This is a genomic window from Candidatus Kryptonium sp., assembly GCA_025060635.1.
In the GTDB taxonomy this organism is placed as follows: domain Bacteria; phylum Bacteroidota; class Ignavibacteria; order Kryptoniales; family Kryptoniaceae; genus Kryptonium.
In genome coordinates, this window is record JANXBN010000002.1 from 1 (window position 1) to 57,671 (window position 57,671).

Here is a 57,671-nt window from a genome sequence, read left to right on the forward strand (position 1 = left end):
ATCGCCATAGATGGCCGGGGGAACAAGTGGATTGGGACTTGGTTTAGAGGGCTTGCTATGTTTGATGGTTCAAGATGGAAAGTTTACAACATGACGAATTCAGGTTTGCCAATTGATATTGTTCATTCAATCGCCATAGATAAACAAGGGAACAAGTGGATTGGGACATATGGTGGAGGTCTTGCTATGTTTGATGGTTCAAGATGGACAGTTTATAACACGACGAATTCAGGTTTGCCTGATAATGATGTTCTTTCAATCGCCATAGATGGCCAGGGGAACAAGTGGATTGGGACTTGGGGTGGAGGGCTTGCAGTATATCGTGAGGGTGGAGTGATACTTAATGTTCAAAGGTAAAGACAAGACTATACCGAGGGAGTTTGCACTGCATCAGAACTATCCGAATCCATTCAATCCGATTACAAACATTGAGTTTGATATTGCAGAGAGAACAAGAGTTAGGCTAGAGGTTTATGATGTGTTGGGTAGGGTTGTTGGTGTGGTTGTAGATGAAGAGTTGGATGCTGGTAGGTATGTGTATAGGTTTAATGGTGTAGGGTTGTCAAGTGGAGTTTATTATTGCGTTATGAGGGCAGGTAGGTTTGTGGATGTGAAAAAGATGATGTTGGTGAAGTAGTTTATTTTCCACCTTTGTTTTTGATTTTGAAGATGCTTGTCTTGTGCTTTTTGTGTCCCCTTTATCTTTTGGGGGTTATGAGTCTTTCTTTTTTTCAAATATGTTGTGTAAATTTTATTCTGGTTATCTTTTCCGCAAGAAATAAAAAGTTTTAACTTTGATGAAGAAAGCAATTCTAATTTTTCTGATTTTTCTTTTTCCGACGCAGATTCTCCGTTCTCAATTTTACAAAAGCCAGACACAAATAAAAAGCGACACAATCGCAAGGGTTGGGGACAAAATTATAACTGTTAAGGATTTTCTTGAAAGATACGAACTTACCATATGGCCTGGTAAAGAGAGAAAATCACAGGTTGATAAAAATAGAATAGAGTTCTTTTATTCAATGATAGCTGAAAAATTGCTTGCTTTTAGGGGTCTTGAGCTCGGGCTTGACAAGGATCCGGAAATTCAAAGGGCTATTGAACAGACTGAAAAACTTCTTGTTCTTGATGCTCTTTACAAACAAGAAATTAAAAACAAAGTCAGTGTCTCTGAAAAAGAGATTCTTGAGGCGCTTCCTAAATATAATACAGAAGTTGAAATTCGTTATATAGTTTCGGGAAACAGAAATGAGATTGATTCTCTCTGGAATCTTTTGAAGAGAGGTGAAGATTTTGACAGTTTGATGACAAGGCTTGGGCAAAAGGATAATGTTGAAAAATTTAGATGGGGTGAAATTTACGAGCCAATTGAAAAAATAGTTTATGATTATCTCTCTGTTGGGGAGATATATCAACCGATTAAAGTGGATTCGCTTTGGTATATAATTAAGCTTGCGGAGAAGACATCAAAATTTGGTTTAAGCCCTGATGAGATTGAAAGCGCAAAAAGTCAAGTAAGAAAAATAATTCAAGAACGAAAGGAGAGACAAAAACTCGTTGAATTTGTCAACCGGTTTGGGAAAGGGAAAGCCTTGAAAGTTGATGCTAAACTTTTAAAACTTCTCTACACTGAGTTGAAAAATGTCGTTGAAAGAAAAAAACATTTTAGAAAAGCGAAAGATGAGTTTGTTTATCCAATTGCTTTATCAAGAGACGACTTTCTTGATATCAAGTTAAAACTTGCCGAGCATCTTAACAGTTATTTTCTCAAAGGTAGCAATTTTAGCAGAACACTTGATTATGTGATAGATCAAATTTCGTTTAAAGGTTTCGTCATTCACTCAGATATGCAAAGCGTTGGCGCGACATTAAATGATATTTTGAAAACAATAGTTAATGAAGAATTGCTCGCTTTTGAAGGATATAAGCGTGGGCTTGATAAATCCCCGGATGTTTTAAAAGATATGGAGATGTGGCGCGATGCTTACCTTGCTTACGCTGTTAAGAAAAAGATACTTGACTCTCTGAAATTTAATCGTTCTGTTTCAGCTGAGGAACTTTTGAAAAGCTATTCAACTAGGAAAGATGTCTGGGAAATAAAAATTCAAGAAATTTTGGTTGACGATGTAAAATTTGCCGACTCACTTTTGAAACTTATCAAATCTGGCTACGATATGGGCGAGCTTGCGAGAAGATTTTCAAAAAGGGAATCGGCAAGAGAAAATGATGGAATAATAGGTTATGTTCTTTCAACTCAACTTGGTGAAATTGGGCAAATTGCATCTACTCTTGAAATCGGTGAAGTTTATGGTCCGTTTTATACAGATGAAGGTTATTCTGTTTTCAAACTTCTTGATAAAAGGAAACCGAAAGATACGCTTTATTTCGTTAATTACGATACATTTAGCGTAATTCTAAACAAATTGATCGCTTCACTTGCAGATAAATACATCGTGGATGTAAAGCCGGAGGTTTTAAAATCGGTTGAGGTGACTTACTTAAACACGATAGTTATTAGGTTTCTCGGATTTAACAATAGAATTCTCGCTGTTCCACTACTTGAGCGAAACATTGATTGGATAAGATTTATAAAACGAAAGGATTTACCACTGCCATAATCTCAAAAATCACAGAGATAGTATGGGTAAAATTATCAGATGCGGAGACAAAATAAAACTTCTAAAGATACAGGCGTCTTATTTAAACGATTTAGAAAGCAAAGTCAATTTCGTTTTCCTTGAAACGACGAAGTTTGATGATGAAAATTTAAGAAGCATTTTACTTGTTGAGCCAGTTGAGATTTTAAGCATAAAGAAACTTGATGAGATTCCAGAACTATTTGAGAAAATTGAGAAGCATCTTGCAAGCTCGCATATCGTTGCTGGTTATTTTGCTTATGAGTGTGGTTATCACTTTGATAAGTTTAAGCTAAAAAATCAATACCTTCCTGACTATTCACTCGCTTGGTTTGGTGTGTATGACGATTTTATCCTTTTTGAACTTGATCATAGTATGGAAGCGGTGGAAGAACCAAATGAGTTTGAAAGTGAAAACCTTTGTTACAAACTTGAAAATTTGAAGTTTAACTTGGCGAGGGAGGATTATGTTGAAAAAATTTCCAAGATAAAAAACTATATAATTGCCGGGGACACATACCAAATTAATTTCACTGGTAAATTCAAATTTGACTTTGACGGTTCGGTTATCGCACTTTATAAGTCGTTGAGAGAGAAGCAAAAGGTTTCATATAGCGCATTGATTAAAACAGATGAGATATCCGTTTTGTCTTTTTCACCGGAGTTATTTTTCAGGATAAGCGGTGATAAAATTATAACCAAGCCGATGAAGGGAACTATCAAAAGAGGAAGAACGCTGGAAGAGGACAAAAAGATGATTGAGTGGTTGAAAAATGATGAGAAGAGCAGAGCTGAGAATTTGATGATAGTTGATCTTATGAGAAATGATATTGGGAAAATTTCTGTGATTGGGACGGTAAAGGTCAGCAAACTTTTTGAAGTTGAGAAATATAAAACCTTGTTTCAGATGACATCAACGATAGAGGGCAAGCTTTGGGATAATTTAACATATTATGATGTTTTCAAGGCAATTTTTCCAAGTGGCTCGGTAACGGGTGCTCCCAAAATAAGAAGTATGGAAATAATAAACGAGCTTGAAAATGAACCGAGAGGAATTTATACTGGGGCAATTGGTTTCTTTGCGCCTGCAAATAAATTGAGCACAAAGCGAGAGGCAGTTTTTAATGTCTCAATAAGAACAATCGTAATCAAGGAAAATCGTGGAGAAATGGGAAGCGGCGGAGGCATAGTTTACGATTCAGATCCGGATTCGGAATATGAGGAATGTCTGTTGAAGGCAAAATTTTTGACGGAACCAAGCGAGAAATTTGAAATAATTGAGTCAATTTTGTGGGATGTCAAATACAATCTGCTTGACAAGCATATAAAAAGAATGAGTGAGTCGGCTGAGTATTTTGATTTTAATTTTGATGCTCAAAGTTTGATCTCGCTTTTGAAGGAACTTGAACTGAGTTTTGAAGCAGGTAAGAAATATAAAGTTAGAGTGAGTTTAAATTCCGAAGGAAGATTTAAATTAGAAAAGTTTACGATAGAGGAAGATTTAAAAGGTGATATTTTTGTTGCGATTTCAAGTGTGAGAACTAATTCAAGCGATATATTTCTTTATCATAAGACAACGAAGCGTGAACTTTATGACAGGATGTTTGAGAAAGCAAAAAGCGAGGGTTTTGCGGATGTCATCTTTATGAACGAAAAAGGGCAAATAACCGAAGGTTCAATAAGCAATATCTTCATAAAGAAGAACGGAAAACTTTTTACACCGCCAGTTGAATGCGGATTATTAAATGGAGTTTACAGACAGCATATTCTTGAAACACACAGAGAAGCAGAGGAAAAAGTGTTGTATTTGAACGATTTGCTTGAGGCGGATGAAATTTACATATGTAATGCGATAAGAGGTAAAAGGCGATGTATCTTAAAGCCAGTGTATCTGGCAATTTAAGTGAATATGCTGTTTTTCCGTTCGTAAAATTTGAATTTATCCTTGCGTTTTGATATATTTGCAAAGAGTTCTTTGCTTAAAATAAAGCGAGAAATTTTATGCTAAATGAATTTGCCAAGGTATTATTGTTCTTAATCATTGGGACAATTTTCGTTGCAGGAGCTCTATTAGTAAACCGCCTTATTCGCCCCCACAGACCAAATACTGAAAAATCCACGATTTATGAATGTGGTGAAGAGCCAGTTGGGAATCCATGGATCAGGTTTAATATCCGATTTTATACAGTGGCTTTGATATTTTTAATTTTTGAAGTAGAGATCGTCTTCTTATTCCCATGGGCTGTGATTTATAAAGATCTTGGGCTGTTTGCTTTTATTGAGATGTTGATCTTTCTTTTGATTTTAATTCTTGGTTATGTTTATGCTTGGGCAAAGGGAGATCTTGAATGGGATAAGCCAAGACCGAAATATCTTGAGGTTGAAAAAGAAAAGGCGGAAATGCTTAATTGACAAGGGTTAAGGTTTGATAGAAATCTCAACGATTGATTAAACAAAAATTGGAGATTTAAAATGGGACTTTTAGATAAAAGATTTGAGAGCGAAAACATAGTCATAACAACGGTTGAAGATGTTTTAAACTGGGCAAGGTTATCATCGTTGTGGATGATGCAATTTGGACTTGCGTGTTGTGCTATTGAGATGATGGCTGCGTCTGCTTCACATTTTGACATTATGAGATTTGGTATAATTCCAAGGTCAACCCCAAGGCAAGCCGATTTGATGATAGTTGCTGGGACTGTAACTTTGAAAATGGCCTCTCGTGTGAAAAGATTGTATGAGCAAATGCCAGATCCAAAGTATGTGATATCAATGGGAAGTTGTGCAAATTGTGGAGGTCCTTATTGGGAACATGGCTATCATGTTTTAAAGGGTGTTGATAGAATTATACCAGTTGATGTTTATGTTCCAGGATGCCCGCCAAGACCTGAGGCATTGCTTGAGGGTATAATTAAACTTCGCGAGAAAATACGCAGGGAATCGCTCGTTAAGAAAAAACTTCCACCAGTTTATGTAGAAGAAAAATAAACATTTGGGGCAAAATGAACGCAAACGAAATATATGAGAAAATAAGGAATAAGTTTGAAGACGCAATCGTTGAATTCAAATCTGATGCAATTGTTGAACCGTATCTTGAGGTTAAACCTGATAGAGTAAAGGAAATTTGTGAGTTTTTAAGGGATGAGCCTGATCTTGCTTTTGATTATTTGATGTGTTTAAGTGGAGTAGATTATGCAAATGGAACGCTTGGCGTTGTTTATCATCTTTATTCAATGAAGCATGGACATAGGTTTGTTTTGAAAGTTAAAGTTCCGGTTGAAAATCCTGTTGTTCAATCTGTTGAATCAGTGTGGAAAAGTGCAAATTGGCATGAGCGTGAAGCATATGATATGTTTGGGATTATATTTGAAGGTCATCCAGATTTGAGAAGAATTTTGATGCCTTATGATTGGCCTGAGGGAAGCCATCCATTGCGAAAAGATTTTCAAGTTCCAGAGTTTTATAATGGAATGAAAGTTCCATATTGAAGATAGATTAAAACAAAAAAGGCATTATTAATGGCAACATTTGAAATAACCACTCGCTCTGCAAAGGGGGATTTGAAGACCGATACAATGATTTTAAATATGGGACCTCAACATCCATCAACACACGGTGTTTTACGACTTGAACTTGTCGTTGATGGTGAGATAATTGTTGATGTCATACCACATCTTGGTTATCTTCATCGTTGTTTTGAAAAACATGCAGAACAGATGACGAATTATCAACAGGTAATTCCGTATGTTGACAGAATGGATTATGTTGCAGCAATGGGGAATGAGCTTGCTTATGTTCTTGCGGTTGAGAAGTTGATGGGGATTGAGGTTCCTGAAAGAGTTCAGTATATTCGCGTTATAATGGCTGAACTTCAAAGGATAGCAAGCCATCTTCTTGCCATTGGGACTTACGGGCTTGACCTTGGGGCTTTCACTCCGTTTTTGTGGTGTTTTAGGGAAAGAGAGAAAATCCTTGACTTGTTTGAAATAACTTGTGGTGCGAGATTGCTTTATAATTACATATGGATCGGTGGGCTTTCGCATGATTTGCCTTCCGACTTCGGTAAAAAACTCAAAGATTTTTTGAAGACATTTCCTAAAGCGTTGAAGGAGATAAATGACCTTTTGACTTATAACAAAATTTTCATTGATAGAACAGCAAATATAGGGGTTCTTCCAGCTGATGTCGCAATAAACTATGGATGTAGTGGTCCAATGTTAAGAGGCTCCGGTGTTAAGTTTGATTTGAGAAAAAATGAACCATACCTTGTTTATGATAGATTTGAGTTTGATATACCTGTTGGCGAAGGGAAGATGGGAACCGTTGGGGATTGTTGGGATAGGTATTATGTCAGGGTTAGAGAGATGGAAGAAAGTTTAAAGATAATTGAGCAAGCATGGGAGCAAATTCCTGCTGGGGATGTCCACGCGGCGATACCAAAGAAGGCACGACCACCACAAGGTGAAATTTACTTCAGAGCGGAAAATCCAAGAGGAGAGATTGGATTTTATATTATAAGTGATGGGCATTCATCAAGTCCATTTAGAGTTAAAGCAAGAGCCCCAAGTTTTGTTAATCTTTCTGTTTTGCCGGAAATTTCAAAAGGTTATATGATAGCTGATCTTGTTGCAATACTTGGAAGCGTTGATATAGTTCTTGGTGAAGTTGATAGGTAAAGTTTAAAAACAAACTTGTTTCAAAAATGGCCGAACTTTTAAACATGTTGGTTGCCTCTGTAATTCCACTTTTGTTTATACTTGTTTATGCAATTGTGATTTTATGGACAGAGATAAAAGTCGCTTCGCATGTTCAAGATCGGCTTGGGTATATGTATACTGGTGGGTTTCATGGATGGGCACAGCCAATAGCTGATCTGTTAAAACTTTTATCAAAAGAACACATAACACCAGCAAATTCTGATAAAATTCTTTTCATACTCGCACCAGTGATTGTTTTTGCAGCTTCTTATGCTGCATATGCAGCTCTTCCGTTTACTTCTACATTTATCGCTGCGAATTTAAATGTTGGTGTTTTTTATATCATTGCGATAACTTCGTTTGTCGTTATAGGAATTTTGATGGCTGGGTGGTCTTCTAATAATAAGTACTCTCTTCTTGGAGCGATGCGTTCTGTTGCTCAAATTGTAAGTTATGAGATACCAACTGCTTTGTCAATTTTAACTGTTGTGATCGTTGTTGGAACACTGAACTTGCAAGAGGTGTGTGAAGCGCAAAAAGGAGGTTTATTTAATTGGAACATTTTTAAATATCCGCCATTTATGTTTATTGCATTTTTGATTTATTTTGTCGCATCGCTTGCAGAAGTTAACAGGACTCCGTTTGACATCCCTGAGGCAGAATCCGAGCTTGTTGCGGGTTATCATACTGAATATACAGGAATGAAGTTTGCAATGTTTTATCTTGCTGAATATGCGAATATGTTTCTCGTCTCTGGAATTGCTGCGATTCTCTTCTTCGGAGGATGGAATAGCCCATTTGGTGAGTTTATGTCCGGTCCAGCGTGGGGAGTTTTCTGGTTCGTTTCTAAGGGATTGTTCTTCGTTTTTTTGCAAATTATGTTAAGATGGACATTGCCAAGGTTAAGAGTGGATCAGCTTATGTATGTTTCCTGGAAAGTGTTAACTCCGATTTCGTTCGTAAATATAATGATCGTCGGTCTGTGGGCAATTTTAAAATAAAGTAAATTTTAAAATGAAAGAATACTTCAAAAACATATTCGTCGCTCTCTGGACAATTCTTGTTGGATTAAGGCTTACATTTAAGCATCTCTTTGTTAGAGCTGTAACAATTCAATATCCAGATGTCAAACTAAAGCTTCCTGAAAGAGCCCGAAATCGGCTTTATGTTAACATAGATGATTGCATCGGATGTAGGCAATGCGAAATGGCGTGCCCAGTTGATTGTATAACTATTGAAACTGTCAAAGCGTTGCCAAATGAAGATCTCGGGGTTACTTCAACTGGAAACAAAAAGAGATTATGGGTGACGAAATTTGATATTGACATAAGCAAATGTTGCTATTGTGGACTTTGTGTTTATCCATGCCCAACTGAATGTATTTATATGACCGATGTTTATGAATTTTCAGAGTATAACAGACACAATTTGATCTATCACTTCAGTAACTTTACACCAGAGGAAGCCGAATTAAAGAAAAAGCAAGTTGAACAGTTTGAGATTGAACAGAAGATGAAAAAAGCTGTGAAACCAGCGGAACAAGTTACCGTGAGCAATCCTGGAAATCCAGAGGAAAAATCTTAAACTTAAAAACAAAGAAGAAGAAAAGTATGAGTTTGTTTGATGTTGCATTTTATATCCTTGCGATCATAACCGTTGGTTCGGCGATAATAGTTGTCAGCGCAAGAAGCATAATTTACTCAGCTTTTTCCCTTCTTTTTACATTCTTTGGAGTTGCGGGGCTTTATGTCCTGTTGAATGCTGATTTCATTGCGGTGACACAAATTTTGATCTATGTTGGAGGAATACTCGTTTTGATAATCTTTGGTGTTATGCTTACTACCAAAGTTTTTGATGTTCCAATCAGGACTGAAACTTTGCATGTAGGACCTGCGATCGTCATAACAGGAGCTATTATGGGAACACTTGTCGGCGTGATTTTAAAGACAAAATGGTTTGATGTTATGAATGTTCAGTGGGATGCAACTACGAAGAAGATCGGTGAGAAACTTATGACTGATTTTCTATTGCCTTTTGAAGTTGCCTCAGTTGTCTTGCTTGTGGCTTTACTCGGTGCGGTTATTATTGCAAGAAAGGAGAAAAGTTAAAAAATAAAGCGGGCTTTGTAATGCAATTGGATCTATCAGCGCTTAAAAATGTTGGACTTGAGCATTTCTTGATCGTTAGCGCAATCCTATTTTCACTTGGTATTTACGCGGTCGTCACAAGGAAAAATGCAATAATGGTTTTGATGGGAATTGAACTTATCTTGAACTCTGCAAATATAAATTTCATCGCTTTTTCAAAATATAGCACAGCTAGCTTAAGTGGTCATCTAGCTGCTATTTTCGTGATAATCCTCGCAGCAGCAGAGGCAGCAATCGCAATTGCTATCGTCTTAAACATCTACAAAAACTTTCTCACCGTTAACATTGATGAAGTTGATAAATTAAAGCAATAATCAGAATGAGCATAATGAATTGCTTGAAGGTGCGTGACTATATATTGAGCCAAGATATGCAAATTCAATCCCAGAGCGAAGTCCTTATGAATTTTTTGGCCTAAAGATAGCAAATCAAGCATATGGTTCTGCAAGAAAAATCGTTGGATTGTCTCGTAGTTTTATCGGTAAACTATGAGGAGTTAATGCAAAGGTTAAGAGAAATATCAGCAGAGATCAGAAACAAGTTTAACTTCGCTAAAAAGACATATCTTTTTGGCTCGTTTGCGAGGAAAAATTACATGCCCGAAAGTGAGTTAAAATACAGGTTTCAAAATAAAAACAAAGTTGATATAGCATGAGTCAAAATACATTGATTTTGCTTTCAATCCTTGCCTTGCTTTTGCCATTCTTTGGATTTCTTATTTTGATTTTCTTTGGAAGGCGACTCCCGCGACAGGGCGATGTCATTGGAACCAGTTTTATTTTCGGTTCTCTTGTTTTATCTTTCGTCGTCTTCTTGAATAAAATACTTTATTTTCACGAACCGATAGAGTGGAAGTTTGAATGGGTTAATTTTGGATTTGTGCAAAATTGGGGTGAGATGAAAATAACGCTTGGGATTTTAATTGATAATCTTTCTGCGACGATGCTTATTGTGGTTGGTGTTGTAAGTTTTCTAGTCCATGTTTTCTCAATTGGATACATGAAAGGCGATGTGAGGTATTCAAGATATTTTGCCTATCTTAATTTCTTCACATTTTCAATGCTTGGGATTGTTTTGACGAACAATTTCTTCACAATGTATGTTTTTTGGGAGCTCGTTGGTGTTTCTTCATATCTTTTGATTGGACATTGGTATGAGAAAAAATCTGCTTCTGACGCCGCTAAAAAGGCGTTTATTGTCAATAGAGTTGGGGATTTTGGGTTTTTCGTTGGGATAATGATCATATGGGTAAGTTTGAAGACATTTAATTTTGGTGAAGTTTTCGCTGGGATTGAACAAGGTAAATTATCGGGTGATTTGTTGACAATTGCTGGTATTCTTGTTTTCATGGGCGCGATTGGTAAGTCCGCGCAATTTCCTCTGCATGTATGGTTGCCAGACGCAATGGAAGGTCCGACACCTGTTAGCGCTTTGATTCACGCTGCGACAATGGTTGCAGCTGGCGTGTATCTTACCGCAAGAACATATGCAATGATGAGCGCTGATGCTTTGACCTTCATTGCTTATATTGGAGCTATAACAGCATTTATTTCTGCGACGATTGCAATTACTCAAACTGATATAAAAAGAGTTCTTGCTTATTCAACGATTTCACAGCTTGGATATATGATAATGTCCCTTGGGAGCGGGGCTTATGTTGCGGGGTTTTTCCACCTTGTGACGCATGCCGCTTTCAAAGCGGGTTTGTTCCTTGGCTCTGGCTCGGTCATTCATGCGATGCATCACGCTTTGCACAAAGTTCATGATCATCATACCGATCCGCAAGACATACGAAATATGGGCGGGCTTAAGAAGAAGATGCCAATAACTTATTACACATTTTTAATTTACACGCTTGCGATTTCGGGAATTCCTTTGACATCTGGATTTTTGAGCAAGGATTCAATTCTTGCAGGCGCTTTTGCGTTTGGGAAATTAAGTGGTCATATATTGATACCGTTGATTGGGTTCTTAGTTGCTGGGCTTACAGCATTTTATATGTTTAGATTGTTGATACTTACATTTCACGGTGAACCAAAGCGAAAAGATGTTTTTGAACATATTCATGAGTCACCAAAGGTCATGACTGTTCCGCTTGTGATATTTGCTATTTTATCACTTTGGTTCATTTTCGGGCCGAATCCATTTGATGCTTCTACTACTTGGATAGAGAAAAACATCCACAAGCCAAAGAGTGTTGTCCCAGTTGAGCAACAATATAAATTTAATCTTCCTGTTAAAATTGAACATGGCGTTGCGATAACAGAGTATGAGCACGCTTTGCATGAGGCACATGTTCCGGCGATGTTAATTTCGCTTGGAATGGCCGGACTTGGGATTTTGTTTGCCTTCCTAACTTATCAATGGAAGAAGATTGACGCTGAAAAAGTTGCAAATAGCGTAAAACCTGTATACACATTTTTGAAAAACAAGTGGTATTTTGACGAGCTTTATCAAAATACATTTGTCCTTGCTACGCTTGGGATCTCAAGATTTGCGAAGTGGTTTGACTTGAAGGTTATTGATGGAATAGTTGATGGTTCGGCTCATTTGACGAAGTTATGGTCGTTTTCGGTTGGAAAGTTTGATTGGAACATAATTGATGGGCTTGTTAACTTACTTGCTTACATAACTGGATTTTTCGGATATGTTGCGAGGTTTTTGCAAAACGGCAAGGTCCAAACCTATATAGTTTATGTCATATTTGCCGTGATAATTTTGTTTTACATTTTCGTTGGATAAATTTTGCTGATTTTTGGAAACATCGCAAAATGAAGCTGTTGCAGTTATTTCGTTGAAATTGAGAGAGATTCTAAAAATGAGTTTGTGATGTCAAAAAGCGTGCTAAGGTTTATCGTGCTCTTTCTCAAAAAGAATTCAAAACAAAAATAAAGCAAGGAAGAATAAATGCAAATACTTGGAATCGGAATTTTAACTTGGATTGTGTTCTTGCCGATCCTTGGGATGATATTAGTCCTTCTCGTTCCAAGAGGGCGAGAAACATTGATAAAATGGATTTCTGTTGTCACGACAGGTCTTCAGGTTATACTTGCAGTTGTTTTGCTTTTAAATTACAGATTTGATCTTGCTGGCGTAAATACGCTTGAAGGATTTCAATTTGTAGAGAAATACAGATGGATTGATGTTTCTGGAGTTGCGTGGTTTGGAAGAATTGTGATTGAGTATTTCCTTGGGGTTGATGGATTAAGCATGCCGATGGTTGTCCTTACTGCTTTGATATCATTTCTCGGTGCAATAGCGTCGTGGGAATTGCCAAAGACGAAAGGTTATTATGCGCTTTATCTTCTGCTTGACACTGGAATGATGGGTGTTTTTGTCGCTCTTGATTTCTTCTTGTTCTACATCTTTTGGGAAGTAATGCTTTTGCCAATGTATTTCCTTATAGGAATATGGGGTGGTCCAAGAAGGGAATACGCTGCGATAAAGTTCTTCATCTATACTTTGCTTGGTAGCGTTTTAATGTTGCTTGTTATGATCGGATTGTATTTCAGCACAAGTATAATTGATCCTGTCACTGGCGAGAAGATCCATACCTTTAACATGCTTGCAATGATGGATCCAAGAAATTATGAACCTGGTTCAATCTTTTCTGGTTTGCACACAACTTGGAGATACATTGCATATATTGCCTTGTTCATTGGCTTTGCAATAAAAGTTCCAATTGTTCCATTTCATACTTGGCTTCCCGATGCCCATGTTGAAGCTCCAACTCCGATAAGTGTAATTCTTGCAGGTATACTTTTGAAGATGGGAACATACGGAATGTTGAGGATAAGTTTCCCGATATTTCCAGATGGAATGATAAAGTATGCGCTTCCTATGGCTATACTTGGATTCATAAATATCGTTTATGGAGCTCTTGCGGCTATGGCTCAAGAAGATTTCAAAAAGCTCATTGCATATTCAAGTATAAGCCATATGGGGTATGTTGTGCTTGGGATGGCTGCACTTAACACGCAAGGTGTCACAGGCGCAATAATGCAAATGTTTAATCATGGAACAATCACGGCGATGTTGTTCTTAATAGTTGGGGTGCTTTATGATAGAGCTCACACGAGAGGACTTAATGAATTTGGTGGGCTTGCAAATCAAATGCCGAAATATTTTGGAATTGTGATAATAGCTTTCTTTGCTGCGCTTGGACTTCCGGGATTAAGTGGCTTCATAAGTGAAGCTTTTGTGTTTCTTGGTGCATTCCAAACTTATAGATGGATTGCGATTTTCTCCGCAACAGGTGTGATAATAACTGCTGGTTATATACTTTGGACAACCCAACGACTTTTCTTTGGACAATTGCCCGAAAGATGGAAAAACCTGCCTGATATCAACGCTCGTGAGCTTGTAACGCTTGTTCCGCTTGCAATTATAGTTATTTTCCTTGGTGTTTATCCAAGCCCATTGATCAAGTTAATGAATACATCGGTTAATCACCTTGTAAGATTTGTCTCGGAGATGGGTCAAGCAGGAATGCAACTTGGAATTATGCCGTGAAAACTAAAATGGTAAAATCAAAATGAATGGCTCATTTGTAATAGAATTAACACAATCGTTAAAAAACTTTATACCTGAAATCGTTTTAACTGTGACACTTGCGCTCGTGATATTGTTTGATCTGATATTTGGAAGGAAGATAAAAAACATCGGAGCTTTTACCACGCTTGCAGGATTAGTTGTTGCTTTATACTTTACCATTTTGCAATACGGAGGCAGCTACCAGATTTTCAGAGGGATGTTCGTTGTTGATCCGTATTCAACCTTTTTCAAGTTCATATTTATAATTTCAGCGATTATCATCGTTATATTTTCTATGCAGTCATATGAGCTGAGGGAAACATCTGCAAGGCGGAGGACTGGTGAATACTACTTTTTGATTTTATCTTTAACGCTTGGTGCATTCTTAATGGCTGGCTCTGTTAACTTAATTATGATGTATCTTTCGCTTGAGCTTGTGAGTATTAGCTCTTATGTGCTTGCTGGTTATATCAAGGAATCGGAGCGTTCAAGCGAAGCATCAATGAAATATGTTATTTATGGTGCCTTATCCTCTGGGTTGATGATCTATGGAATTTCGCTTATCTATGGATTAACGGGAGAACTTAATATATATGCTGTAAATGCTTCGCTTTTAACGAATGGTTATAGTCCGATTGTTCTTTTGATTTCTTTGATATTGATGCTTGCTGGTTTCGGATATAAAATTTCTGCTGTTCCATTTCACTATTGGACGCCTGATGTTTATGAGGGAGCGCCGATAACTGTAACTGCTTTTCTTTCTGTCAGCTCAAAAGCTGCTGGCTTTGCGATGCTTGCGAGATTTTTAAAGACAACATTCATAGATCGCACCGCGACTCTTGGAATTGAAGGAGCTTGGGTGATAATTCAAGGATTGCCTTGGACGGAGATAATAGCTGTTTTATCTGCATTGACAATGACAGTTGGCAACATTATTGCCATATGGCAAAATAACTTGAAACGAATGCTTGCATATTCAAGTATTGCACATGCTGGTTATATACTTATGGGTGCGGTCGTAGCTCAAAATTATGGAATTTCAGCAATGTTGATTTATTTTCTTGCTTATCTATTGATGAACCTTGGGGCTTTTTACTGTGTTATGCTCGTCGCTGAAAAGACCGGGAGCGAAGATATTGAGGTCTACAAGGGACTTGGTTATCGTGCGCCATTTCTTGGAATTGTTTTAACGATTTTCCTTGTCTCGCTTACAGGGATACCACCGACATTTGGATTTATTGGAAAACTTTATGTTTTCGCAGCTTTGATAAATGCGAAAGTGATATGGCTTGCAATAGTTGGCGTTATTAATAGCGTTATATCCCTTTATTACTATATTCGCGTTGTCAGAAATATGTTTTTAAGAGATCCTGAAGTTGAAAAAAGTCCGATTAGTTTTTCACCTGCTCACATTTTGGTAATGCTTATTCTTGTGATACCGACATTGCTACTTGGTGTTTATTTCGCTCCAATCGTTGACCTTGCGCAAGGCTCAGTTGCGATGTTTGGTTTGAAGTGATAACGAAATTTTAACTTGTGTTTAATTGAAAATTTAAATTTATTTCTTTAATTTAATGATGAAAGATCACGCCGATTTAAAAACAAAAATCGGAAACCAAAAGGATGAAACAAATTATATTATTCCTCGGATTAACCCTTCTTATTACCTCATTTCTTTGGGGACAAGGTGTTACGACTGCAAGTATAAGTGGAATCGTAACTACTCAAGCAGGTGAACCTCTTCCAGGAGCAAATATAGTTGCGGTTCACGAACCAAGTGGAACGGTTTACGGAGCGATTTCAAGAATTGATGGTAGGTATAATCTCGTTGGTTTGAGAGTTGGCGGTCCTTATACGATTACCGTTTCATATGTCGGATATGCTCAGCAAAAGGTTGAAAATGTCATTCTCGCTCTTGGGCAAAATCTTGAACTTAATTTCCGACTCGCTGAGCAAGCAGTTCAACTTGGTGAAGTTGAAGTTATCGGTGAAAGAGCTGGAATTATTAATGCTGCAAGAACTGGACCAGCAACAAATGTTTTAAGGCAACAAATTGATGTCCTTCCGACGATCTCAAGAAGTTTTCAGGACTATTACAAACTTTCGCCCTATTTTGTCGGATATAGCGCTGCTGGTAGAAATAACCGCTACAACAATATCCAAATTGACGGTGCAAACTATAACGATTTATTCGGCCTTGGTGGAACTGGCGCGCCAGCTGGACAAGCAAATGTCACCCCGATAAGCTTGGAAGCAATTGAAGAATTTCAGATTGTAATTGCTCCTTATGATGTTCGTCAAAGTGGATTCACAGGTGGTGGTGTTAATGTAATTACAAGAAGTGGAACGAACAGGTTTTCTGGATCTGCTTTCTACTATGGTAGAAACCAAAACTTCATTGGCAGAAGCCCTGATACTTTGAGAAGGAAATATCCAGATTTTACTGATTATCAAACAGGTTTTAGAATTGGGGGTCCTATTTTAAGAAATAAAATCTTCTTTTTCGTTAACGGAGAACTTACAAGATATTCTTCGCCGTTGAACCGAGTATTTGGTGCGCCGACAATAGGAACAAATATCTTTACAGTTTCACCAGATAGTGTTAGGATATTCCGCGAGGCTTTGAAATCACGCTATGGTTACGAAACTGGTTCTTTTGAAGCATTAAAGTTTCAAAGACATAGCAATAAGCTATTCGTAAAGCTTGATTTCAACCTTGCCCAAAATCATCGCTTGACGATAAGACATAGTTATCTTGATGCTTTTGATGATAATCCTCCGTCAACATCTGGGATACCTGCTCCTAGTGTTGCAACTATATATGCTGAGAATACAAGGTATGCAATAAGAAATAGGACAAATTCAACCGTCCTTCAGTTGAGAAGCTTATTTGGAAATAATATCGCAAATGAGTTCATAGTTGGATATACCTATATCCACGACGATCCAGAATATTATGGTCAGGCATTTCCATATGTTAGCGTTAGAACCACAGATGCTCAAGGCAGAACATACAATCTCGCCGCTGGTTCTGAGAAATTCCGTATGGCAAATGAACTAAAACAGAGATCAATTGAGATAACAAATAACTTGACATTTTTCGTTGGTGGTGGACATGCGATCACTATTGGAACACATAACGAGATATTCTCGTTTAGCAACTTATTTATCCGTGATTTCTTTGGTGCATATCATTGGAATTCGCTTGCTGATTTTCTTGCTGGAAGAAAGGCAGCTCAGTATGAATTAACATATTCAAATATACCTGGCAATCCACAACCTGTGGCGAAGTGGAAAGCCATCAAATATGGTGTTTATGTCCAAGATGAATGGACTGTTAGACCTGGCTTGAGATTGACTTACGGGCTCAGACTTGATGTACCAACATTCCCAGATAAACCAGCTTATAATCCAAGTGTTGATTCAACATTTAAACCACTTGGATATGATATATCAACAGACAAAGTGCCAAAATATCAACTTATGTGGGGTCCGAGATTAGGAATTAACTGGGATGTACTAGGTGATAAGACGCTTCAATTGCGAGGTGGAGTTGGGTTGTTCACAGGGCGTGTTCCATATGTTTGGATTTCAAATCAATACTCAAATACAGGAGTAGAATTTGGAAGATTGTTCTTAACTGGAGCAGCTGTTCCTGACTTCGTTCCTGATCCATATAATCCGCCAAGAGGAGGCACACCAGTTGCTACAACCGAGATCAATGTGACATCTCCAAATTACAAACTTCCTCAAGTTTGGAGAGCAAGTATAGGTATTGATAAAACACTTTTCTTTGGTTTCATCGGAAGCATTGAAGCTCAATACACAAAAACTGTTAACGATATCTTGTATCAAGATATCAACTTAATACCTCAAGGTTATCTTGCTGACGGAAGACCAATTTATGGACGTTGGAATTATGCTACGAGAAGATGGGATATACAAAGACGCAACACCAGATTTACACATGTTATTCTGTTAACTAATACTACCAAGGGATACGCATACAATATCGTATTCCAGCTTGAAAGACCTGCCATAAGAGATGGTTTCTATGCAAAGTTTGCCTATAACTATGGTGTATCCAAAGATTTGAATAGCGGAACTGCTTCTATCGCGCTTTCACAGTGGAGATTTAATCATGTCATAGATCCGAACAATCCATCTCTTGCATTCTCTTCATTTGACTATAGACATAGAATTCTTACTGCATTATCATATAGACAGGAAATCTTCGCTGGGATTGCTGTCACGCTTGGTTTATTCTATAACGGTTTGTCAGGTCAACCATATTCATGGGTATATAGCGGTGATGTGAATGGCGATGGTCAAGTTGAAAATGACCTTGTTTATATCCCGAAAGATAGAAACGATATTATACTTGTTGACGCTGCTGGAAATAACTTACCTTACACAAATGTTGCCTATGATCAGTTGAACGCGTTTATAGAAAGCGATCCATATTTGAGCAAGAATCGTGGTAAGTTCGCCGAAAGGATGGCTGCGCGTGGACCTTGGTCGCATCAAGTTGATGCGAGATTAGCGATTGAAATACCAACGATTTATGGACAAAAACTTGAAATAACATTTGATGTTTTGAACCTTACAAACCTCTTGAACAAAGATTGGGGACTCGTTAAAACAGTTACCTTCCAAAGAGCATTCTTATTAGCATTCCATAGCCTTGATCCTACAACTGGAAAACCAAGATTCCGTTGGACTGGAACACCAGTGCGTGAGCTTCCGCTTGATCTCGCTTCAAGATGGCAAGCTCAAATTGGGATAAAGTATACATTCTAAAAATTTAAATTTATAGCTTTGGGGGAGCAGAAATTTGCTCTTTCTGCTCCCCTTTTTTATTTTTTGTAAGGTCAACCATCTAGATAGCAAATCAAAATAAATTGATGAGGTATACTATGATCATAGCATTGTTGACAGATTTCGGAAATAGAGATTGGTTCGTCGGCGTTATGAAGGCGGTAATTTTAAAAATAAATCCAAACGTCAATATAGTTGACATCAGTCACGAGATTTCGCCTCAAAATGTTCGTGAGGCGGGATTTGTTTTATGGAACGCTTATAGATATTTCCCACCTAAAACAATTTTCGTTTGTGTCGTTGATCCAAAAGTTGGAAGTGAAAGAAAAATTATCGCCGTTGAAACCAAAGATCATATTTTCATTGCTCCAGATAATGGTTTGCTTGATTTAGTTTTAAGCGAAGCTGAACCTTTGAGGGCAGTTTATGTTGAAAATAAGGAATATTTCCTTAAAGATGTCAGCTCCACATTTCACGGCAGAGATATTTTTGCTCCTGTTTCTGCTTACATTTCTCGTGGAGTGGATATTGACGAACTTGGAAGCAAAGCTGAATTGAACTTGACTAAAACAATCTTTATTGAGGTCTCATCACCTGGCGATTATAACGGGGAGATTGTATATATTGACAGATTCGGGAATTTAATAACGAATTTGAAGGTGTTTGGGAAAGTTGAAGGTGAGGTTAGATTTAAGGACTATATAATTGAGAAAATTTCAACCACATATGCTGATGTTAACCCGGGGCAAGTTGTCGCGTTGGTAAATAGTAGCAATTTGCTTGAGATAGGTATTCGCAATGGAAACGCAAAGGAATTTTTTAAATCAAATTACGGTGAGAATTTTATCGCAAAAATCAAGCAGGTGATAAAGAATCATTCAGAACAATAAATTTTGAAAATTTGCGCGTAAAATTTATTTTGGAAACAAAATTTAGCAAGAACAAACCCTAATTCTTCATATAATGTTGAAAATGTTTAGGTTGAAATCAATTGTCTTCGTTGTAGTTTCCGGTTTCTTGATCGTTTTTCTTTCTTCTGGTTGTTCATCATCTAAAAAGACAACGATAGAACAGAGCAGGGATAGAGATGAGGTTAGAGAATTGACTCACAGACGAATTGAGAACAAAGACAAAGCGATTGAACACTTCATCGCTGGTCAAGTTTACGAGCTTAAAGGGGATTATGCAAGTGCTATACTTGAGTATCAAGACGCGCTTCGGTATGATAAGAGCCCGGGAATTTATAACGCAATTGCAAAGGCGTATCAAAAAATTGGTAAGCATTCTCTCGCAGTTCAAATGGCTAAAGAAGCTATTAAACTTGACTCTTTAAATATATCCTATCGTGAAACGCTCGCAGATATTTACATTGAAACCTTTGAAGTCCAGAAAGCGATAAACGAACTTGAAAAAATTCTTAAAATTGATTCTTTAAACTACGGTGCTTTATTTAATCTTGCTCAACTCTACGAAAGCAACAGACCTTTGCGTTCGCTTGAACTTTATAATAAAATTATTGAAAATTACGGTCCTGAGTGGAACGCTCTTCAAAGAATCGCTGAATTATCTTTTCGTCTTGGTAAATACTCTGAATCTGCACATGCACTTGAAATGATGATTGAAATAGATCCATCAAACTACGAGCTTCGTAAGTTAACTGCGGAAACTTATATAAGTGCTGGGGATTTTCAAAAAGCGAAAATGATTTTATCAGAACTTATTGAACTTAAACCTTCAGATGTTCAAGCCGAGATAAGATACGCCGAGGTGCTTCTTCAACTTGGAGAGAAAGATGACGCTTTGAAAATTTTTAACAAAATCGTAAATGATGATTCTATTGATATTGATCTGAAACTTCAAGTAGCCGAAGGTTTGTTGAGAAGCGCTGGAAAGGACACAATATTGAAGAGTGAAGCAAAGGCGATTTTAAAAAATCTATCTTCAAAGCATCCAAGCGAGTGGAGAGTTCATTGGTTGCTTGGGGTCATTGCATCAGACGAAAAGGATAATCAAACTGCTTTTGATGAGTTTAAAATCGTTGTAAACATTAATCCACAAATCGTTGAAGCATGGCGTGGAATTGGGATTGCTCTTTATGAAATGGGGAAATTTGAAGAACTTATCAAGTGGATGCAGGACGGCGTTGGAAAGTTCCCAGACGATTTTTTCCTTAACTTCATTCTTGGACTTGGTTATCATCGGCTTGAACGAAACAAGGAAGCAGTGCAACCACTTGAGAAAGCCCTATCGCTTGATCCTAAAAACATTGATGTCATAAGCACGCTCGCGCTCGTTTACGATGCGATTGGCGACGCAAGTAAATCTGATTCGCTCCACGAACTTGGTTTAAAGATAAGCCCAAACAATCATCTTATTTTGAATAATTATAGTTATACACTTGCAGAGCGTGGTGAAAAACTTGACATTGCTCTTGAGATGGCAAAGAAAGCGGTTGAGCAGGAACCTGAAAATCCAGCTTATCTTGATACGATAGGTTGGGTTTATTTTAAACTTGGAAACTACGAGAAAGCAAAAGAATATATACTAAAAGCAGTTGAAAAAGGTGGAAGTCCCGTTGTGGTAGAGCATCTTGGCGATGTTTATTTCAAACTTGGTGACAAAGAAAAAGCAATTGAATATTGGAAAAAAGCTCTTGAGAAAAATCCATCAAACGAGAAATTAAAAGAGAAAATAAAGCGTGGGCAAATATAAAGCCGTTCTCCTCGTAATTCTTGCCATTATTTTCATTTCTTGTGCTCCAACCAGAAAAGCCACTGTAGATTACAACATTGAAACTTACTTGGAAAGGATTAGTGTGCGAGATAAATTTGTTAGAACTTTGAACGCAAATGGAAGTGTAACACTTGATTCTCCTGAACTTTCGGGCACTGCTAAGATAGAGGTAAATTTGGTGAGACCAGATATTTTAACTTTAAAAGTTGAAACGATTTTTGGAATAGACTTAGGGGAAGCTCATGTTTATTGCGATAATTTTGAAATTTTTGATAGGTTCAATGACTTGAAAATTCAAGGCAAGGTAAGCAACTACATAAAAAAATATCTGGGTGTGGATTTCGCTTGTGATGAGCTAATTGATATTTTAATAGGTTGTCCGAGAATTCAAGAATTTGAAGTGCAAAATTTTAGTGCTAATGAGTTGATTATGGTCAGTAAAAGAGAAGGGAAAAGCGATGTTGTTTTAAAATTTAATCCTGAATTTGAACTTGAAAGTTATGTGCTCTTCAGGGATGGTGTTAAGATATTTGAGGTTAGATATTCAAGATATAAGAAATTTGGAGAGATAACGCTACCGCGGCTCATAAAAATTTATGATGAATTCGGCAGGGGGATTTATTTAAGTTTTTCTGAAGTTGAACTAAATGGATAAAATTCTTTACAACAAAGCTAAAGCAAAGCGTGGTAAAAAAATCTAATTCTGACCTCAAATTAAAAAACAAACTTCTTAAAATCTCAAAAGAGATTGAGAAGCTTTTCAAAGTTGAACGGCAGGAGAGTTCAAATCCACTTGACATTTTGATTGCGACTATTTTGTCTCAGAACACAAATGATGTTAACAGCCATAGAGCATTTAAAAATTTGAAGGAAAAATTTTCAGATTATGATTCTGTTTTAAATGCGAATGTCGGGGAAATTGAAAAAGCCATAAAAATTGGTGGACTTGCTCGTCAGAAAGCGAAGCGAATTAAAAAGTTGCTGCTTAAGTTAAAGGAAAAACGTGGGAATTTTGATCTTTCTTTCCTTAAAGATCTTTCAGTTGATGAAGGATTGAAATTTTTAACTTCATTTGAGGGAGTTGGATTGAAAACCGCCAGTTGTGTTTTGTTGTTCGGATTTAATAAAGAGGTTTTTCCAGTTGATACGCATATTCACAGGATTTTGAACAGGGTTGGAATAGTTAAGACAAAGACGCCTGATGAAACATTTTTGAGCGTTCAAAAATTAATCCCTCAAGGGCTTGCTTATCATCTTCACACGGGATTGATAAAGTTTGGAAGGACAATTTGCAGAGCCCAGAATCCTTTATGCGGGATTTGCCCAATTTATAGAATTTGTGGCTTTGAAAAGAAGAATTTTTATCGTAAAAAGAGCGGAAAACTCAAACTTATCAAAAGTGAAAATGCCGAGTTTATCCTTCTGAACAAGGTTTAGATTTCCGCTGGAAAGTTTTGTGTTTTAAAATTGAAAATTTTAATTTTTTAGCGTGAACTTTTTTAAAAACATAATTTGAAGTTCAATGGTAAAAAGAAGAGAATTTCTGAAAAGCTCATTACTTGCCGGAATAGGGGCGGTATTAGCTGGAAAATTTAAAATTTTCCAATTTGCTGGCAACTCATACGCTTATGAATCAAATCAGGCGAGTTTGCCCATTTTAATTTCTACCTGGAGACAGGGAATAAAAGCCAATGAGATGGGGGTGAAAGTTTTATCTGAAGGTGGGACAGCTCTTGATGCGGTTGAGCTTGGTGTAAGAACAGCAGAAGACGATCCGAGCGTGATGAGCGTTGGATATGGTGGATTGCCGGACGAATGCGGTCATGTTTCGCTTGATGCTTGTATAATGGACTGGGAATTTAACGCTGGAGCTGTTGCATTTGTTCAAAAGTGCAAAAATCCTGTGTCTGTTGCAAGAAAAGTGATGGAATTAACAAAACATGTTTTCATAGTTGGCGAGGGCGCAGATAGGTTTGCGAAGTTGATGGGATTTCCAGAAGTTGATTTGTTAACAGATGAAGCAAGAAAAAGATGGCTTGAATGGCGAAGAAAAATGAGTCAAAGCGATAATTGGCTCTCGCCGGAAGAAAACCATGATACAATCGCAATGCTTGCTCTTGACAAACAAAGAAGAGTTGCTGGAGCAGTTACAACAAGCGGACTTGCTTGGAAAATCCATGGCAGAGTTGGTGATTCACCAATAATTGGAGCTGGATTATATGTTGATGGTGAAGTTGGAGCAGCAGGATCAACAGGTGTGGGAGAAGCAGTGATAAGAACTTGTGGAAGTTTTCTTGTGGTTGAATATATGAGAAATGGGATGCATCCGCAAAAAGCGGTGGAAGAAACATTGAAACGAGTCCTAAAAGTCAATAAAAAGTGGATTGACAAGGATCCGAACTTTCAAGTTGCATTCATAGCTGTCAATCTAAGAGGCGAAATTGGTGCGATGGGCTTGAGAAAGGGATTTCAATATGCGCTTTATAAAGATGGAAAGAACCAATTTCTTGACGCACCAAATTTAATTTAAAATTTAACGGTTTGAAAAATGAGGTTTGAAATTATTACCTTGGTTTTAATTTTATCATCTCAACTTTTTTCACAGGTTAAGCTTGAAAGCATAGCACTTGGTTCAGATCTATCTTATGGGCTCAAGGGGATAAATTATGTCAATAAAGCAACAGGTTTTGGTTTTTCGGGTGAGTTAAAGTTTAAACTTGATCAGAGATCAAAGTGGAAATTTGGTTTCATTTCTGGATACAGAGACCTCAAAATTGAGCCATCGGATTCAATGACGATTGAAAGATGGAACTGGGACTATTGGCGAATTTGGTATCGCAGTCACGTTCGCTCGCTTATAGCTGATTCAAACTATGCTGTTAATTTGAATCCTGAACAGAGATTATATGTTTTGCCTGTAAAAATCTACTTTGGTAGGGATTTTAGTTTTGGCAAATTCACATTTCTTACTGGTTTTGTCCTCGGTTTAACTTTTTATGAAAGAGCTTTCTGGCTAAATGAGACATGGTGGAAAAGATTTCCGAATCTTTCTGGTGGAGAAACTTATGTGTTTCAGTATTCTTTCAAAAACAACGCACCGAGTAAGAAGGGAACTGTTTTGAATTTGGGGGTTAAGTTTGAGGCTGGATTTAGGCTGACGAAGATCGCATCTTTTACATTTGGCTTTGAATTTGAGCATTATCCAAGCATAAATAAAATAGAAAGAGTTGAATTTGGAAAGATTGTGCTCGGTGGCGTTGGGGAATCTTATAAAAACTTCGTCTTGAGAGATGTTTTTAAATTAACAGCTGGTTTTGCATTTAATTATTGAAAATTTAATTTTAAAGTGAGATGAAAAGAGGCAAAATTATTTTAATTCTTGTTTTGGTTTCATCTCTTGCCTCATACTCTCAATTTTCTGCTGGGGTTGAGGGAATTTATATTCTTCCGATCGGTGGGTTTTCAGGTTGGTTTGATAGGCATTACTCTGGAACAGTTTACATCGGACAAGCAAATCAAGAAAACTCCTTTGTTGCAGGTAGGATTGAGTATTACAAATTTTATCGCGAAAATACGGATAAGCTATATTACAAAGATTTGAGTTTAGAGCTAAAAATTTACGGTCTTGGTGCTGAATACAGACATTCTGTTTATAGAGTTTATTTTTTGAACTTCTATGGAGTTATTGGCGCAGGTTTATACCGTTGGTTTGGTTTACGAGGTGAATACTATTTCAAGGACTCAAGCGGTAATGTTATTGATTATGTAGCAGAGCGGAGATATCAGGATTGGAGTGGGGGATTTTGGGGTGGAGGTGGAATGGAGCTTAAAGTCATTAGAAATTTATCTCTAAATTTAAGTGCAAGGTATCAAATAGTTGTTGGTGAAATGTGGCAAACTCTTGCGTTACGGCTTGAACAAGCGAGTGGTTTTCAGTGGCTTGGAGTTCAAGCAGGTGTTCAGATCAAGCTTTAGTTTTGATCTCCTTTATGTAAGGTATCTTCAAGAGTTCAGATAAAAAGCGATGGTGTGAAGGATGTTTATCACAGTATGATATACTAATTTTTAGTATACCATTTTCTTCCACCAGATGGTATTGATTGGGTTTTATTTCATGTTCTGAAAGAATTTCAATTAATTCTGCTCTACCTTTCCCTTTTTCGTCAATGATTTCAAGATATAATGTTGTTAGATGGCATTTACCAAGAAGTGCTTTTTCTACATTCGTAAGGAATGTCAAAACGAGAAGAACAATTACTGTAAAAACTGTCGCGAGAATTATTTGTCCTGAGCCAATTGCTAATCCAATTGCTGCAACTACGAAAATTGTTGCCGCGGTTGTGATTCCTGTTATTGTTCCCTTAGATTGAATTATTGTTCCGGCACCAATAAATCCAATACCAGTTACAATTTGTGCTGCAATTCTTCCGGGATCGTTTGAGATTTTAATTGAAATAATCGTATAAAGTGCTGAGCCAAGGCAAATTAGAATATTGGTTCTAAATCCGGCGGGTTTTCCTTTCAATTCCCTTTCAAGGCCAATTAATCCACCGAATATAACGGCAAGGACAAACTTGAAAAGATCAAGATGTATTTCTTGCATGCTTAATGTTTTTATTTATTTGACAGATTTCGGTTTGATATTATCACAAGATGTATGCTTTCAGAAGGAAGTTCGGTCATTTTCTCAGCGTTGCTGAGGATGATTTTATGTAATTTGTTATTTAAACAAGAACTTTATAACCTGCTTCTTCTACTTTTTGCTTTACATCTTCTAAGTTGAGTTCGCCGGTGTAAATTATCTCAAGCGTTTTACTTGTATGGTCAGCTTTTGCTGACACGACATTTTTTAATTGCTTAACTGCTTTTTCCACCGTCGTTTCGCAATGGTGGCAGGTCATGCCCTCAACTGTTAAAGTTAGCTTGTTCATTTGATTTATAGCTTTAGTTTTTTAATTCTCAACGAGTTTAATACAACTAAAAGTGAGCTAAGTGACATTGAAATTGAGGCAAAGATTGGCTTAAGAGAAATCCCAGCTACTGGGTATAAAATGCCGGCAGCGATTGGGATTAGAATCACATTATAAAAGAAAGCCCAGAAAAGATTTTCTTTTATTATTTTGTAGGTTTTCGCTGAGAGTTTTATCACTTGGTAAACTCCCTTTATGTCATCTTTCATCAGGATCATATCTGCTGTTGCTGAGGCAATATCTGTCCCTGAACCAATTGCAATCCCCACATCTGCTTTCGCAAGCGCTGGAGCATCATTCACGCCATCTCCAACCATTGCAACTATGTATCCAGAATTTTTGAGTTCTTCTATTTTTTCTGATTTTTGTTCGGGCAAAACTTCCGCGAAAATTTTATCAACACCAATTTGATTGGCTATTGCTTTTGTCGTTTTGTAATTGTCTCCGCTCAAAATCGCTATATCAATTCCGAGTTTCTTGAGATTTAAAATTGTAGATTTGGCATCATGCTTTATCGTATCTGCAACTGCAATTATTCCAGCTATTTTACGATTAATAGCAATAAATACTGATGTCTTACCTTGATTTGTCAAGAGATCAATGATTCTTTCGTAGCTTTGGGTTTCAATGTTTAAGTTTTTCATGAAAGTTGTGTTGCCAACCGCAACTTCGTTTGAATCAACATTGGCAAAAACACCTTGCCCTGGGATTGAGAAGAAGTTTTTGGGTTCTAAAAGTTTTAGGTTTCTTAACTTCGCATATCTTACTATGGCTTCTGCAAGAGGATGTTCTGAATTTCGTTCAACAGACGCGGAGAATCTCAAAAGCTCGTTTTCTGATATGTTGCCGAGTTTTATGATGTCCGTTACTTCAGGTTTTCCATAGGTTATTGTTCCAGTTTTATCAAATACGACCATGTTAATTTTGTTTGCAATTTCAAGTGCTTGTGCATTTTTTATTAAAACGCCATATTCAGCTGATTTGCCAGTTGCTACAACTATTGCGGTTGGAGTTGCAAGTCCAAGTGCACATGGACAGGCGACAATTAAAACAGAAATAAAATTCATAAGTGCAAATGTGAAACTATATCCAGAGAGATACCAGATTAAAAAGCTTAAAAATGCTATTCCAATCACAATTGGGACGAAAACTGCTGCGACTTTATCAGCAAGTTTTTGCACTGGTGGTTTTGTCGCTTGTGCGTCCTTAACCAGTTGAATTATTTTCGCAAGTAATGTATCTTTTCCTACATTGTTCACTTTAAATTTAAAACTTCCAGCTTTATTAAGAGTTGAACCTATGACCAAATCGCCTGGCTTTTTCTCAACTGGCATGCTTTCTCCAGTTATAATTGACTCATCAACAGAAGCGTAACCTTCAATTATTACACCATCAACAGGTATTCTCTCACCGGGTTTAACGAGAACTATATCACCTACTCTTACTTCTTTAATTGGGACAACTATTTGTTTGCCTTCTTTAATTATCGTTGCGGTTTGCGGTTGTAGGGTAGAAAGTTTTTTAATTGCTTCGGTTGTTTGAGATTTTGCCCTCGCTTCAAGAAGTCGCCCCAGGAGAACGAATGTAATTATAACAGCGGATGTTTCATAATAAACATCAGATGTTTTTCCAGTTAATTCAAAAATTTTAGGATAAAATGTTGCAACGGTGCTGTAAATATATGCGGAGCCAGTGCCAATTGCTATTAGTGTGTTCATATCCATTGATAAGTGCCGAATTCCAGATAGGAAACTTTTAAAAAATTTACCACCGCCGTAGAAGATCACGGGAGTTGTGAGGGCGAAGAGAATATAGTTAATGAAAGTTCTATCTTCAGTATGATAAAAAAGATGCGACACCATATCAATCAGAATAAATCCAGTAAGAATTGCGCTGACGATGAATCTTTTTTTGAGGTCTTCAAACTCACGCTTTCTTACGATTTCATCGTAAAGTTCTATTTCTTCTTCAGGGAGTTGAGGAACTTTATAACCAAATTTTTCTAATTCTTCTTTTATGTTTTCAGGTGTAACGAGAGTTGGGATGAATTCAGTTGTCACAGTTCCAACAGCGGGATTTACTGAAACATTTATAACGCCATTTATCTTTAAAATGGTCTTTTCAATATGAGATACGGAGGCAGTAGAAAGTCCTTCAACTGGGAAATTTATCTTTTGTATAGCTACATCATAACCAATGGATTTTACCGACTGTATTATATCTTTTAGATTTACCTGTTTTTCTTGTTCAACTTCAATTGTTGCTTTTTCAGTTACTAAATTAACACTTGCATTTTTCACGCCCGGGATCTTTAGGAGGTTGTTTTGAACTTTCAAGACGCAGCTGGCGCAGGTCATTCCGACAATTGGAATATCAATCCTTAAAAGTTTACTCTCTTTGCCTTTCTCTATTTCTTTGCTCTGTTCTTTCATTTTCCCGAGGTTTCGTATAATCTTTTTTCAAATATAAGTTTTCAGTCGTAAAAAATCAATTTGAGATGGAAAATCTTCAAGGTTGGGGCAATAACTTTGGATGGAAAAGACATTTCTTTAGTGATTTTCCGACCGTTTTTAATGCTTTTGCTATTTTTGGATGGATAATTTTTTTAAAACGATTGGATTTTTTAAATTTGTGTTTGCGAAGAAAAAATATAACTTTTATCCGACGATGAAAAAACTTTTGCTGTTGCTTCTTCTACCTTCATTAATTCTTGCGCAGAAGCCCCAGGATAACCGCTCAACGAACATTGGAAGAATTGGTCTTGCGGTTAATTCGTATGGGCAAATTGGCAATGGATTTAATCCATCGTTTTGGCCATCTCAGCCATCGTGTGAGTTCCCGATTAAGCCAGTTAGGACGAGAATTGAACATCTTTTCAACGGTGGTTTATGGGTTGGAGGTTATGGCAAGAGCGGACTAACCGTTACAACAGCTACTCACGATAGGCGTTTTTCAAGTGAATTTACACAGCGAATTGATCAGGGTTTGTATGAGCGTTCAAGCTTGCTTGAATCAAGATATTACAGCCCTGATGCCATAAGCCATCAGGATTTTTATTGTGATTTTACAGATACAAATACAATAAATCCATTGACGGGAGAGCCAATCTCAGGACATAACCCACTTGGAGTTTCGGTTCGTTTTGAGACATACGCTTGGCAGTATTCAATCGCGGACAATTTCGTGATTTTAAATTTCAAGATAAAAAATGTTACAAATGTTGCGATTGAGAGTTTATATGTTGGACTTGTTACAGATCTTGTTGTAAGGAATACAAATTATAGATTTCCTGCTGAGGGTTCTGTTTTTTACTCTGGAACTGGTCTTGGTTATATAGATAGTTTAAGATTGCATTACGCTTTTGATGCTGAAAATAGACCTACGGATGGTCAAACCGATAGCTACATCGGAATTAAACTTTTGGGAACAGAACCATTGCTTGGTGGGCATCTTGATAGCTTGAACAGATATACAGTTTATCAGGTTTGGCAATTTAGGGCAAGTACAGGAGATCCGGATTTAATTTCACCTGCGAATGATCAGCAAAGGTATGATAAAATGCGTATTCAATTTCCATCTGCAAAAATTCCGAGCCTAAAGAGCCCAGGGAATAGATACACGCTTATTTCAGCTGGTCCTTTTCCGACATTGTATCCGGGTGATTCGGTAAGTGTCGCTTTCGCTGTAATATGTGCGAAAAAATATGGTGACGATCCGCAAAGAGATGATACACCATTGAGTAAAAAGTTGCTTATTGAAAGTGCAATATGGGCTCAGAAAACTTATAACGGTGAAGATAGAAATGGAAATGGAATTCTTGATCCAGGGGAGGATTTAGATGGAAATGGAAAAATTACGAGATTTATTTTCCCAACGATTTTGCCCCCTCCGAAAGTTAAAGTTGTCCCTGGTGATAGAAAAGTTGATATTTACTGGGATAGGTCGGTTGAAGATGTTGTTGATCCAGTCCTAAATAGGAAAGATTTTGAAGGTTACAGAATTTATATGACAAAACTTGGGTTTGACATTGGATTTGTTAGAGCAGGTGAAGAGCCATATATTTTGATTGCAGAGTTTGATAAGTTAGGTAACGATGTTGGTTTTAACACAGGATTTGGGTCTATTAAACTTCAGACACCAGTAACTTTCCCAGATGATACAGTGCGATATTATTACAAATTTACTGTTGAGAACTTGTTAAATGGATGGCAATATATTTTTGGAGTTGAAGCATTTGATGAAGGCGATCCGGATAATAATATACCAAGTCAATCAAGCGTTAGGGTTATGCGCCGAGTTATACCGGGTTCACCACCTACATCGGATAAATCAAAAGAAGTTGGTGTTTATCCAAATCCATACTATGCAAGAGCAATATGGGATGGCACTGGTGGAGAGCGAGAAAGGAAAATTTACTTTTACAATTTGCCGAGAAAATGCGAAATAACTATTTACACACTTGCCGGTGATATAGTTGATAGATTCATTCATGATGCTGATACATACACTGGAACAGATATCCAATGGTTTCAGGTTTATGGAGATGGAACTCAAAAATTTTCAGGTGGAGAGCATGCCTGGGATTTGATTTCAAAATATGATCAAGCAATAGCAACTGGACTTTATCTTTTTACAGTTAAAGATCTTGAGACAGGCGAAATCAAACGAGGTAAGTTTGTAATAATTAAATAAACGAGCGAAAGTCGTGAGAACAAAAAAAGAGACAAAAGCTGAAGAGATAATAAAAAAATTGCCTGAGATAATAGAGTCAGACAGTGCTTTTAGACAGAGACTATTTGCTATGTTGCTTGAGTATTTTCCATCAAGGCAGGAGTATAATTATATATTGAAAGGTATAAACGAAATTTTGGAGCGACAGGAAGAGCATTCACGAGTGATAAAGGAATTAACCGAGAAAATTGATAAACATTCGCAGATACTTGAGGAATTGATTAGAGGACAGGAGCGACATTCGCAGATACTTGAAGAGCATGCGAAAGCAATAAGAGAGTTAAGTGAAAGACAGGAAAGACATTCGCAGATACTTGAGGAACATGCGAAAGCAATAAGAGAGTTAAGCGAGAAAGTAGATAGACATTCGCAGATACTTGAGGAATTGATCAGAGGACAGGAGAGACATTCGCAGATACTTGAAGAGCATGCACGGAAGCTGGAAGAGCATTCAAAAGCGATTGAAATGTTGGTAAAAGAAGTTTATGAGTTAAAAATAACTGTTGGCGGGCTTGTTAAAGAGATGGGAGATATGAAAGTTGAATTTGCACGACTCTCCGATGCGGTTTATAAGCTTAAGGTTACAATAGGCAATATAGGTGCAAGATGGGGAATTATGACAGAAGATATGTTCAGAAAAGCTTATGAAGAGATTTTGAAATCTCTATTTGGGCTTGAATATAAAGTTGAAAAGCGAAAGATAAAGTATGATGATAAAGAATCGGAAATTGATATCGTAATATCGGACGCAAAGGAAGTGATCGTTGAGGTTTCCGCTTCAATGAATAAGAAAAAAGCGGAAAGAATAGCTGAAAAAATTAAAGCATATAGAAAAGAGACCGGTAAGGAAGTTCCAGCGTATGTGATATCTGCAAGTGCGTCTGCTGAATCCGTCGTTTTGTTAAGAGACGAAAACATCAACATCATAACACCAGAAGCAGAAGAAGAGGAATTTGAAAAATAACAAATAAATTCAAAGAGGCAAAGATGAAAAAATTAGCTTTAATCATCGCATTTTTAGTTTCAACAGTAGCTCTTTCACAAAGTCCATTCCGACTTGTTCCAATTCAAGAAATTCAGTGGGTTCATCCTGATTCATTAAGGAAAGCTGATAGTTTGCAAGCTGCTGGAGTTGCTTTCAACTCCACTGCTTTTCCACATTGGATTGAGGACTCAAGATATTGGTATGTTCCTCCAATTTCTGCAACTCAATACGGAGACACTTTCACTGTCGTTGGGATAGTTATGAATCGTCCGCAAATGTATACGCTTGGAAATAGGTATGTTGTTTTTATTCAGGATACCGCTGGTGGACCTTGGAGTGGTATCATTGTTCTTGCAAATGATACGACTTCTGCAAATACGCAAGCGACTGGAATTCAAGTTCTTGATACTGGAATGGTTGTAAAAATTGTCGGAAGAGTTGAGGAATTTCCCGCATCGTCAAGCACTGGATACACGGAATTATTTACGGTTATACCAGATCCACGGACGGGGCAAATAATCCCAATAGAAGTTATTGATTGGAAACTGAGCAGACCCGAACCTGTTGAAGTTAGAGTTTCAGATTTCGTAAGAGGTAACGCTTCAGTTGGGGGACATCGTATAAACTTTTCAAACGGAGAGAGATGGGAAGATGTGTATGTGATAATAAGGAATGTTTCAGTTGTCAATCGTAGTGGAACAGTCGGTGGTAGATGGACTTGGTGGATTGGTGATGATTCTGGAAATGTTATTCAAGTTTATGATGGTTCCAGACATTTCAGAGGTGGTTCAGGAGCATTTAATCCTAACTGGACTCCTCCACCAATTGGGACGAAACTTGAATATATCCGTGGTGTTATAGTGGGTGTTGGTAGTGGTTATGCAATTACCCCGCTTTATCCTGATGATGTAAAAATATTATCTTATGCTCCAGAAATAAATTATGCATTTACAACACCGCAAAAAAGAGAACCAGCCTTACCATCAAGCACCGATCCAGTAAAGATAAGAGCGATCGTTAAAGTAACGGATCCAACTCCAGGCGTTGTAATTGACACTGTAAGACTTCTTTACAGCGTAAATTATGGTTCATTTAGAGAAGTTTTGATGTCAAAGATCAGCGGTGATACATTATGGGAAGGAATAATACCACCGCAACCTAATGGTTCTTTGGTTAGGTATTTCTTTAGAGCCAGAGATTCAAAAGGGCAAACCACTCAACTCCCGGGTGATACATCGCAGAACATTTATTTCTACTTTGTGAAGGATGGTGAGCTAAAGATAAGAGATTTGCAATATACAATATTGAGAAATGGAAACACTGGATTTTGGGATTTAAGAGTCAAAGTAAGAGGTATTGTCGTTGCTGATACAAATGATTTCCCAACAGAGCCACCGCTCTTAAATCCTGGATCAAAGGAACAATATCGTGTTTATATCCAAGATGACACGAGCGCATGGAGTGGAATTCGTTTGTTTGGTAGCAGAAGTTATGTTTTAAGAAGAGGAGATAGCGTTGAAGTAATTGGAACTGTAAGGGAGCGAAATAATGTGACTGAAATTGTCGTTGATAGCGTAAGAATCATAGCAAGAAATAGACCAGTTTATCCAGCTGTTGTTGTCAGAACTGGTGATGTGGGGAATAAACCTAATGGAACGGAAAGCGCAGAAAAGTGGGAGAATATGCTAATACGATTTGTAAATGTATTAATCACAGATGTTGATCCAGATAGAAATGGCGGAACATTCAGAGAGTTCGTTGTTGATGATGGGACAGGCGGATGCAGAGTGAACGATGATGGAGGTTATAAATTCTCAAATTATCCACCAGATACAGCATATGGCTACAGAATCCTTTATGTCGGGAATAGAATAAGTTATTTGCAAGGGATACTTCATTTTTCATTCAACAACTACAAGATTGAACCGCGCAGCGATGAGGATTTCGGAACGATAACAAAAGTCGTTGTCGCTTATAACTCTGAAATACCTGAGAAATTTGAACTTTTGCAAAACTATCCGAATCCATTTAATCCATCAACTTATATTGAATACAAATTGCCAAAGCGAGTTCATGTAACACTGAAGGTTTATGATGTTCTTGGCAGAGAAGTAGCAACGCTTGTTGATGAAGTTCAAAACGCTGGCTCTTATAGAGTTAGATTTGAAAATCCGAAAATATCAAGTGGTGTTTATTTCTATGTTTTGAAAGCAGAGAATTTTGTGGATGTGAAAAAGATGATGTTGTTAAAATAAGCTTGTTTTGGGGCGAAGCGACATTAAATAGATCGCTTCGCCCTGTTTTCAAAAATTCTGAAACCTAATAATGATTCACACACTGGAATAAAATGTCGGAGAAAAGATGAAACTCAAATTTTTTATCTTCACAATAGCAATACTGCTTTATGGATGCATTAAGCACAAGATGAGCGAACCATATCCTAACGCACGACCTGAAACTTATATTTCGTTGTTTCCAGATTCAGCGTTAAATCAATCAACGAGCAATTTACACATCCATTGGTGGGGCGTTGATAAAGATGGATGGATTTCAGGTTATGTTTTTAGCTTTGATAGAAAAAATTGGTTTTGGACATTTAAAAACGATAGCGTTTTTAAGCTCCCGATTTTTGGTACTGACACAAGCTATAACTTTTGGATATTTGCAGTTGATAATACTTTGAAAACAAGATTCACCGAGGGACAAAAGATAAACTTCATTGATAAAAACGGAAATAGAGCTTGGGATAGAGGGGAAGAGTTTGAAATTTTACCAAATGATTGTTACGATGAGACACCAGCTGATTTAACATTTCCAATTAGAAATACTCCGCCGACGGTGGAATTTGCAATGACGGGTGAGTTTGCTGGAACACGACTTGATGTTCCTGATACAACTTTTCCAATTGTTTCATTTCAATGGATCGCTTCTGATATTGATGGGGATAATACAATTTCCGAATTTTGGGTTGCTCTTAATGATACATCAACTTGGGTGAGAGTTCCGGGACAATTTAGATTTGTTACGCTTCTTGCTGAAAACTTTTCACAAACGGATACAATTGCTAATGCGCTGGTTATTCCGAGCTCAACTCAAACACTTGGACGTGTCCCCGTTTCTGGAACCTTGAAAATGCGTTTGAATGGAAACAATGTTTTTTACCTTAAAGCTCGTGATGTCGCTGGTGCATTTAGCAAGACGATAAGAATGCCATCTGAAGGAAGGACATGGTATGTTAGAAGGCCCAAAGGAAATCTTTTGATAGTTGCTGATTATGGGATTGCGGATAACTCAATAGGTTTTTATAGATCTATTTTTGATACGCTTGTTGGAGGGAATTATGATGTATGGAATTTAAGAGTTGGTGCGAGGTATCCAAGACGTGGTATTTTAGTGCCACCTTTTCCACGGGTTGATTTCGCTGAAGTTTTGGTGAGATTTTATAGATATGTTTTCTGGGTATCAAGTGATGAAACAAATTTTGATATAGCAGCTATATCACTTCCAAAGTTTAGAAATCAAGGTGGAAAAGTGTTGTTTTCGTTTATATTGCCACAGAGCACAACGCCTGATTTTGATGTGGGAAAAGCTTTAAGTGATATTTCAGGTGTAGTTGATAGTATTAGTTCCTCACCGCTTACTGGTTTTGTTCCATCTGGCACGAGGATTTTGAATTATAATCCTTCTAATCCAGCTGAAACATCTGAATATCCTGTTTTGGTTCGTGATAGCCCATCTGATAATCCTGTTGATGGTGGGAAAATAGTTGCATTTTTGAGAGCAGTTTATCCATCTGCTTTTGCCCGTCCAATTTACTGGGTTGAACCCCGAAGCGCTTGGGGAAATATAACATTTGCAATAGGTGCTGAATCAATTGATAAAAACTTTGTGCTTGTTGGTTTACCAATATATAGGTTTAACGGAGGAGTGAGAAATGCAGGAGTGTTCATTTCAAGGGTTTTCAGAAACTTTGGTGCCAGTAGTAAATTTTCTTCGTTTTAAAAGTTAATTGGAGGTGAACGAGATGAAAGGTTTAATTAGATTGGTTTTCGTTTTGTCTTTTGCTCTTTGTTTAACTCAAGCACAGGAAAAAGGAAAAATAATAGGAAGGGTTGTTGATGCTAAAACCGAGGAAGGACTCCCAGCAGTAAATGTCATAGTCAAAGGAACATATTATGGTGCCGCGACAGATTTTGATGGAAGATTTGAAATTAGAAATGTAAATCCAGGAACCTATACGCTTGAGATTTCTATAATTGGTTATAAGAAAGTGACAATTACGGGAGTTAAGGTCACCGCTGGTGGAGTTACAGATTTGAAGACAATAAAAATGGAAGAAACGGTTTTAACACTTGAACAGGAAGTTGTCGTAATTGGCGAAAGACCACTTTTTGATATTGAAGAGACACAATCAAGAAGGACAATCACAGCCGAAGAAATTCAAATTGCACCTGTTCAAAATGTTAAAGACATCGTCACTCTTCAAGTTGGGGTTGTTTACAGCGATGAAGGAGTGCACATACGTGGTGGTAGAACTTATGAAAGTGCTTATCTTGTTGATGGTGTTTCAGTTCAAGATCCGCTTGCTGGAACAGGTTTCGGACTACAGCTGAGCCCAGATGCAATAGAAGAAATAGAAGTTATAACTGGTGGATTTAACGCTGAATATGGACAAGCGACATCAGGAGTTGTGAGAGTTAGGACAAGAGAGGGTGGTGATAAATTCCAAGGTAAATTCGCTTATAAATTTGATCATTTCGGCTTGAATAATAATTCGTCTTCAAACTTCAACACAGATATTTTTGAATTCAATTTAAGCGGTCCTTTCTTTAGATTATTGCCTGGTAAATTAACATTTTTTACGAATGGAACTATTGGTTTTTCAGACGGATACACTTATGGGAGAACGGGAAAAAGACCAGGGCGACTTTATTCTTCGCTCTTTCGGGAGATGTTAGGAAACAGATATCATCCTTCTTACACTCCACGAGCCGAAAACAGCTACATGGGGATGTTCAAACTAACTTGGAAACCATCAACTACTTTTAAATTAAATTACTCTTTCAGCTTTTCTGCAAGTGTAAACCAAAATACTCGCTCTCTTCAAATCACGCTTGAATATGTTGAACCTGGCCCTGGCTATCAATATGAATTTCAAAACATTTTATGGAACGCAAATGTCTATTCCCATCTAAATTTAAACCATCAAATTGGAATTACGCATACATTGAGCGAGAAAACATTTTACGAGCTAAATTTGAGCAGATATTTCACACGTTTAAGAAGCGATGCAAATGGTCTTGATTGGAGAGATTACAAAGAACCAAGAGATGTTCCACAAATACCACCGTATTACTATAACACAGGAAGCGATACGATAAGATTAATTCCTGGTGATGGATTTTACGATACAGGAAATCCATTTACATGGCATGACCATTCGGTAGTTGAATACACAATCAAGGGCGACTTAACTCATTTCTTCAGCGAGAAGAACAAGTTTAAAACCGGATTTGAGATGACATTCCAGAGGTTAAGGTTTGTTGATATATATCAGCCTTGGGTTCCACCGATGGGTTTGAATAATGATTTATATGAAGTTAGTCCTGCCTTCGGTGCTTTTTATGCGCAAGATAATATAACATTTAGCGGAATGATTTTGAATTTCGGTTTGAGATTTGATTATTGGTTCCCAGGTAAATTCGTTGATGATGCTGTTAGAAATCCTAATGTTGTCACGATTTCAGACGAAGCAAGGGAAAGATATTTCCGTGAGACATACAATTTCTTTGGACGAAGGTGGAAAGGTAGATTAAGCCCGCGACTTGGAATTTCGCATCCGATTTCAGACAATCAAACATTGTTTTTCTCTTACGGGCATTTTTCAAAGAGACCAAGACCGCAATTTGTTTACGCAAAACTTAATCCTGTCACAGCAAGATCAACTTTCCAAAAATTTGGAAATCCAAATCTCAATCCTGAAACAACCGTCGCATATGAGCTTGGCTTAAGAAATCAACTCACCGAAAACGATGTTTTGACAATAACTGCTTATTATAAAGACATTTTTGACTATGTCACAACGAAACAAGCAAGAATTACAATCGCTGGCCAACTTGGACGAAGCTATATAACTTATGTCAATCTTGATTATGCAAGAAGTCGCGGAATTGAAATTGAATATAAAAAGAGAATTGGGAGATGGTTCAGGGCAACTTTGAGCGGTTCTTATTCAATTGCAACAGGAAAAAGTTCGTCTCCAGATGAAGGAGTTCTTGCGATAAGAGGTGAAATCTATGAAAGTATTAAAGAAACATATCTCGTTTGGGATAGACCAATTCAAGCATCAGCGATATTTAATTTCTATGTTGAAAAAGGCAAAGGTATCTTTGGCTTTGGGAAAGGTGTCCTTGACAACTTTAATCTTTATCTCAGGGCATTTTATCAGTCAGGTAGAAGATATACTCCATATTACTTTACTGGCGACACTCTCCCGAATGGAAAGCCAATTTATGTGCCTGATTTGAGAAACAGATATAGCAAAGTAGGGAAACCGTGGTTCTGGGTTGATATGACTTTTGAAAAATACATAAAATTTGCTGGACTTGAATTCACTTTTCTCGTTGAGGTAACCAATCTTTTTGATAATAAAAATTCTCAGATAATTAATCCGATCACGGGAAGAGCTTACGAGTTTGGCGATCCAACGCCTGTTGATTGGAACGATCCTCTATATCCAGAACTTCAAGCGCCTGTTGATCCGTTTCCATTTAATCCGGCGAGATATTTGCCACAGCGTAACATAAAAGTGGGCTTCTCTATAAGATTTTAGGATTTATTTCAGTTTTTCTCTCAATAGATTGTTGGAGAGGAAAACGAGCAAGAGAGTTCAATGAAAATTAAAATTAGAAACTTGAAAAATGAAGAAATTAACAGTTTTAGTCATATCACTTGTTTTGTTGACCTGCGTATCTTACGCTCAACTTTTTCCAATACTTGGTGCACAGAGATCTGGGATTTCGGCAGCACAATTTTTGAAAATTTCAGTTGGAGCAAGGGCTGTTGGAATGGCTGATGCTTTCGTTGCAAATGCCACCGATGCTTCCGCTCTATATTGGAATCCTGCAGGGATAGTTCAATTCGGGACTAACGAAGTTATTCTTTCTCATACAAATTGGTTTGTGGATATAAAACACGACTTCATTGGCGGAGTTTATCACCTTTCAAGGAATGATGCGATTGGTTTGAGCTTGACAGCGCTTTACACCGATGATATGGAAATTACCACTGAAACACAACCTTACGGAACAGGGAGATATTTTAAGTATATTGACATGGCATTTGGTCTGACATATGCAAGAAGATTGACAAATCAATTTAGTTTCGGATTAACCGTTAAATACATTGATGAAACGATTGATGTTTTAAAAATGCAAGCTGTCCTTGTTGATCTCGGGACATTTTATTGGATGGGGCTTGGGACTGCAAGGTTTGCTGTTTCAATTTCTAACTTCGGTGGAGATATGGCGCCAAGGGGTGAGATTACTCTTTTAAGTGGTGAGAAAATTTCATCTTTTCAGTCGTTTTCTCCTCCAACTATGTTTAGGTTTGGATTTGCGTTTGAACCAATTATGAATGAAACGCATAAACTTACGACGGCGATACAATTGAATCATCCAAATGATAATGCTGAAAACTTTGGGATTGGAATTGAATATGGATTTAGGGAATCATTTTTCATTCGCGGTGGGTATAAAATAAACGCAGATGAGCAGAACTTCACAGCTGGCGCAGGTGTAGCTATAAAAACTGGACTTGTAAATTTGAACCTTGATTATGCTTTTGCAAGGTTTACGCGTCTTGGAAATACGCATAGATTTTCAATATTGTTCAAGTTTTGATTGAAAAATAAAAAAGCACAAACTGATGAAAAAAATATCACCTTTGATTTTAACGGCTTGGATATTCTTCCTGATCGGTTGTGGAAAAGAACTTGACATTTCACAATTTGATGATGTTCCGAGAGGTATTTCAATCTCCGACACAGTTTATGTTAAAGAAGGGGAAGATTGGAAAGAAGCAGGCGGGAAAGAATTTAAACAACCAGAGGACATACATATCGGACATGATGGATTTGTCTATATCGCAGATACTGGAAATGATAGAATTGTGATGCTTGATCTTGCAGGAAACTACATTGGTGAAAAGGAAATTTTAAAACCAGTTGCAATTGCGCAGGATAGAAGATTTAATTTGATAGTTGCTGGTGAGCTTGTAAAAGGAGGTTATAGATATGGTGCAATTTACAAGATAAGATTGTTTGAAGCGAGCCACAACATTAATGTCGCAAAGGTTGACACAATTTATTGGGAACCAGAAAAACCAGCAAGAAGATTCACAGGTGTTGCTGATTTGATTGACAACAGCTATTATGTGTGTCGCGTTGGACCTGACAACACAAGTATATTTGATCCTGATAACATGATATTGCATTTTAGTAAAAACGATTCTCTTTACCCGCGCGAGTATATTGATTTAACTCCGAACCTTGATGCAACTGGTAGCGGAATTCGTTCAATAAATCAAATGAGCGCGATAGCGACTTTTTCTGACAGAAGAAGGGCAACTGACTTTATCGTCGCGCAGACAGATCCTGGAGCAAATTTCAAAGTTAAATGGTTTCGTTTCAATCCTGGAAGTGAAGTCGTTCCACCTAATTGGGAAGCCTACTTCAAGCCGAATGCAACGGACTTAACAACTCAAGGTATTTTCGTAAGCCCAGAAGATGTCACGCTTGATACAAGGAACAATATCTATGTGATTGACTCTGGACTTGATTCCTTGATGAAATTTGATGTGAGAGGAAAGTTGTTGAAAGAGTCGTTTGGGCCGAGTAAGCTCGGGAAAGATAAGTTGAAAAATCCGAAAGGCGTTGCCTGGTTTGATAGGATTCTTTATATTGCTGATACTGGGAACAACAGGATTGTGCGATATAAATTATCAACTGATATAAGATAAAAGTAAGTTCTACTTTTAACGGGGTTTTGATTCAGCAGAGATTAAACGAAGACAGGTAATTATGTTTAAACTTGGGGGCAAAAAATGCCCCCAAGGTTTTTTATAATTAATTAGCTACTTCCCCTGGGTTAAGTTCAATTACGGCGTTTTTGAATTTTGCTGGCAAGTATTTCTTTAGCTCCGCTGGTGTCCCCGCAAGAAGTGGGAAAGTTCCATAGTGCATTGGTATTACATATTTGGGTGCGACAAGTTTTATTGCTTCCGCTGCTTCTTTTGGTCCCATTGTGAAATGTCCACCTATGCAAACAAGCATTAAATCGGGAGCATAAAGTTTTCGGATAAGCGCCATATCTCCAAACAATCCTGTATCCCCAGTGTGATAAACTTTAAAACCATTTTCAAACTCAACAACGAATCCAGCAGGGTTTCCTCCTTCAATAATGTTATTTCCATCTGAAATTCCAGAACTGTGGACTGCTGGAACCATTGTAATTTTAATTCCGTCAACCTCAACTGTGCCAGAATAATTCATTCCGATAAGTTGCTCTTCTGGCACGCCCTGGCGAGCAAGATATCTTGATATTTCAAAAATGCTTACGACTTTTGAACCGCTATTTTTTGCAATTGCAGGGGCAGAACCGATATGATCAAAATGTCCGTGTGTTAAGAGGATTATATCAGCTTTTTTTATGTCCTTTGCCATTTCTGGAGCTTTAGGGTTATCAAGCCAGGGATCAATCAAAATAATTTTCCCATTTGGTGATTTCAAAAGAAAAGCGGAATGTCCAAGCCAAGTGACTTCAACTCCTTTAAATCTTTTTACTGAGGCTTTCTTTTCCTTTGCGACCGCTGTTAATCCGACGATTAGAAATGAAGCTAAAATGAAAAGTAGAAGTGTTTTCATTTTCGCCTCCCGAATTTTGTTTTTTATAATTTTAAAAACTTTGCTGAAATTTTCAAGCGATCAAACATTGTTAAGTGTTTGACTTTCTTACTGCGTCCCTTATCGCTTCAGCTACTACATAAGATGAAAGTTCAGCTAATACTTCAAACTCGGTTTCAACTTGACCTGTTGCAAGCGTGAAAACAACATCACCATCATAGCTCGTATGAGATGGGCGAATTGATCTTGATATGCCATTGTTAGCACGCTTGGAAAGTTTATAAGATTCAATTTTCGTTAAACTTGCATTCGTCATCACGCAAATAAGAGTCGTATTTGTCCCGAATTGAATTTTTCTTTGTAGAGCGAAACGAAATTTCTTATCCTCAGCTATAAATTTGTTGTTTGCTCTCGCCCCTGCTATAATTTTGCCGTCCTCATCAATTACATCTCCAACGGAATTTACAACTGCAACTGCAGCGACAATTAAGTCATCAAGCTGGACAATATAAAAACCAAAACCACCGTTCATCCTATATTCAAATCCTGCCCATTTCCCAACTGTCGTCCCAGTTCCAGCTCCAACAAGACCCGTTTCAAAGTTAACGCTTGCGTTCAAACAAGCGTTGTATCCATCTTCAGCGGTAGGTCTGATTTTGGGATCTCCGACATTTAAATCGTAAACCACGGCAGATGGAACAATCGGAACCTTTGCCCAAGGTGTTTGATATCCAATCCCATTTTCTTCAAGAAAACGCATAACCCCATCCGCAGATGCGAGACCGAAAGCACTTCCGCCAGTTAATACAATCGCATGGACTTCCGAAACAGTCATATCTGGTGATAAAAGTTCAAGTTCACGACTTCCTGGCGCATTCCCACTTACAAAGCAACTACCAATGGTATTCGGAGGACATAAGATCACAGTACATCCAGTTAACGCCTCTTTGTTCGTTGAATGTCCGATTTTAAAGCCGAGTTTTTCAAACATGGCTTGATAATTTTATATCTTTTCAAAAAACATCAAAATTCCGATCACGATAAAAGCAATTGCGGCAATTTTTTCTATCACATGCTCTGGGACAAATTTAGTTATCACACCTCCCAAAAAAGCTCCAAGAAGCGTAATGAGCCCAAAAGCAACGATTGCACCGATGAAAACCGACACTGGTTTCTTTGACTCCGCCGATAAAGTTAACACAGCAAGTTGAGTTTTATCCCCAAGCTCTGCAAGAAAAATCGCCAAAAAAGTCGTTATTATAACTTTAAGGGACATTTTAAATCTTACCCTTTTTTGTTTTTGTATAGTTAAAATAAAGAAGGTAAAGGGAAACAATTCCTCCACCAAATATATTCGCAAAGGCATCGGTCACATCGGAGCTTCTGCCGGGAACATACTCCTGATAAATTTCACTCATTATTCCATAAACGACACAAACAAGGAATGCGAACGCTATGCTGAAATTTTTAAGGAAAACACTTTTTTCCTGATACTGAAGAGCACGATAGACAAGATATGACACTGTTCCAAATAAAAAGGCATGGACAAGTTTGTCAAACAAGTTAAATGGCTCTTCTGGAAAATAATCCCCTGGTATTGATGTTAACACGAATGTAAACCCTATCCAAAAAAGAGCGGGGAATTGGTATTTTAGAAAATTTTTCACCCCTTATCTTCTTTCATCACTTTTTGAATCGCTTCAGGAATTGAATTCAAAATATCCATTGCCATCATTGGAAGTTCACCAAGTTTATCTCTTGCGAGATCACCTGCAAGACCGTGCAAATAAACACCGCAGATCGCTGCATCAAGGGCACTTAAACCTTGTCCCATAAATCCAGCTATCATTCCTGTTAAAACATCACCGCTTCCAGCAGTTGCCATTCCGGGATTTCCTGTTGAATTTATAAAGACCTCTCCTTCGGGATTTGCGATAACTGTCGTATCACCTTTAAGGACAAGCACAACGCCATATTCAGTGGCAAAATTCCTTGCGACTTCTATTTTTTCTCGCTCAATTTTTTCAACTGGTAAATCAGTTAATCGGGAAAACTCACCAGAGTGAGGTGTTAAGACGATTTCATTGTGTAAACTTTTTAATATATTTAAATTTCCAACAAGTGCATTTAATCCATCGGCGTCAATTACAGCTTTTTTGTTCAACTTTTTAAGGATATTTAGGACAACTTGCTTCGTTTCATAATTTTTTGAAAGTCCAGGTCCAATTATTAAAACATCAGCCCATTCCATATGCTCTTCAATTAAATCAAGAGCGTTCCATCCAATTGTGTGTTCATTTGTTTCAGGCAAAGGTAGCTTCATCACTTCGGTTAATTTCATTTCAAGTATAGGGCTTAAGCTTTCCGGGACTCCAGCTATAACCGCACCTGCTCCAACTTTCATCGCTGAAAGTGTTGACATTGTGGCAGCTCCTGTAAGTCCGGGCGAACCGACAAGTGCGAAAATTTTGCCACAACTATATTTATGTGCATTGAATGGTCTTACAGGTAATCTTTTTTTAATATCAATTTGCTCAAGATAATAAGTTTTTATCCCCATAATTTGGTAAACGAAGCTCGGTATCCCGATATCAATTATGTAAATTTTTCCTGGTAGGATCTTGCCCAAGTTAAGCATTAAGCCTGTCTTTGGAAGTCCCATCGTTGCAGTAAGATCAGCGCGAACCGCAATTCCAGCAACTTCACCTGTATCGCCATCTAAGCCGGATGGAATATCAATTGAGACAGTGTAAGCACGAATTGAATTTATCCAACTTATCACATCATAGAATAAACCTTGAACTTTTCCTTTAAAACCAGTCCCAAATATAGCGTCAATCACAAGATCAGGTCTTGGATACTTTTCAAGGTCTTTCACATCTTTCAAGGTTATTATTTCAAAGACATCAATTTCGCGTTTATTCTTATTGATGCGTAATGCAATTTCATAGTTTGTTTTCGCATCGCCTCGCAATTTTTCAGGTTCAGATAGAAGAAAGACATAGACATCAGCTTTCATCCCGAAAAGTTTTCTCGCAACCGCAAGCCCATCACCACCGTTATTTCCAGAGCCGCAAAAGACAAAAACTTTCTTTCCAGCAACACCACCATATTTCATCAATATGGAATTAACCACACCCTGTGAAGCATTTTCCATTAGTAAAAGCCCCGGAATTCCAAGTTGATCTATAGCATAACTATCACATTTTCTCATCTCTTCCGTAGATGCAACAAGAAGCATATAGCGAACTAAAATTTTAATTTTAAAGCTAAAACAAACGCTCAAGATATTTTGTCACAAATGACGGCAAAATACCTATCAAAAATACTCCAACAGCTGAAATAATTACAGCAAATGCGCCCGAAAATGAAATTTTAACTTCATCGGGATTTGAAACGATTTCTAAAGTTGGCTCTTTAAGATACATATTTACCACGACATTTAGATAATAATAAACCGACACAAGAGTTGCAAGCACCCCAACCACTGCAAGCCAAGTCATTCCAGCTTGAACCGCCGATGCAAAAAGGTAATACTTTCCGACGAATCCGGCGAATGGCGGAAATCCAGTTAAGGCAAACATGAAAATTGCCATCAAAACACCAAGCAAAGGTTTTCTATACCCAAGACCTACATAATCCTTTATGTCAAGAGATTTATTTTCTTCTTTTTCAATTATTGAAACGATCCCAAAGGCACCAACTTGCATTAAGACATAAGCAAGTGAATAATAAAGAACCCCCTGCTTACCAAGCTCATTTGCAGAAGCAAGTCCAACGAGAATATAACCTGCGTGTGCTATACTTGAATAAGCAAGGATTCGTTTTATGTTTGTTTGTGAAATTGCGATTATATTTCCCAAAATCATTGATAAAACTGAAATTATTGCTATCGCTTGTCTTACTTGCTCATTTGCTCCATTGAAGCCAAATATAAATACAAGAACGAAAGCACCAAATGCTGCTGATTTAGAAACTGCAGACATAAAACCACTTGCAGGGGTTGGAGCGCCTTCATATGCATCAGGTGCCCACATATGAAATGGAACAGCGGCGACTTTGAAAGAAAATCCTATTAACAAAAGCCCAGCTCCAAGCCAAAAGAGAAAATCGTTTTGATAGTTCTGAAAATTTGCTGATATGATTTTTAAATTTGTCGTTGTTGTGCTTCCGTAGATGAATGTAATTCCAAATAGTAGAAATCCTGTTGCGAATGCACCGAGGAGAAGATATTTTAGTGCAGCTTCATTTGACTTTGGATCTGTGCGAACAAAGCCAGCGAGAACATAAAGTGAGATGGACATCAACTCTATACCAAGAAATGTAATAATTAAATCAAGACCTGAAGCAAGTAGCATCATTCCAGCAGTCGCAAACAAGATCAATATATAAAACTCGCCATAATTTGTCCCGCGCTTAACAAGATAATCTTTTGAGAGCAAAATTGTAAGCAAAGCACCGATGGAAAAAACGAAATCAAAAAAGCTTGCATAACCACCGACGGCAACCATGCCGTTAAAAGCAGTTGAATACATTGGATAAGTATAAACTGATAAAAATCCAGCGATTATGAGGGAAATTATGCTGAAGATATAACTTAAAGTTTCACTCTTTTTAACAAGTGCTTCAATAATTACGACGACTAATCCAGCAAGTGATACTGCTAAAATCGGCGATATCCCGATCAGGTCCGTGTAAAAGTTCATTGTGTTTAATTTATACTTAGTTTTGAATTTATCTGAAGAAAACGAACCATATGAAAGTGAAGATCGGTAATAAAATCGGTATTGAATACTTTATCATGTATCCAAAGAAACTTGGCATTTTAATGCGAAATTGTTCTGCTATTGATTTAACCATAAAGTTGGGACCGTTTCCAATGTATGTCATCGCACCAAACATAACTGCGCTTACCGAAATCGCTTGAACATATCTCCACGAATCAGCTGTTATTGGAAGGACATTAAAGTTATGTGAAAATTCAAGATGAGCCAAGTCGTTTGGAGATAGCAATCCAAGCATAGCTTTCATGTGAACGGGATTATCAACATTTAACCCATGAAGTCCAAACGCTGCGCTGAGAAAGTTTAAATATGTTGGAGCATTATCAAGAAAACTTGATAAAATCCCGGTGCCCCAGAAAAATTGTCCTGGATGTGTGATGCCAAGCTTTTCAGCGTTGAGCTCAAGCCAGTCAAGAGCTGGAACCATCGTTGCAAAGATTCCTGCAAATAAAATAGCAACCTCTTTTATTGGGATGAAGTTGAAATCATTTCTTTCATGGATTTCTCTCTTCGTGGTAAGATAACTTGCGACCGCTGAAGCGATCATTATGATTTCGCGAATTGGCTCTTTGAGGAAAACCGCACCGAGAATTATAAAGAGGAATATAACATTGTGTAATCCTTCAACAACCGCTTCTTCTCCTTTTGACTCAATTTCTTTTTCCATTTCGTCAGGCAGCTTCTTATAATGATGTCTGTCAATTATATAAAAGATCAATAAAATTAAAGCGACTGAAATAAGCCAAATATACCAGACCCTTGTTATCACCCAGAAAAAGGGAACACCTTTAAGATAACCCAAAAAGAGAGGAGGATCACCGATAGGAGTTAACATTCCGCCTATATTTGAAACGATAAAAATGAAAAATACAATATGGTAAGCGGAAATTCGGTATTTATTTAACCTAATGTAAGGTCTTATTAAAACCATTGATGCTCCAGTTGTTCCAAGAAGGTTGGAGATAACAGCTCCAATTCCAAGCAATATAACATTTGCAAGTGGTGTTGACCGACCCTTAACTCTTATATGAATTCCTCCAGCTACAACGAAAAGAGAACCAATTAGTGAGATAAAGCTAAAATATTCAATCGCAGTATGAATCATTCTCGGCGCGTTTTTCAAGATAAAAAAGTAGTAAACAACTGTCACAGCGCCTAATGCAAATGAAACCAATGGATAATTATGCTCCCACCAGTGCCGATTTATAAATGGCATTAGCGCAATTGAGAGTAAAAGTAATATAAAAGGTGCAATCATGACCGGATTAACTGGAAGGATTTCATATTCTATCGCAAAGGCATCCGACATAGGAAAAAATAACAAGAACAAACTGATTATGCAAAAGGCAAGTAATTTTCTCATTTCAAATTTTCCTTAAATTTGTTTTACAACAAAAATGTTTTAACCAAAAATGCAACCATCCCTATTAGGTAGATGATCACGAAAATAAATAATCTATCTATTCGCTTATTTACATCGTCAAACCTTTTATTCACATCATCAAACCTTTTGTTAACATCATCAAATCTCTTATTAACATCGTCAAATCTCTTGTTCACATCATTGAACTGTTCCTTTACCCACATAAGCTCTGATTTTATGTCCCTAATATCTTGGCGAATGATATCAAGCTCTCTAAAGACGATTGCGAACGGATCTGCGCGATATGTGTATTCTCCAGACTTCTCTTTTACCTGTTTCATTAGAATTTGGTTCCTCTATATTTAAAATTTCGTGTTTATCTTACTGCTCTGAAAATTCCAGCCTTATATCTTTCCATCTGCTCAACTATTTTCTTAACATTTGATTCCGACTTCTTTAAAAATGTATTCGGGTAAACACCGATCCATACTATAAAAATTAACACAAAAACAAGGGAAATTGCTTCACGAAGGTTTAAATCTTTTATCTTTTCGTTCTCAGGTTTCGTGACCTTTCCGAAGAAAATTCTTTGATATGCGGTGAGAAGATAAACCGCAGCAAGAATTACTCCGAGCGCAGCAAAAATTGCAAAAGCTGATGTGCCCAAAAACTTTGATTTGAAAGAACCAAGCAAAATCAAAAACTCGCCTACAAATCCATTTAATCCCGGCAAGCCAAGCGATGAAAGTGCAACGATCATAAAAAATGTGGCATAGACCGGTGTAACACGAGCAAGTCCTCCAAATTCTTCAATCATTCTCGTATGACGCCTATCATAAATCATTCCAACAAGCATAAACAATGCCCCCGTTGACAAACCATGGTTTACCATTTGAATTAAAGCACCTTGAACACTTTCAACGGTTAAGCCCATCAATCCAAGAACAACAAATCCAAGGTGACTTACCGATGAATAAGCAACTAGCTTTTTAAGATCAGGTTGAACAAACGAAACAAGAGCACCATAAATTATACCAATTACAGCAAGAATGGCAATGTACGGTAAAAATAGAAATGTCGCATCAGGGAATAGAGGGATTGAAAATCTCAAAATTCCATAGGTTCCCATTTTCAAAAGAACACCAGCAAGAATTACACTTCCAGCGGTAGGTGCTTCAACATGTGCATCAGGAAGCCAGGTGTGAAACGGAAATAAAGGAACTTTTATCGCGAAGCTTAATGTGAAGGCAAGAAACATTAAAATTTGTGCATTTAAAGAAATCTTGGGAGCAATTTCATAAAGTTTTTGAAGATCAGCTGTGAATTGTCCATTTATCTGGCTTGCAAAGTTTCCAAGTGCAATAATCGCAACCAGCATCAGTAAACTACCGACCATCGTATATATCACAAATTTTATGGCAGCGTAAATTCTATTCTCACCGCCCCATATCCCGATTATAAAATACATCGGAATTAACATCACTTCCCAGAAAATATAAAACAGAAAAGTATCAAGCGCGCAAAAGACGCCGTTCATACCTGTTTCAAGAAGTAGAAACATTATAACATATCCCTTAACCCTTTTCTCAACAGAACCCCAAGTTGCAAGCAATCCAATAGGTGTTAGAAATGTCGTTAAAACTAAAAGCAAGAGCGAAATCCCATCAATTCCAACCCTGTATGCAATGTCAAGTGATTTGATCCAAGGATAAACTTCAACAAATTGAAACTTGACATTTTCTGGATCATATTTTACAAATACATAAACTGAAAGAGCAAATGTTATGGTAGAGAATAATATCCCAAGGAACTTTATCAAATTTTTCTTTTCGCTATTTATAAGCGAGATCACAAGTGCGCCAACTGTTGGTAAGAAAATTATCAAGCTTAGGATATGTTTCTGGAGCAACTCCATTTTTCAATCTCTTTAAATTTTTGTTTCAAAAAATAATCCAGAGAACAATTAAAATTCCGATTACGAAAATGACCGCGTAAAATTGAACGATCCCATTTTGAACATACCTAATTATTGAGCTTATCGTTGATGTGATTTTTGCACTTCCATTGACAATTCCATCAATAATTTTTACATCAAAAAATCTCCACAGCAATTTTTCGCTTCCCCACACGACCGGCTTAACAACAACCGCATCGTAAATTTCATCCACATAATATTTGTTATAAACGATCTTATAAATTCCATAAAAGTTTTGTGTGATCTTTCCAACCAAATCCATTCTCTGTAAATAAAGATAGCGCGCAAGCAGTATACCGCCGACACCAATTAAAACCGATAGAAACATAAGTAGAAACTCTGTCGTAGTTGAATGCACCGCTGTTTCAAGAATAAGTTTTGCGTGTGCATCTTCAAACACAGGTTCAAGCCAGTGGTGTAAAAGATTTTTCACTCCGAAAGATTCAGGAATTCCAATAAATCCGGAAACAACGGAGAAAAATCCAAGTATGATTAAAGGAATTGTCATAACTTTGGGCGCTTCGTGAGGATGTTTCGCTCCATATCTTGGTGGTGTTTCAAAAACAAGTGCAACCAATCTGAACATGTAAAAAGCTGTCATAAATGCACCGACTGCTCCAATAAGCCAAAGCCAAAAATAACCTTTTGAATAAGCGCCCCAAAGTATCTCATCTTTGCTGAAAAATCCAGAGAGAGGTGGAATTCCAGCAATTGCAAGTGAAGCGATGAAGAAAGTTTTATATGTTATAGGCAAATGTTCTTTTAGTCCACCCATTTTTTGAATGTCTTCCTCGTTATCAAGAGCATGCATCACCGCACCAGCTCCAAGGAAAAGCAAAGCTTTGAAAAATGCATGTGTTGTAAGATGAAATATACCAGCAGAGAACGCACCAACCCCCATAGCAAGGAACATATAACCAAGTTGGCTTATCGTTGAATAGGCAAGAACTTTTTTAATTCCATTTTGAACAAGTCCCATTGAAGCAGCATAGACAGCGGTCAATGCCCCAATTATTGCTACGATTTCCATCGTAGTTGGAGAAAGCGCATATAGCACGGAAGAGCGAGCAATCATATAAACACCAGCAGTTACCATCGTCGCAGCGTGAATCAATGCACTTACGGGAGTCGGTCCAGCCATCGCATCAGGAAGCCAAACATAAAGCGGAATTTGAGCGGATTTACCAGTTGCGCCAATAAATAAAAGTAAAGTTATCCAAAAAATAGTTGTATCACCAGATTGAAGCTTGCTTGCAATTGAGAAAACAGTGTTATAATCCAAACTTCCAAAATACTTATACATTAAAAACAAGGCAATGAGAAAACCGAAGTCACCAATTCTATTCACGATAAATGCCTTCCTTCCCGCATCACTTGTCGTCATCTTTTCAAAAGGTCTATCATACCAAAATCCAATCAAAAGATAGGAGCATAAACCAACACCTTCCCATCCAAGAAACATAAGTAGATAATTATCAGCAAGGACAAGCGTAAGCATCATAAATATGAATAAATTCAAATAAGCAAAAAATCTCGCAAATCCTTTATCGCCGTGCATGTAGCCAATTGAATAAATATGAATCAAAAATCCAACACCTGTCACAACCATAGCCATTAAGATTGAAAGCGGATCAACAAGGTATGAGAAGGAAATATCTAACCCACCAGTCTTTATCCATGAAAAGTATTCAACGATGAACCTCCTCTCATAGGATGGTAATCCAAGTAATTCAATATATATCAAGAGCGAAACAACAAAAGATGCTCCAACTGTTAAACTTCCAAACCAACCTATTATTTTTTCTTTCTTTATCTTCCACCCGAGTAGACCATTGATAATAAAACCAACTAACGGAAATATGAGTGCAAGTCCAATGTACTTATGCATTTTTCAGGTGCCTCTTTTTTTAATTTACCATTTTAATAGATTGATTTCATCAATGTTTACTGTTAACCTGTTTCTGAAGATCGCAATCACGATTGCAAGTCCAACTGAAACTTCTGCAGCTGCAACCACCATGACGAAAAATACAAGCATTTGGCCAATTTCATTCCCGATATAGCTTGAAAATCCCACGAGCGCAAGATTTACAGAGTTTAACATTAATTCAATACACATAAATATGACAATCGCATTCCTTCTTATTAAAACTCCAAGGACTCCGATCGTGAAAAGAATTAAACTTAAAAATAAATACCACGACAGAGGTATCATGATTTTTCTCCGTAGCTTTTGTTTTGGTTTGGGCTAACTTTCAAAGCAATCACCATATCTAAGCTACTCAAATTTTCTTTTAGCGAGGACAATTGCGCCAACTATCGCAACGATTAAAATCAGGGAAGTTATCTCAAACGGCAGGATGTAGCTGGTAAAAAGTTTTTCGCCGATAAATTCAATCTTACCGAGTTCAATTGAATTATCAGCTGGTTTCAAAAATCTTCCGCTCATTGATTTACCAAGCCCTATAGCAATTTGTGCGAAGACAAGAAAAACAAGGACGAAAGCAATTAATCTCTTCACATCAAATTTATCGCTTAACCTTTTCTCGTCCTGAAGGTTCAATAACATTATAACAAATACGAAAAGAACCATTATAGCACCAGCATAAACGAGAACTTGAATTATAGCAATGAACTGAGCATTTAGAGTAAGGTATAAAATTGAGAGAGATAAAAAGTTAACTATCAAAAAAATTGCGCTTTTCACTGGATTGGCACGAGTTATCATCAAAATTGCGGACGCAATTGAAATAAAAGCGAGAATAAAGAAAACAAGTGCTTGTGAGGTCATCTCGCAAAGCTTTTATTTTTTAAATTCGTTGATAAATATAAAAATTTGAACCGAAATAAACAACGAATTCAGGTGGCTAAATCAAAAATTTTTACGAAGATTGAAAAATTTAACACGCTTTAATAAATTTACCAATAAAAGTAATGAGATCCGTGAAATGAAAATCCCGCTATTTCTCCTGTTAGCAATAAACTTACTCCTATCTCAACCAAAGCAAGACACGGTGAAATTTTACCCACTCTTTAAGTTCAACATCCACTCAAACACAATGGAATTTAACCAAGAGCAGATTGAAAGAATTGATTATAAATTTTTTACCGATATTTTCATCTCAAGATTTGCTCTCTTTTCAAACGAACTCGGTGAGAACGGTAAACCAGTGAATTTAAACTTTAATTTCTTTGACATGCGCCTATCACATTTTTTCCTCAACGGCAGAACTCTTACTGGTTATATTTACCCGTATCAATTTTTGCATATACTTCCACTTGATAATATCTATGAGATTGAGGTTATTCACAATTTTTCTGCGCCAATTTTTCAAAATTCAAACGCATCGGCAACGAATTTTGTTTTTAAAAATATCTTCAATATACGACCTATCACGAGAATTCGCTATGTTGAGGATGCTTATGATTTCATCGCAACCGATGGAAGTTTTTCTTACAACTTTTATAAAAACTTAAACTTAACTTTAGGATTTCGTAGAAGCACATCATCAGGTAGATTTTTAAACTCAAGACACGACGCTTGGAATTTATTCATAAATTCTCTTTGGGAACCTATGAAAAATTTAAAGCTCTCATTTCTTAACATCTATACGATAATGAGCGCAGGGCTAAATGGTGGAATTGACACAACGAAAGCACCACCAGATGCAGAGAATATAATCTATAACGAAAGAATAGCCCCTGTCCTTGATGTAAATTCTTCTTTATCTTCAAAAAGAAACGACCTAACGATATTGTCAACTTATCAAATTGATTCAACTAGTTCAATTGACTTCACGATTTATCATACTTTTCAAATTGATAATCTTTCAATGCGTAGGGAGTCAAACAAGAGAAATTCAAACTTTTACGGGCTAAAAATGAATTTCAAAACAAGTTTTGCATTCGTTGACTTTAATGGCGGATTTGAAATTCAAAAAAATAAATTGAATCTCTATCTTTCAACTGATACGCTTTTAGCTAAATATGTCTCATCGGGGTCAAAGTCCATACTATCTTTTTCTGGCTTTTTAAACTCATATGTGAAGATTCGCGCTTTCAGTTTTTCCCCATTTGTCAGGATTGAAAATCTTTCTGGTAGAACGATTTCAAATTACGGGCTTGGAATTGAGTGGGAATTTGGAAATTTGAAGCTTCGCTCTGGATTTTCGCATTCTAAACGAGTCCCAACTTTACTTGAACAATTTATAACTAATTCGTCCGATTTTGAAAAACACCAGGTTTATGAAACCGGTTTAAGATTTGAGATCAAAAATTTTTTAGTTGACTTCAAAATTCAAAATAGAAAAATCAATAATTTTCTCGTCTTTCACGATTCTTCATTTTATAGAACTTACATCAGCAGAACATTCGGAGAGTTGGGAATTAAATACAAACTTTGGCGTATTAATTTTTTGCTAAAATCATCTTTGATTTTAAACAAAATCTCCAAACCTTATCCGCGATATATTTTCAACGCCGAAACCTTCTACGAAGGTAAGTTAACACGAACCCTTGATTTAATAGCAGGCGTTAGAGTAAAAACATTGGACAAGTTTAACGCTTTCAGATTTATAAATTCAGCATTGCTGTTTGTTGAAAGCAGTTATGAAATAAGGAAGCTCACAACGATTGATTTGTTCGCAAGTGGAAAGATTAAAAATGTAGTTATATTTTTGACGCTTGCAAACATCACAAATGCAAGATATATGACCACAGCGTTTTATCCTATGCAGGATAGAAGTTTAAGATTTGGGGTTATATGGACATTTTTGGATTAACGCCAGGTGTTTCTTGGCCATTCGTCCCATAGTGGAGTTATCAAACGGTAATCTCCAAATCCAGTTTCATCAATAAATATAAATCGTCTGTTAATCTCGTAATAATACCATATCTCATATGGTTTGCTGTCTATATCAAACGGATGTCTGTCAACACTGCTTGGTGGTCCGAAGATTATATAAACCATTCCCATATCTGTCTTCCATCCTTCAATATAATGTCCAAAGTGTTCATTTGCATACTTGACTCTACCGTAATATTCCTCCATAAGTTCATTTTTAAGCGTGTTTGGAGTAGGGTCTCTCTTACGCCAAAATTCAAGAAATCTTCTTTCTTTTTCTGCATCATCCGCCGATGATTTTATATACTTTAACTCCTCAGGTTTCGCAATATAAACAAGTTGCTCAATTGCTTTATCAAGATCGGTTATTAGATCTGGAATTTCAAGCCATCTTGCGGTGAAGTTTCGCTGGGAAATAGTATAATAGTCAGGATTTGAATTCATCCTTGCTTCAACGAAAATAATGTAATCCCCAAATCCAAGCTGGAGTTCCGGAACCTCAAGTATAACTGAATTTTTCCCCGGTTTTATAAACTCGCTAATTTTTCCAGTGCGAATTGTTATCTGTTCTTTTTTTCTGCCCTTTATTTTGTTGATTTTGTAAACTATTCCAACTGAATCAGAGCTATTGGTGTTATTATAAATTTCAAAGAAAACATAAAAATTTTGTGTGGTGTTTGAAGTGATCGTGTTTGATACATTTGGAACGATTATTTTTTGATTGTTTTCAAATTTAACGGAGGAAACAAACATCAGGTCGCTCATGGTCAATGGATTTTTCATGAAGTTTCGTACGCTTATGAATCCATCTTTCTTTAGCCCGTATTTGGTATCAAGATCTATTACTTGGACGCTGATCTTATAATCGCCGAACGGGAGATTCAAAAATACCTGTGAAATGTCTAAGAAAGCTTTTGAAATCGTTTGCTCAAAATTTTCAGCGATGACTTTTTGAGTCCAAACTTTTTCAGTTACATATTTACCTTTGAGAGTTGAAACGTTAACTATAACCTCATAATTTGCGACATAATTTCCGCCTTCTTTAATGAACTGAAGATATTCATATGGAATTTGGATGTAAATATCTACTCTGCTTTCGTTTTGGTTTAGGTCTCCCGCGAAGTTCAAGGCATTAAAATAAAATTGAGGGTCTGAATAGCTTCGTGGAGAGCTTGCTTCAACCTGTGCTAAAGTTATATTTGATATTAGAATTAGCAAAATTAAAACGAAATTTTTCATTGCTCCTCCACCCGATTTGCCATCGGCTTTAAATTTTGTTTCCAAAAAATTTTAACAAGAATTTATTTCACTCTGTTTCTTTCTATCAATGTTTGGAATTGGTGTCTATTCTTCCGATTAAATCATACTCAAAAAAATCGTAAATTTCAACATCGTAAAATTTACCAATTTCCAAATTTTCATCTTCAACCAAAACTTCAAGATCAATTTCAGGTGCATCCCATTGGGTTCTACCGACATAGTAACCTTTTTCCTTTCGGTCTATCAAAACCTTTAATTTCCTGCCGATCATGGACTCGTTTCTTTTAAGTATTATGTTGCGTTGTGCATTCATAATTAAAGCCATTCTTTTCTCTTTTTCTTCGGTTGGTATTGGGTCGCCAAGGTCATAAGCTGTTGTTCCTTCCTCTTGTGAGTATGTAAATACACCGAGACGATCAAATTTGAATTCATTTACAAAGTTGAGCAGTTCTTCAAACTCCTTCTCACTCTCGCCAGGGTAGCCAACGATTAAGCTGGTCCTTATGGCGACTTCTGGGATCTTTTCCCTTATTTTTTCTAGAAGTTCAATTGTTCTTTTCTTTGTGATCCCGCGTCTCATTGACTTTAAAATTTTGTCGGAGATATGTTGAATCGGGATGTCAATATACTTACAAATTTTTTCGTTCTTCGCAATTACATCAATTACTTCTTCAGGAAATTTTGCGGGGAATGTGTACATCAGGCGTATCCATTCAATTCCGTTAATTTCTGAAAGTCGTTGTAAAAGCTCGGCAAGTTTTCTTTCGCCGTAAATGTCAAGTCCATAGTAAGTGGTATCTTGTGCGACGATGATTAATTCTTTAACGCCTTTCCAAGCTAGTTTTTGCGCTTCTTTTATTATCTCTTCAATTGGACGACTTATGTATTTACCACGAATCAAAGGGATTGCACAAAAGGAACAAGGGTTATCACAACCTTCTGAAATTTTAATATATGCATAATGTCCAGTGGTGATTTCTCTTTCTCCGAGAAGTTCACGATTATAGTCAACATTTAATTCTTTTAAAATCTCGTTAAATTTTTCAACACCAAAAAACTTATCAACTTCGGGTATTTCCTTTTCAAGCTCATCTTTATATCTTTCAACTAAGCAACCCATCACATAAACATTTTCAAGTTTTCCTTTCTCCTTAAGTGAAACTACTTCAAAAATTTTATCTATTGATTCTTGTTTGGCTGAGTCAATAAAACCACAGGTGTTTATGATCACGATCTCGGCTTTCTCTGGCTTTTCAACGATTTTAAAATCGTTCTTTAGCTTGCTTATCAAAACT

49 protein-coding genes (1 of these 49 running past the window's edge) are annotated in these 57,671 nt (G+C 37.1%); 32 read left to right on the plus strand and 17 right to left on the minus strand.

Annotated elements, in window-relative coordinates; genetic code table 11:
- From NZ923_04410 to NZ923_04525, 24 genes are all read left to right on the plus strand, one after another.
- Nucleotides 1-357 (plus strand): hypothetical protein (locus NZ923_04410; protein ID MCS7229263.1); only part of this gene is annotated, 357 nt, incomplete at its 5' end.
- Nucleotides 344-637: a T9SS type A sorting domain-containing protein gene (locus NZ923_04415; GenBank protein MCS7229264.1), complete on the plus strand. Its 294-nt coding sequence runs from the start codon at nucleotides 344-346 to the stop codon at nucleotides 635-637. The genes NZ923_04410 and NZ923_04415, both read left to right, overlap by 14 nt.
- Before the next feature lie 160 nt (nucleotides 638-797).
- Nucleotides 798-2,618 carry a peptidylprolyl isomerase gene (locus NZ923_04420; protein MCS7229265.1) on the plus strand — a complete coding sequence of 607 codons (1,821 nt, stop codon included), beginning with the start codon at nucleotides 798-800 and terminating at the stop codon, nucleotides 2,616-2,618.
- A 22-nt stretch (nucleotides 2,619-2,640) separates the two neighbouring features.
- The gene (gene pabB, locus NZ923_04425) at nucleotides 2,641-4,539 is read left to right on the plus strand and encodes an aminodeoxychorismate synthase component I (protein MCS7229266.1); all 1,899 of its coding nucleotides are present in this window, start codon (nucleotides 2,641-2,643) and stop codon (nucleotides 4,537-4,539) included.
- A 98-nt stretch (nucleotides 4,540-4,637) separates the two neighbouring features.
- On the plus strand, nucleotides 4,638-5,048 hold the full coding sequence (locus NZ923_04430; GenBank protein ID MCS7229267.1) for an NADH-quinone oxidoreductase subunit A: 411 nt from the start codon (nucleotides 4,638-4,640) through the stop codon (nucleotides 5,046-5,048).
- 60 nt (nucleotides 5,049-5,108) lie between these two features.
- Nucleotides 5,109-5,624, plus strand: a complete 516-nt coding sequence (gene nuoB / locus NZ923_04435) for an NADH-quinone oxidoreductase subunit NuoB (GenBank protein ID MCS7229268.1) — start codon at nucleotides 5,109-5,111, stop codon at nucleotides 5,622-5,624.
- Nucleotides 5,625-5,638: 14 nt separating this feature from the next.
- Complete coding sequence (locus NZ923_04440; protein MCS7229269.1) at nucleotides 5,639-6,124, plus strand: NADH-quinone oxidoreductase subunit C; 486 nt, start codon at nucleotides 5,639-5,641, stop codon at nucleotides 6,122-6,124.
- Between the two features lie 30 nt (nucleotides 6,125-6,154).
- A complete protein-coding gene (locus NZ923_04445; protein MCS7229270.1) occupies nucleotides 6,155-7,312 on the plus strand; it encodes an NADH-quinone oxidoreductase subunit D in 1,158 nt (385 codons plus the stop codon).
- A gap of 26 nt (nucleotides 7,313-7,338) precedes the next feature.
- Nucleotides 7,339-8,334 (plus strand): NADH-quinone oxidoreductase subunit NuoH, encoded by a 996-nt coding sequence (nuoH, locus tag NZ923_04450; GenBank protein MCS7229271.1) that lies wholly within the window; start codon nucleotides 7,339-7,341, stop codon nucleotides 8,332-8,334.
- A 13-nt stretch (nucleotides 8,335-8,347) separates the two neighbouring features.
- Nucleotides 8,348-8,917 carry an NADH-quinone oxidoreductase subunit I gene (locus NZ923_04455; protein MCS7229272.1) on the plus strand — a complete coding sequence of 190 codons (570 nt, stop codon included), beginning with the start codon at nucleotides 8,348-8,350 and terminating at the stop codon, nucleotides 8,915-8,917.
- 26 nt (nucleotides 8,918-8,943) lie between these two features.
- On the plus strand, nucleotides 8,944-9,441 hold the full coding sequence (locus NZ923_04460; GenBank protein MCS7229273.1) for an NADH-quinone oxidoreductase subunit J: 498 nt from the start codon (nucleotides 8,944-8,946) through the stop codon (nucleotides 9,439-9,441).
- A 20-nt stretch (nucleotides 9,442-9,461) separates the two neighbouring features.
- Nucleotides 9,462-9,794: an NADH-quinone oxidoreductase subunit NuoK gene (gene nuoK, locus NZ923_04465; GenBank protein ID MCS7229274.1), complete on the plus strand. Its 333-nt coding sequence runs from the start codon at nucleotides 9,462-9,464 to the stop codon at nucleotides 9,792-9,794.
- Between the two features lie 122 nt (nucleotides 9,795-9,916).
- Complete coding sequence (locus NZ923_04470; GenBank protein ID MCS7229275.1) at nucleotides 9,917-10,135, plus strand: nucleotidyltransferase domain-containing protein; 219 nt, start codon at nucleotides 9,917-9,919, stop codon at nucleotides 10,133-10,135.
- Nucleotides 10,132-12,222, plus strand: a complete 2,091-nt coding sequence (gene nuoL, locus NZ923_04475; GenBank protein MCS7229276.1) for an NADH-quinone oxidoreductase subunit L — start codon at nucleotides 10,132-10,134, stop codon at nucleotides 12,220-12,222. Before NZ923_04470 ends, nuoL (NZ923_04475) begins: the two co-directional genes overlap by 4 nt.
- Before the next feature lie 165 nt (nucleotides 12,223-12,387).
- Nucleotides 12,388-13,992 (plus strand): NADH-quinone oxidoreductase subunit M, encoded by a 1,605-nt coding sequence (locus tag NZ923_04480; GenBank protein MCS7229277.1) that lies wholly within the window; start codon nucleotides 12,388-12,390, stop codon nucleotides 13,990-13,992.
- A gap of 22 nt (nucleotides 13,993-14,014) precedes the next feature.
- Complete coding sequence (locus NZ923_04485) at nucleotides 14,015-15,532, plus strand: NADH-quinone oxidoreductase subunit N (protein ID MCS7229278.1); 1,518 nt, start codon at nucleotides 14,015-14,017, stop codon at nucleotides 15,530-15,532.
- A gap of 104 nt (nucleotides 15,533-15,636) precedes the next feature.
- On the plus strand, nucleotides 15,637-18,813 hold the full coding sequence (locus tag NZ923_04490) for a TonB-dependent receptor (GenBank protein ID MCS7229279.1): 3,177 nt from the start codon (nucleotides 15,637-15,639) through the stop codon (nucleotides 18,811-18,813).
- A 116-nt stretch (nucleotides 18,814-18,929) separates the two neighbouring features.
- Entirely contained in the window at nucleotides 18,930-19,721 is a 792-nt protein-coding gene (locus tag NZ923_04495; protein ID MCS7229280.1) for an SAM-dependent chlorinase/fluorinase, read from the plus strand.
- Between the two features lie 82 nt (nucleotides 19,722-19,803).
- Nucleotides 19,804-21,543 (plus strand): tetratricopeptide repeat protein, encoded by a 1,740-nt coding sequence (locus tag NZ923_04500; protein MCS7229281.1) that lies wholly within the window; start codon nucleotides 19,804-19,806, stop codon nucleotides 21,541-21,543.
- On the plus strand, nucleotides 21,530-22,219 hold the full coding sequence (locus NZ923_04505) for a DUF4292 domain-containing protein (GenBank protein ID MCS7229282.1): 690 nt from the start codon (nucleotides 21,530-21,532) through the stop codon (nucleotides 22,217-22,219). The genes NZ923_04500 and NZ923_04505 overlap by 14 nt, the downstream gene beginning before the upstream one ends.
- 161 nt (nucleotides 22,220-22,380) lie before the next feature.
- Nucleotides 22,381-23,001 carry an endonuclease III gene (locus tag NZ923_04510; protein MCS7229283.1) on the plus strand — a complete coding sequence of 207 codons (621 nt, stop codon included), beginning with the start codon at nucleotides 22,381-22,383 and terminating at the stop codon, nucleotides 22,999-23,001.
- A gap of 85 nt (nucleotides 23,002-23,086) precedes the next feature.
- A complete protein-coding gene (locus NZ923_04515; protein MCS7229284.1) occupies nucleotides 23,087-24,094 on the plus strand; it encodes a N(4)-(beta-N-acetylglucosaminyl)-L-asparaginase in 1,008 nt (335 codons plus the stop codon).
- 18 nt (nucleotides 24,095-24,112) lie between these two features.
- A complete protein-coding gene (locus NZ923_04520; GenBank protein ID MCS7229285.1) occupies nucleotides 24,113-24,895 on the plus strand; it encodes a hypothetical protein in 783 nt (260 codons plus the stop codon).
- Nucleotides 24,896-24,915: 20 nt separating this feature from the next.
- Complete coding sequence (locus NZ923_04525; GenBank protein ID MCS7229286.1) at nucleotides 24,916-25,539, plus strand: hypothetical protein; 624 nt, start codon at nucleotides 24,916-24,918, stop codon at nucleotides 25,537-25,539.
- Here NZ923_04525 and NZ923_04530 read toward each other — a convergent pair.
- From NZ923_04530 to NZ923_04540, 3 genes are all read right to left on the minus strand, one after another.
- Nucleotides 25,529-26,167 carry an MgtC/SapB family protein gene (locus NZ923_04530; GenBank protein ID MCS7229287.1) on the minus strand — a complete coding sequence of 213 codons (639 nt, stop codon included), beginning with the start codon at nucleotides 26,165-26,167 and terminating at the stop codon, nucleotides 25,529-25,531. The two genes, NZ923_04525 and NZ923_04530, sit on opposite strands and share 11 nt — an antisense overlap.
- A 121-nt stretch (nucleotides 26,168-26,288) precedes the next feature.
- The gene (locus tag NZ923_04535; protein ID MCS7229288.1) at nucleotides 26,289-26,495 is read right to left on the minus strand and encodes a heavy-metal-associated domain-containing protein; all 207 of its coding nucleotides are present in this window, start codon (nucleotides 26,493-26,495) and stop codon (nucleotides 26,289-26,291) included.
- A 5-nt stretch (nucleotides 26,496-26,500) separates the two neighbouring features.
- On the minus strand, nucleotides 26,501-28,966 hold the full coding sequence (locus NZ923_04540) for a heavy metal translocating P-type ATPase (GenBank protein ID MCS7229289.1): 2,466 nt from the start codon (nucleotides 28,964-28,966) through the stop codon (nucleotides 26,501-26,503).
- A 199-nt stretch (nucleotides 28,967-29,165) separates the two neighbouring features.
- Between NZ923_04540 and NZ923_04545 the strand changes: the two genes are divergently transcribed.
- The 7 genes from NZ923_04545 (at nucleotide 29,166) to NZ923_04575 (ending at nucleotide 41,268) form a co-directional block, all read left to right on the plus strand.
- Nucleotides 29,166-31,226 (plus strand): hypothetical protein, encoded by a 2,061-nt coding sequence (locus NZ923_04545; GenBank protein ID MCS7229290.1) that lies wholly within the window; start codon nucleotides 29,166-29,168, stop codon nucleotides 31,224-31,226.
- A gap of 13 nt (nucleotides 31,227-31,239) precedes the next feature.
- Complete coding sequence (locus NZ923_04550; GenBank protein MCS7229291.1) at nucleotides 31,240-32,229, plus strand: DUF3782 domain-containing protein; 990 nt, start codon at nucleotides 31,240-31,242, stop codon at nucleotides 32,227-32,229.
- Nucleotides 32,230-32,252: 23 nt separating this feature from the next.
- Nucleotides 32,253-34,505 (plus strand): T9SS type A sorting domain-containing protein, encoded by a 2,253-nt coding sequence (locus NZ923_04555; protein MCS7229292.1) that lies wholly within the window; start codon nucleotides 32,253-32,255, stop codon nucleotides 34,503-34,505.
- 106 nt (nucleotides 34,506-34,611) lie between these two features.
- Nucleotides 34,612-36,252, plus strand: coding sequence for a hypothetical protein (locus tag NZ923_04560; GenBank protein ID MCS7229293.1), 1,641 nt, complete (start codon nucleotides 34,612-34,614; stop codon nucleotides 36,250-36,252).
- Between the two features lie 22 nt (nucleotides 36,253-36,274).
- Entirely contained in the window at nucleotides 36,275-39,082 is a 2,808-nt protein-coding gene (locus NZ923_04565) for a TonB-dependent receptor (GenBank protein ID MCS7229294.1), read from the plus strand.
- A gap of 88 nt (nucleotides 39,083-39,170) precedes the next feature.
- On the plus strand, nucleotides 39,171-40,151 hold the full coding sequence (locus tag NZ923_04570) for a PorV/PorQ family protein (protein ID MCS7229295.1): 981 nt from the start codon (nucleotides 39,171-39,173) through the stop codon (nucleotides 40,149-40,151).
- 25 nt (nucleotides 40,152-40,176) lie between these two features.
- Nucleotides 40,177-41,268: a hypothetical protein gene (locus NZ923_04575; GenBank protein ID MCS7229296.1), complete on the plus strand. Its 1,092-nt coding sequence runs from the start codon at nucleotides 40,177-40,179 to the stop codon at nucleotides 41,266-41,268.
- 106 nt (nucleotides 41,269-41,374) lie between these two features.
- Here NZ923_04575 and NZ923_04580 read toward each other — a convergent pair whose 3' ends face one another.
- The 12 genes from NZ923_04580 to NZ923_04635 all read right to left on the minus strand — a co-directional run bounded on the left by NZ923_04580 (nucleotide 41,375) and on the right by NZ923_04635 (nucleotide 53,064).
- A complete protein-coding gene (locus NZ923_04580) occupies nucleotides 41,375-42,172 on the minus strand; it encodes a metal-dependent hydrolase (GenBank protein ID MCS7229297.1) in 798 nt (265 codons plus the stop codon).
- Nucleotides 42,173-42,242: 70 nt separating this feature from the next.
- Entirely contained in the window at nucleotides 42,243-43,142 is a 900-nt protein-coding gene (locus NZ923_04585) for a P1 family peptidase (protein ID MCS7229298.1), read from the minus strand.
- A 12-nt stretch (nucleotides 43,143-43,154) separates the two neighbouring features.
- Nucleotides 43,155-43,427: a TMEM165/GDT1 family protein gene (locus NZ923_04590; protein MCS7229299.1), complete on the minus strand. Its 273-nt coding sequence runs from the start codon at nucleotides 43,425-43,427 to the stop codon at nucleotides 43,155-43,157.
- A gap of 1 nt (nucleotide 43,428) precedes the next feature.
- Entirely contained in the window at nucleotides 43,429-43,818 is a 390-nt protein-coding gene (locus NZ923_04595; GenBank protein ID MCS7229300.1) for a VanZ family protein, read from the minus strand.
- Nucleotides 43,815-45,437 carry an NAD(P)H-hydrate dehydratase gene (locus NZ923_04600; protein ID MCS7229301.1) on the minus strand — a complete coding sequence of 541 codons (1,623 nt, stop codon included), beginning with the start codon at nucleotides 45,435-45,437 and terminating at the stop codon, nucleotides 43,815-43,817. Before NZ923_04600 ends, NZ923_04595 begins: the two co-directional genes overlap by 4 nt.
- Nucleotides 45,421-46,857, minus strand: a complete 1,437-nt coding sequence (locus NZ923_04605) for an NADH-quinone oxidoreductase subunit N (protein ID MCS7229302.1) — start codon at nucleotides 46,855-46,857, stop codon at nucleotides 45,421-45,423. The genes NZ923_04600 and NZ923_04605 overlap by 17 nt, the downstream gene beginning before the upstream one ends.
- 28 nt (nucleotides 46,858-46,885) lie before the next feature.
- Nucleotides 46,886-48,244 (minus strand): sodium:proton antiporter, encoded by a 1,359-nt coding sequence (locus NZ923_04610; protein ID MCS7229303.1) that lies wholly within the window; start codon nucleotides 48,242-48,244, stop codon nucleotides 46,886-46,888.
- A 77-nt stretch (nucleotides 48,245-48,321) separates the two neighbouring features.
- On the minus strand, nucleotides 48,322-48,639 hold the full coding sequence (locus tag NZ923_04615) for a hypothetical protein (GenBank protein MCS7229304.1): 318 nt from the start codon (nucleotides 48,637-48,639) through the stop codon (nucleotides 48,322-48,324).
- A gap of 35 nt (nucleotides 48,640-48,674) precedes the next feature.
- On the minus strand, nucleotides 48,675-50,207 hold the full coding sequence (locus tag NZ923_04620; protein ID MCS7229305.1) for an NADH-quinone oxidoreductase subunit M: 1,533 nt from the start codon (nucleotides 50,205-50,207) through the stop codon (nucleotides 48,675-48,677).
- 31 nt (nucleotides 50,208-50,238) lie between these two features.
- Entirely contained in the window at nucleotides 50,239-52,161 is a 1,923-nt protein-coding gene (gene nuoL, locus NZ923_04625) for an NADH-quinone oxidoreductase subunit L (protein MCS7229306.1), read from the minus strand.
- Between the two features lie 24 nt (nucleotides 52,162-52,185).
- Complete coding sequence (gene nuoK / locus NZ923_04630) at nucleotides 52,186-52,485, minus strand: NADH-quinone oxidoreductase subunit NuoK (protein ID MCS7229307.1); 300 nt, start codon at nucleotides 52,483-52,485, stop codon at nucleotides 52,186-52,188.
- Nucleotides 52,486-52,551: 66 nt separating this feature from the next.
- On the minus strand, nucleotides 52,552-53,064 hold the full coding sequence (locus tag NZ923_04635) for an NADH-quinone oxidoreductase subunit J (protein ID MCS7229308.1): 513 nt from the start codon (nucleotides 53,062-53,064) through the stop codon (nucleotides 52,552-52,554).
- Between the two features lie 268 nt (nucleotides 53,065-53,332).
- Here NZ923_04635 and NZ923_04640 point away from each other — a divergent pair, with 268 nt between their 5' ends.
- Nucleotides 53,333-55,054 (plus strand): hypothetical protein, encoded by a 1,722-nt coding sequence (locus NZ923_04640; protein ID MCS7229309.1) that lies wholly within the window; start codon nucleotides 53,333-53,335, stop codon nucleotides 55,052-55,054.
- On the opposite strand, the gene NZ923_04645 is transcribed toward NZ923_04640, so the two are convergent.
- Both NZ923_04645 and rimO read right to left on the minus strand, forming a co-directional pair.
- Nucleotides 55,051-56,400 (minus strand): GWxTD domain-containing protein, encoded by a 1,350-nt coding sequence (locus NZ923_04645; GenBank protein ID MCS7229310.1) that lies wholly within the window; start codon nucleotides 56,398-56,400, stop codon nucleotides 55,051-55,053. The genes NZ923_04640 and NZ923_04645 overlap by 4 nt on opposite strands.
- Before the next feature lie 40 nt (nucleotides 56,401-56,440).
- Nucleotides 56,441-57,671 carry the 3' portion of a 30S ribosomal protein S12 methylthiotransferase RimO gene (gene rimO, locus NZ923_04650; GenBank protein MCS7229311.1) on the minus strand. It continues 68 nt past the right edge of the window, so only the last 1,231 of its 1,299 coding nucleotides appear in the window; its start codon lies off the right edge, out of view — the gene reads right to left on this strand; it ends in the stop codon at nucleotides 56,441-56,443.

Bases quoted from the DNA above. Each gene is read 5' to 3' on its own strand.
- NZ923_04445 (MCS7229270.1), top strand. From the start codon at position 6,155: ATGGCAACATTTGAAATAACCACTCGCTCTGCAAAGGGGGATTTGAAG.
- NZ923_04610 (MCS7229303.1), bottom strand. From the start codon at position 48,244: ATGTCGGATGCCTTTGCGATAGAATATGAAATCCTTCCAGTTAATCCG.
- NZ923_04605 (MCS7229302.1), bottom strand. From the start codon at position 46,857: ATGAACTTTTACACGGACCTGATCGGGATATCGCCGATTTTAGCAGTA.
- NZ923_04580 (MCS7229297.1), bottom strand. From the start codon at position 42,172: ATGAAAACACTTCTACTTTTCATTTTAGCTTCATTTCTAATCGTCGGA.
- NZ923_04635 (MCS7229308.1), bottom strand. From the start codon at position 53,064: ATGACCTCACAAGCACTTGTTTTCTTTATTCTCGCTTTTATTTCAATT.
- nuoL (MCS7229276.1), top strand. From the start codon at position 10,132: ATGAGTCAAAATACATTGATTTTGCTTTCAATCCTTGCCTTGCTTTTG.
- NZ923_04540 (MCS7229289.1), bottom strand. From the start codon at position 28,966: ATGAAAGAACAGAGCAAAGAAATAGAGAAAGGCAAAGAGAGTAAACTT.
- NZ923_04500 (MCS7229281.1), top strand. From the start codon at position 19,804: ATGTTTAGGTTGAAATCAATTGTCTTCGTTGTAGTTTCCGGTTTCTTG.
- NZ923_04535 (MCS7229288.1), bottom strand. From the start codon at position 26,495: ATGAACAAGCTAACTTTAACAGTTGAGGGCATGACCTGCCACCATTGC.
- NZ923_04560 (MCS7229293.1), top strand. From the start codon at position 34,612: ATGAAACTCAAATTTTTTATCTTCACAATAGCAATACTGCTTTATGGA.
- NZ923_04470 (MCS7229275.1), top strand. From the start codon at position 9,917: ATGGTTCTGCAAGAAAAATCGTTGGATTGTCTCGTAGTTTTATCGGTA.
- NZ923_04485 (MCS7229278.1), top strand. From the start codon at position 14,015: ATGAATGGCTCATTTGTAATAGAATTAACACAATCGTTAAAAAACTTT.
- NZ923_04480 (MCS7229277.1), top strand. From the start codon at position 12,388: ATGCAAATACTTGGAATCGGAATTTTAACTTGGATTGTGTTCTTGCCG.
- NZ923_04440 (MCS7229269.1), top strand. From the start codon at position 5,639: ATGAACGCAAACGAAATATATGAGAAAATAAGGAATAAGTTTGAAGAC.
- NZ923_04570 (MCS7229295.1), top strand. From the start codon at position 39,171: ATGAAGAAATTAACAGTTTTAGTCATATCACTTGTTTTGTTGACCTGC.
- NZ923_04495 (MCS7229280.1), top strand. From the start codon at position 18,930: ATGATCATAGCATTGTTGACAGATTTCGGAAATAGAGATTGGTTCGTC.
- NZ923_04455 (MCS7229272.1), top strand. From the start codon at position 8,348: ATGAAAGAATACTTCAAAAACATATTCGTCGCTCTCTGGACAATTCTT.
- NZ923_04515 (MCS7229284.1), top strand. From the start codon at position 23,087: ATGGTAAAAAGAAGAGAATTTCTGAAAAGCTCATTACTTGCCGGAATA.
- NZ923_04415 (MCS7229264.1), top strand. From the start codon at position 344: ATGTTCAAAGGTAAAGACAAGACTATACCGAGGGAGTTTGCACTGCAT.
- NZ923_04585 (MCS7229298.1), bottom strand. From the start codon at position 43,142: ATGTTTGAAAAACTCGGCTTTAAAATCGGACATTCAACGAACAAAGAG.
- NZ923_04590 (MCS7229299.1), bottom strand. From the start codon at position 43,427: ATGTCCCTTAAAGTTATAATAACGACTTTTTTGGCGATTTTTCTTGCA.
- NZ923_04420 (MCS7229265.1), top strand. From the start codon at position 798: ATGAAGAAAGCAATTCTAATTTTTCTGATTTTTCTTTTTCCGACGCAG.
- NZ923_04520 (MCS7229285.1), top strand. From the start codon at position 24,113: ATGAGGTTTGAAATTATTACCTTGGTTTTAATTTTATCATCTCAACTT.
- NZ923_04530 (MCS7229287.1), bottom strand. From the start codon at position 26,167: ATGCAAGAAATACATCTTGATCTTTTCAAGTTTGTCCTTGCCGTTATA.
- nuoH (MCS7229271.1), top strand. From the start codon at position 7,339: ATGGCCGAACTTTTAAACATGTTGGTTGCCTCTGTAATTCCACTTTTG.
- NZ923_04640 (MCS7229309.1), top strand. From the start codon at position 53,333: ATGGAATTTAACCAAGAGCAGATTGAAAGAATTGATTATAAATTTTTT.
- NZ923_04430 (MCS7229267.1), top strand. From the start codon at position 4,638: ATGCTAAATGAATTTGCCAAGGTATTATTGTTCTTAATCATTGGGACA.
- nuoB (MCS7229268.1), top strand. From the start codon at position 5,109: ATGGGACTTTTAGATAAAAGATTTGAGAGCGAAAACATAGTCATAACA.
- NZ923_04615 (MCS7229304.1), bottom strand. From the start codon at position 48,639: ATGAAACAGGTAAAAGAGAAGTCTGGAGAATACACATATCGCGCAGAT.
- NZ923_04490 (MCS7229279.1), top strand. From the start codon at position 15,637: ATGAAACAAATTATATTATTCCTCGGATTAACCCTTCTTATTACCTCA.
- NZ923_04565 (MCS7229294.1), top strand. From the start codon at position 36,275: ATGAAAGGTTTAATTAGATTGGTTTTCGTTTTGTCTTTTGCTCTTTGT.
- NZ923_04575 (MCS7229296.1), top strand. From the start codon at position 40,177: ATGAAAAAAATATCACCTTTGATTTTAACGGCTTGGATATTCTTCCTG.
- pabB (MCS7229266.1), top strand. From the start codon at position 2,641: ATGGGTAAAATTATCAGATGCGGAGACAAAATAAAACTTCTAAAGATA.
- NZ923_04525 (MCS7229286.1), top strand. From the start codon at position 24,916: ATGAAAAGAGGCAAAATTATTTTAATTCTTGTTTTGGTTTCATCTCTT.
- nuoK (MCS7229274.1), top strand. From the start codon at position 9,462: ATGCAATTGGATCTATCAGCGCTTAAAAATGTTGGACTTGAGCATTTC.
- nuoL (MCS7229306.1), bottom strand. From the start codon at position 52,161: ATGCATAAGTACATTGGACTTGCACTCATATTTCCGTTAGTTGGTTTT.
- NZ923_04460 (MCS7229273.1), top strand. From the start codon at position 8,944: ATGAGTTTGTTTGATGTTGCATTTTATATCCTTGCGATCATAACCGTT.
- NZ923_04555 (MCS7229292.1), top strand. From the start codon at position 32,253: ATGAAAAAATTAGCTTTAATCATCGCATTTTTAGTTTCAACAGTAGCT.